Here is a 56935-nt window from a genome sequence, read left to right as displayed (position 1 = left end):
TTCCGCTTTTTCTTTGAATCAGGCGACGCCTGGCGGGTTACGCGGAATACGGCGCTGTACAACATCGCTTTTATTACGGTAAACAACATTCTGCAGATTTTTGCCGCCATTATGCTGTTCGAGGTCGGGGGAAAGTGGTTCCGGAAGCTGACGCAATCCGCGCTGTTCCTGCCTTATTTTATCTCCTGGGTCGTAGTCGGTGCAATTGCCTATAACCTGCTGAACTATGATATCGGTACGGTGAATGCGATGCTCAGAGGGCTTGGCCTGGAGCCTATCGATATTTATAATACACCTGCTTACTGGCCTTATATCCTGGTGCTTGTAGCCGCCTGGAAGAGCCTTGGGTACGGAACGGTAATGTATCTGGCTGCGATAACAGGCATTGATACGGAAATGTATGAAGCTGCCGAGATTGACGGCGCGAACATTTTCCAGCGGATTATGAAGGTAACGATCCCGAATCTGATGCCGACGGTTATCATTCTGGTGCTGCTGGCGGTCGGGAACATTTTCCGCGGGGATTTCGGAATGTTCTATAATATGATCGGCAACAACGGGCTGCTGTTCTCCGCGACGGATGTTATTGATACCTTTGTCTTCCGGTCACTGATTACTTCCAATGACATCGGAATGTCGGCTGCGGCAGGTGTGTTCCAGTCGGTGCTTGGATTCGCAACCATTATGACGGTGAACTATGCTGTCCGCAAATACGACAAAGACCGGGCCCTTTTCTAGGGACAAACAGGAAATGGAGGTAACGATATGAAGCAGCTTGACCGTAAAATTTTCTCAGCCATAGGCTATGTTTCACTGATCCTTCTCGCTGTGCTATGTATCTTCCCGTTCATTCTGGTTGTCTCCTCATCCCTGACGGAAGAGACCAAAATCGTAACGGACGGCTATCAGTTTATACCAACTGCCTTCTCCACCGAGGCTTACAGTATACTTTTCAAATACCCGCAAGAAATGATTAATGCTTATCTGGTGACTATCGGGGTTACGGCGACCGGCACCCTGCTGGGATTGTTCCTGACTTCAATGACCGCTTACGCGCTGTCCCGCAAGGACTTCAAGTGGCGCAACAAGTTTTCGTTCTTCTTCTTCTTTACTACCCTGTTCAGCGGCGGGCTCGTTCCGTGGTATCTGCTGATCGTCAACTATCTCAACATGAAGGATACGCCGATGGCCCTGATTGTGCCGATGGTGCTCAATGTGTTCTACATTATCGTCATGAAGTCCTTTATGAGCAGCATCCCCGAAGCCATTGTCGAATCGGCCAAAATTGACGGCGCCGGCGACTTCCGGATTTATGTCCGCCTGATTCTGCCGCTGTCCAAGCCGGCCCTGGCTACAATCGGATTGTTTCTGGCTCTGGCTTACTGGAATGACTGGTATAATGCGCTGCTGTTCATCTCCGACGAGAATCTGATGCCGCTGCAGTATTATTTGTACAAAATGCTGGGCAACATGGACGGTATGCGCAAGGCGATGATGGGTGCGGGCGCTGTCGTGACTACTTCCATTCCGACCGAGAGCCTCAAAATGGCGATGACGGTTGTTGCCACAGGCCCGATTTTGCTGGCTTATCCGTTCGTGCAGCGTTATTTTGTCCAAGGCTTAACGATTGGTGCTGTTAAAGGGTGAACCCGGAGTCATCCGGTTTATCAATAGATTTCATATTTAACTACAAGGGGGAAGGCTTGAGATGCTGAAAAGAAATAGAATGATGCTGCTGGCGCTCGTTTTAACCTTCGTTATGATTCTAAGTGCGTGCGGCGGCAATAATAATGCCAATGCACCGGCAGAGCCTACTAATAATGCATCAGAGGCAGGCGGCAACACCACCGATACGGGAACTGCAACAGATCCTGCGGCTTCCGGTACCGTTGATACATCCAAAGAAGTGAAGCTGAAAATGATTTTTGTCGGACCTAAGCCGGTCGATTATGACAGCGTGTTCGCCGAAATCAATAAAGTGCTGAAAGAAAAGATCAATGCCACCATCGAAGGCGAGTTCCTCGACTGGTCCGACTGGGCGCAGAAATATCCGCTGAAGCTGGCGGCGAATGAGGATTTTGACCTGATCTACTCGGCGAACTGGGCCGGCTACAATGACCAGGCGCTGAAGGGCGGCTTCCTGGAGCTGACCGATGAGCTGCTGAACAAATACATGCCGGAAACCATGAAGGCTATGCCGCAGGTAAGCTGGGATCAGGCCAAAGTGAACGGCAAGCTGTACATGGTTCCGCAGAACAGAGGGGAGTCTGTTGAGAAGCTGATTCTCTACCGCGAAGATCTGCGCAAAAAGTACAATCTGCCTGAGATCAACAGCCCTGAATCCTATGCGACTTACCTGAAAACCATTGCTGAGAAAGAAAAGGGCGTTGCCCCGTTCACTCCGGAAACCGGAGACTGGAAATATCATAACCTGGACCGTGTCCTGCTGAAGCAGCAGAATGAATGGAATATGTTCGACCTCGACCTGCCGTTCGCCTTCAAGCTGGATGATCCGACAGGTAAAGTATTCAACGTCTATGAAACACAGGAGTTCAAGGATCTGCTGGTGTACTACAAGGATCTCGCCGACAACAACGCCTGGTCCAAGAATGTGCTGAACAGCAAAAACGATCATCAGGCTGACTTTAAGGCAGGCAAAACGGCCTCCATTACGCACAACAACGGTACACTGGGTGCCCTGATGGCCCTGATGCGCCAGGAAAATTCACCTTACGAAGTAGCACTGGCCGATATCAACCAGGGTAAGAAAAAATCGATCGCCATCTCGACACAGAACGGTACCTCCATCCATGCGACCTCCAAAAATGTGGAGCGCTCCCTGATGATGATCGATCTGATGCAAAATGATAAACAGCTTCACGACCTGATCATGTACGGTATCAACGGCGTGCACTATGAGCCGGTTGGTGACGACAAATACAAAGCGCTTGAGAAGAACCCGAACTACACCGGCTTCTCCAACTGGAACTTCAACTCGCCGCTGAACCGCGACAATGAAGCGTTCCCGCAGGAAGCTTCCGATTTGGTCAAGAAGTGGGAAGCAAGTGTGTACCACTATGACCTGGAAACCTTCGTGTTCGACAACAGCAAAGTGAAGACCGAAATCGCCAACGTCGGCAACGTGATGCTGCGCTACGCTATTCCGCTGGAATACGGCGTAATCGAAGACATCGACAAAGGCCTGGCTGACCTGAACAAGCAGCTGAAATCCGCGGGTCTTGATAAGATCCAGACCGAGCTGCAGGCACAGATTGATGCGTTCCTGGCGAACAAGTAAAAGAGTGTACGAGTAAGAGTATACGAACTGTAGGCGATAGGCAGGGATATGCGGTCCGCTGGGGCGGGCAGGCGTAGGTTTATGCAAGAGCAGGGCAGCGGTCTCCCGCTTTGGGAGGCGCTGCCCTGTTTTTTTGCGCGGGTGGCGGGATGAGGCAGGTGTAGCAATCGTCCCATTCACCGCAGCCGGAGCATTTATAGCACCTGCAGCACACGGGACGCTCTAACGGACTCAGGAGGCGTTATTTGCCGGTTTTCCGGCGGTTGGAAATTCTAACGGACTCAGATGACGCTATTTAGCCGAAAATGCGCTGGTGCGGGTGAGTTTGGAGCAAATAACGTCACTGGAGTCCGTTAAACCCGCCGCTGGACTGGAATTGCGGGAATAAGGTCCGCTGAGTCCGTTAGAATGTATTGGCTGGGAGGGAGGTTAGCGATTAGAATGAAATTAGTAGGGTTTGGAACATTTTGGGAGTTGAAATCATTTCATTCACGTGGGGGAAGCCATGTTTAACCGACAGACAGATTATGATTTTAGAATATATTCATCCGATAGAGCGTCATACATCACATTTTATCTCGAGCAGTACATACATGAACAGCTACCCAGTGTGGCCTGTAGTATTGAGGTTGTAAATAACAAGTTTACTGGCTCGTGTCTTAATGTCTGGTTCGAGGTGGAGCAGCTTCAGCGTTTTGTTCACGAGCTGGAACACTTGGATAGGTTAGAACATGCAGACTTAAGTGCAATGTCGCCAGAGGAGTTTAAGATCTCGGTTAAGCGCACGAATAAAAAGGGTGACGTTGTGATCCTGCATTCACTTACCAAGTACCAATATAGTTTAGACTTGCCTGACATAACCCTGTCCGGCGGGTTCGGGTTTGACAAGGAGTACCATATGGTACTGGTTGAGAACTTCGAGCGGTTAATCTCGGTGGGCGGTTTGGGCACCAATCTGGACTTTACCTGTTGAACGCACTGGGATAGGAGATCTTGCCCCATCCCTAATACCGGTACACATACACCTTAGTCCGCAGACGGTCCTCACAGGTAATAACGCGCACAGGCTGCCTGTCCGGCAATGCAAAACAAACGCTGATTACCGTCGCACCTTGCGGCAGCTCCTGCCTGAACTTCCCCGCCAGACGCCCCATTGCTCCCGGAAACAGATAACAGAGCACAATGTCGGCATCTCTGTAAGAGTAGCTATAGATATCCCCGCGCTTAAAAGTAACCCGTTTGCGCAGGCCCGCCCCGGCACTCTTACCCGGCATTAGGCGGGTGTACAATACGGTGAGCAGCCTGGAGAAAAATAGGGGGATGCCGGAGTTTTCGATTCCGGTCAGCCGCTTGCCGGGACAACGGCGGATAACCTCCAGCCCCAGCGTTCCCCAGCCGGAGCCGGCCTCAATGATATTGCCGTAGCCCCGAATCCGCTGCACCTCCGCAATCACCGCCAGCCGGACAGGACCGGATGCGGGCATCGGCGAAATCCCGTTCCTCCAACTTATGAGTACAATCCAGAGTACGGATAGCAGAAAGGCAAATGCGGCAATCCATGGGATCATTTCAATGATGGGCATAGGGCTCCTTTCTGACTCGCTTTTTGTACCATTATAAATTACAGCACTTATCCCGTGTAACGGTTTGTTTGAGAAAAGAAGGAGGCACCTCAATGAGTGAATTTATATTTAATAGAGATGTTGAGCGGAGGGATGATCTGTTAGGTATCGGGGGGGAATGGGCTGCTTTGAAGAACTCGCATAGTGTTAGAGATTTCGATTACATAGATGTCCATATTCTGTCCGCAGATTTAAGCAGGAGTTTCTCAGCTTTTGTGCTTCTGCCGATGAACTCACGGTTAAACCCCGGCTTCACGCATGGTGGGATTAGGCAGCAATAAATTTCCACCCCTTTTGAACCTTTTCAACCCCAGCGGGCCAATATCCGTTGTAACACCTGAATGGAGGCCGGTCCTATGAAGGATTTAGATTTACACCCGTGGCTTATCCGGATGAGCCAGGGTGATGAAGAAGCATTTCAGGTTGTGTATGAAGCTACACGGGATCACGCGTACCGCTTCATCAGTTACCTTGCCCCCCGCCGGCAGGATGCCGGAGATATTATGAGCGAGGTATATCTTGAGCTGTACAGGAGCGTGCATACGTATGATCCGCAGCAGAACTTCGGCGCATGGTTCAGCGGCCTGATGATCAGGCAGGTGAGGAACTGGAAGCGGAGGGAGTGGCGTCTTTTTCGGATTACGGAAAAGCTGAAGCTCAGCACCGGCAGATCTGCAGACCCGGCGGCTGAGCTGCACATCACTGCGCTGGATGACCAGCTGGAATTGCTTCAGCTGCTCCAGACGCTGCCGCTCAAGCTCAGGGAGGTTATCGTGCTGCGCTATTATCAGGATTGTACGCTGATGGAAATTGCTGTGCTGCTGAAGGTTCCATTAGGCACCGTAAAATCGAGGCATCATCATGCGCTGAAACAGTTACGCCGCCGGTTCACTGAGCAGGGGATGGAAAGGGAGAGTGATGGCTTTGTCTATTGAACAGCAGCTGACAGAGGAATTCAGACTGGATTCCCGGAGAAGCCCGGAGGGCCTTAATAACCGGATTACGGCGGAATACAGGCAGCAGGTGATGCAGCAAAGGGGAGTCTCATTTATGTCAAGGAAAAGAAAAACGTCCGTATACCTCTTAACCGCTCTAATTGTAGTGATGCTGTGCGGCTTCGGTTATGCCGGCAGCAGGCTGCTGTATTCTTATGAAGGTAAGTTGTCCGTCAGCAACCGTACGGAGCAGCAGCTGCAGTTCAAGCAGGAGGATGTGGTGAAAATCCGCGGTGAGCTGGAAAAGGTAAAAGCACAGCTAGTACCCGGGGAATCGGCGGTCGTATATCTTCGTGATTTTGATCTTACTATTGGCGAGACACCGATTATTTATGGTATCAATAACCCGGTGAAGGTACCGGCAGAAGAATGGAGAATGCTGCTTCAGCAGCAGGGAGTCCGGGAAAAGCTGCCGGATACCCTGCTTGGAGCCTATAGCCTGGAAGAAGGCATGGAGGCCTCCCCTTTTCAGGTCGCTTTGGGGACCGGCGCCGACTCCATTTTTGACGAGCTGAAGACTGAAGCTACCGCATCAGGAAGTGAGATGCTGTGGCGCCTCACTGACACAGCCAATGATTTTATGGATACCTACACTTCAGTCTACCGGAATGCAGCCAATGACACGATCTATGTTACCTGGCAAATCGCCGGAGAAGATGTAAATCCCGCTATCCTCCAGCTAAGCCCGCCCGGGATAACCGCTGAAGATGCCACGATCGGCGGACTGACCGCACATTATCTCAAAAATGACCAGTCGCTGTTCGGGCAGAGCAGTATCCACCAGGATGTGACCTGGGTTAGCGAAGCCGGGGATACTGCGGTTGCTTACCACGTACAGACCGATTCTGCGGCGGTTACGAAAGAGCAGCTGATTGAGGCAGCTGAGAGTTTGGTGCACAAGTAATATAATGAAAGCCTGGGCCCTAATAATGGGGTTCAGGCTCTTTTTTACATGTAATACTACCAAATTCATATAAAAAGGATGTGCACTATGAATCAGGCAGAACAGCTTCATACCCTTGCAAGGCGTTACTGCATGATTATGTCCCGGTATTGGGGAAGGAAATATTCACGGCTGATGAATGACGGCAGGGACAGGACGGCGGACGGGGGCTACACTGTTGAAGCAGAGGAGTTGTTCCCCCGCTATTTAGTTCTCGATGCGATCCTTGCTGAGCTTGAACGGTCTGATGGAGCGGAACTTGCCGCTGAAAAAGAAGCGCATAAGAAGATTCTGGCGGCTGTCTGGAGCGCCCAGAGCCAATTTACCGAGAATAAAGAGGGATTCTTTCGGCGGACAGCCGAGGCGCAGCGACAATTAATGGCTGATTATTTGAAAAAAAGAGCTGCAGAAGGGATAAGCCGTGTACAGCCATTGCCTTACCGGCGAACATTGTCAGAGGTAGAGCGGACCTTGCTGTGGGAGGACCTGAGGGAGAGGTGGGGCATCAGTGATTTCTGGTACCCGCTTACTGATGCCAAGCCGACGGATACCGAAGCCTTTATGGAAGACTATTTTAAAGAAGAGGTTGGCTTTGAGGCACTAAGGGCAATATTAAGTGCTCACGGGATAGAGCGGGTTTTCGAGCTGCGGGAGTTCGACCATTCGCCACAGTATCAGCTTGATATCGGGGGACTTGATCCAACCTACACAAACAACGGAGAAGGCTACTGGTTTTCTGCTGAAATGGATTGGGTCATCTACGCTTCCCATGAAAATTCAATTACGATAGCGGGTGAGTGGCTATTAACGGAGATAAAAGAAATCTGGCCGGGCTGGGAGGAACGCCGGTGGCTGGATTGGAAAGAACGGCTACGGCGCGGGATCTGATCTATGCAGGCTAGCCGTAGTGGAAACAAGCTTATTAATGAAGTAAATTAGCTGCCTGAGCCCGGCAATGGCCGTACCGGACCCAGGCTTGTACAGTCTACAGCGAGAAAAAAGTACGCAGCAGCCCGCGCTTCTTGGGTGGAGTTTTGAGCTTCATAGCGGCAAGGGGGTGCATCTCCTCATAGGCGGCCGCTGCCTGAAGCCGCGGCTGCTGGATGCTCTCAATAGATACTGCAAGCTGCTGGATCATCCGGCGCAGATCCTCCAGCTCCTGGCGCTGCTGAAGCAGCTGCACGGAGACCACCTCGTCGGCCTTCTGGTCGAGCGAACGCTCGATGCGGACGAGCCTGGACCAGACCTCCTGCATAGGCGGCTCCGTAACGGGAAGCTTCTGGATAGAAGACACCGGCTCTGCCTGCGGCTTATTCCCGGCAAGCGTGATGCTGTCCAGCGACTCGCCCTGCTCAAGCCGTTCCTTAATAGATTTAAGCAGGCTGACTTCCTGTGTGGTAAAAATATAATGACCGAACCGGTCCTTGGGAAAGCTGGCAGGGAACATCGCGGCCCAGCGTTTGATCGTGGTCTGGCTGACGGACAATTGCTCTGCAGCTTCCTTGGTTTTAAATATTTCCATTTTCCATTCCTCCGCTTGGGTATTTGGTGATATACCTATTCGCTCCTCAGGAGCGACTCCCTGCACGGGTGACAAAGGTGGTGCCGGTTCGCTAAACAAAGTGGTATTGCGAGCAAAGCCGAGATCAGCAGCGCCTTATGATTCTACATAAAGCGGCCGTATTTTGCTTTTTTCTCAAGATAAACAACCGCGAGCTCGCCACGTCAATATTACAGGCGATCCTGCTCCAGCAGCTCCACCAATTCAGCCACACTGCTGAAAACGCCGTCCGGCTCAACCTCATAGGTCTGACTCTGAAAAGCCGACAGCCAGCGCACCGCATAGGTACGCAGTCCGGCAGCCTTGCCTGCCAGAATATCGGCATTGCTGTCACCGACAAACACAGCCTCGGCGGGGCTGATTCCTAGAATCTCCAGGGCGCGGCAGATGCCTTCCGGGTGAGGCTTCGGCTGCGCCACATCATCCCCCGTAATGGCGAACTCGCAGAAGTCCTCCATCTGCAGTGCCTTGGAGGAGATCCGGTATGCCCGCTGCCCTTTGCCGGTGATAACAGCCATCCTGATCCCGCGGTCTTTCAGCAGCTGCAGCAGACCGGTAATCTCGGTGTTCCCGACCGACTCCCCATTATGGCCCGTCTCATAGATCGAGAAATAATCCTGAACGGCCTGCGGAGCAGCGGCCTTATTATTAAAGTTAACTTCAATAATCTCCTCTTCGGTCGGTCCGAACATGGCCACCAGCTCTTCGTTCGTTACATCCCTGTCCTCGTATTGTTTAAACACCGTACGGAAAGCCGTGAATGACAAAGGCAGCGTATCAGCCAGCGTTCCGTCAAAATCGAATAGTACTGCTTTAATAGACATAATGTGGTGACTCCTTTATCAGATTGAATGCGCAGATAATCATAAAAGCGATACTTATCATTTTAACAGAGACAGAGGCAATACAAAGACCGGAAAAGCAGAGGCTTTCCCGGTCTTTCAGCAATATATATGATTTTACCAGGCGCAGATCCCGTTCACATCCAGAAACTCTCCGTTATGCCGCTTGCCGTCGGTGGCGTAGCCGACAATAATGGCTGCTCCCGCTTCCTTGGACTTGCCGCCCTCGGCGTTGTGATTCAGGTCGGTCTTCGTAAATCCGGGGGTGACGGCGAATACCTGAGCGCTGGTGTCTCTTAGCTCTATAGCCATGGCGGTGGTCATCGCGTTGCTGGCTGTTTTGGAGGCATTATAGTCGAAGCAGTTCAGCGGATGTTCCGTATGCTGCATGAACTGCAAGGAAGCCATGTCGGTCGATACATTAATGATCGTTCCTTCATTCTGCTTGATAAGCGGAAGAAGCTGCTGGTTTAACCGGAACGTCCCAAAGAAGTTCACTTCAAAAGCCTGCCGCAGATCCTCCTCACGGGCAGTACTGAAGGAGCTGGAGAAGGCGCCCGGCATACCGGCATTGTTGATCAGCAGAGTAAGATCAGCGTAGCGGGTTTGAATCGTGGCGACGGCCTGTGCGATGCTGTCCGGATTCGTCATATCCAGCTGCACAAGCTCCACATCCAGCCCCTGTCCGGTTAATTCGGCAACGGCTGCTTCTCCCCGTTCCGTACTGCGTGATCCGAGCACTACCTTCCATCCTGCTGCGCCAAGCTGTCTGGCTGTTTCCAGTCCGATTCCTTTGTTGGCACCTGAGACAAAAGCTGTTTTCATCATCGTTATCCTTCTTTCTGTTAAATGATAGCTATCTATAATCTGAAGCTTAATATGCTACACTAAGTGTAGGTCAACAATGAATTTTCGGGAGGCAGGCAGAATGTTTACGATAGGACAGATTGCTAAAAGGGTAGGGCTGAACATTGGGGCAATCCGCTTTTATGAGCGCAAGGGGCTTCTGGAGCCGGCGGTCCGCAATGAGCAGAATAACCGTCTGTACAGTGAAGAGGACATTGGCTGGCTGGTGTTCCTGAAATGTCTGCGGGAAACGGGAATGAGTGTGGAGGAGATAAAGCGGTATTACGATATGGTTAAGACCGGGACATCAACCCTGCCGGAGAGAACCCGGATGATTGAGGAGCAGAAGCAGGTGCTGCTGGATGATATCGAGAAAAAGAAGGCGCAGCTCGTCCATCTGGAGCATAAGCTGGAGCGGTATTACCGCGGGGAGAACTATTAAAAACCTTATTTTTCTATTAAATGAAGTTGAAGTACTTACTTTTATACACTTCCTTAAGATTATAATATTAATATTTAAAATATATAATGAATGGTGATTCTTTTGCCGATATAACTATCCTTACATTAAATACAGACCTCAAATGGATAGGGAGCTGCAAGAAGCATGAACATCTTAGAAAGCGTATTGAAGGCATTGCCGTTTTTTACACAGACCTTACGTGAAAAAGTGAACCTTGTCGTGTATGACCGGACTAAGGTTCTTTATTTTGTACAGACCCGGGGCTTTGAGCTGGAGCAAAAGGTCGGTGATCCGCTGATTCCCCAGTTCCAGAACTTTGGAGCCTTGACGAACGGGCGAGAGCCGAGCCTCGTACATATTAACGCTGAATTATATGGATTTCCTATAGATGTCATCAATATACCGATTGTCGATGACAGCAATGAAGTGGTGGCAGTGCTCTGTGCTACCTATGACCAGAGTAACCAGCACCAGCTTAACGCTGTTGTAGATGATAATCAGCATATCTCGAACGAGCTTATTGATATGGTACAGCACGTAGCGGCACATGCCCAGGAGCTTCAGGCGACCAGCGAGCAGATTCTGCAGAACAGCAAGCTTGCGGTTGAAAATGCGGGCAAGGTCACCAGGGTATCCGGCCTGATCCGCGAAATCTCCGAGCAGACCAACCTGCTGGGTCTGAATGCAGCAATTGAAGCGGCGCGTGTAGGGGAGGCGGGAGCCGGCTTTGGAGTAGTAGCAACTGAGGTGCGTAAGCTTTCTGTACATTCCAGAGAGGCGACAACAGGCATCGAGGCTGCTTTGAAGGAAGTTCAGGAGTCTATCAGCAAAATGGAGTACGAAATCAGCCAGATTTCCGCTTCGGCGGCAGAGCAGGCTTCCCTGGTTGAAGCTTTTACGCAGGTAATTGAGCGTCTGCACCTGTCCAGTGAAAAAATGCTGGGTGTGTCGGGTAACCTGATTGAATATTCGGTGGAATAAGGAAACTTGGAAGCAGTAAGAGAGAGGCCATCCCTGCGGGATGGCCTCTCTTTTTGCCGGTTCTACTTCATTAATGGCTGTGCTGCGCCGCTGCGGCTGTTGTTGCCGCCATCGCTTTCGTCAGGGTAATGGTGCCGTCAGCCGGAGTATAGCTCACATCCCAGCCGAGCAGCTCGGCGATGAAACGGACCGGAACCTGCACGCGGCCGCTGTCCAGGAAGACAGGGGCCCCGACGTTCCTGCGCTCGCCGTTCAGTTCCATATAAGACTGTCCGGCCCGGAAGACGGCGGTGTTGTCTCCATCCTTGATCCAGAGCGTTTTCTTGGTGTTATCCCAGGTTATATCAACGCCAATGGCCTCACCAAGGTAACGGAGCGGGATGAAGGTACTGCCGTCCTTCATGACCGGAGTAACATCCATCTGGCTTGTAGTCCCGTTAACCGTTACGGCAGTGCTGCCTTTCTTCATTGAAATGGTTGTCATTTCAGGGGCAGCAGCGTCAGACTTGCCATGGAACTTGTCCGGGAACTGGGCGACAATGCCGCCAGTCAGCTCGCTTGCAGTCATGAACATATGGGAATAGGCAGTACGCTCAAGGCTATAAGCTTTAGCATAATCTTTATTTACATAGCTGTTAAAGGTATCAAGCAGGTGGCCGATATGCATTTTCAGGCCTTCTGCGATTGCTGCCGTTTCAAAATAGGCCGGATTCGCACTGTGGAAAAACTCGGCTTGCTTCATACGGTAATCTTCCAGCGCGGCAACAGCCTGCCCGCGTCCGGCTTCATCTTTAGCCGCTGTAGCTTTTACATAATCCACGAAATATCCGATATGGGAAGACCAGATGGGCTTAAAGGCATCGCCGGCGGCTGTGCCGTATACGGAGGCAATCGCCGCAGACAGATCCTCCGTATTGCTGTTCAGGGCAGCCGCTGCTGCAGTGAAGTCCGGGGCACCGTCGATCCCTTTTTGCATGGCGAGTACAGCCAGAGTGGCATGCTCACCCAGCAATTGTCCAAGTCCTGCGCGCAGGTCGATTCCCGGTGAGGTTGTGGTGCCTGCAGGGAACTTGTCAGGGAACTGGGCCTGAATGCCGGCAGCCAGCGATTTGGCTGTCATGAACATATGAGCGTAAGCAGTCCGTGTATCCTCATATGCAGCAGTATAGTCTTTATTTACATAGCTGTTGAAGGCATCCAGCAGATGGTTGATATGCATGTTTAACCCGTCTGAGATGGCAGCCGTTTCAAAATAAGCCGGGTTGGCATTATGGAAGAATTCAGCCTGCTTCATCCGGTAATCATCAAGCTCAGCAACGGCCTTCTGTCGTCCGGCCTCGTCTTTGGCAGCGGTCGCTTTCACATAATCAACAAAATATCCGATATGGGAGGACCAGATGGGCTTGAAGGCCTCACCTGCGGCACTGCCGTAGACTGAAGCGATGGCTGCTGAGAGGTCATCTGTGTTTTGGCCGAGTGCCGCTGCCGCATCATTGAAATCTGCAACACCATCATAGCCCTTCTGCATCGCAATGACGGCCAGCAGTGCATGCTCGCCCAGCAGCTCACCGAGAGCCGCCTGTAAATTCGGTGCGGCCCCATTCGTATCCACTTCGTGGGCGCTTGCCAATGCCGGGACAAATAAACTCAGGCAGAGCATCAGGATAACCAGCTTACTTTGCAGCTTTTTCATTTCCGTTCACTCCTTCATTCAAAGTTGAGCCGCTAATCAAAAGCGGTTATACTCAGTGGAACGTAAGTATTCAGAAGTTGGATCACTTTTTATAAATTAAATTTTAAAATATTAATTCATCCAACTACGCTGGGGAAATGGGGGGTAACAGTTGAACGAAGTCGCTGACGACGTACAATTAATGCAGCAAATCAGGCAGAAGGACCCGGATGCCCTCGAAAAGCTCTACGACCGGTACGAGCAGATGGTTTACAGCTTCGCATACCGGATTGTGAAGGATTCAATGGCGGCGGAGGAAGTGATGCAGGAATTATTTATGCGGATCTGGAAGAACCCGGAGCAGTATGACTCCGCTAAGGGCAAGCTGTCAACGTGGATGTTTACGGTTACACGGAATATTGCGATTGACCAGCTGCGCAAGAAGAATACACGGCCTCCGCAGCAGTCTGCTGATGCAGAGGAATTGCAGCAGCTCCGCGATACCGGGGCGATGACGGAGGATATGGTTGAAATGCTGTTGGCGGGAGAACAGGTAAGAGAAGCATTGCAGGAGCTGAGCAGAGACCAGCAGCAGGTGATGGACCTTATCTATTATCAGGGCCTTACACAGCAGGAGGTGGCCTATCACGTAGCTGTTCCGCTGGGCACAGTTAAGAGCAGGGTAAGACTGGCCATGAGGCAGCTGCAGAAACGGTTAATCCACTGGGGAAGGAGGGATCAGGCTCATGACTGAAGAGAATAAAGACTTGTGTGAATGGGCTGAATTGTATGCGCTTGACGCATTGCAGGACGATGAAATGGAGCAGTTCGGCGTTCATTTACAGGAATGCCCCGAATGTGAGAAACTGGTAAAAGAATACCGCCAGGTAATTGAGCTGCTCCCTCTTGCCTCCGAGCCAGCTGAGCCGCCGGCAGAGATGAAGAAGCGCATTCTGTCCCGGGTATTGGAAGCAGATGCTCCGGTTCAGCAGGTTCAGAAGCCTGCGGGTGAAGCACCCAAGCCGGTCCGGGAGGAGCCGGAGTATACGGTCAAGACCGCGCCGGCACCCCGAAAGAAGCCGTTCCTGCGTTATCTTAGCGCCGGCCTTGCTGCAGCTGTCGTAGTATTGCTCATCTATACAAGCCAGCTGCGCCAGGATGTCGATCAGCTGCAGCGACAGGTGGCTGTCAGCTCTGGACCGCTTCAGGGAATTAAGGTGAATGAGTCGGTTGTGCTTAGTCCGGCGGCAGTGGAGTCTGCGGTCAAAGGCCTGGCTACCATCATCGTGGACAAGAGCAGCACACATCTTGTTGTGCAGGCCGAAGGACTGCCGGAGCTTACAGGGACCGAAGTATACCAGGTATGGCTGATCAAAGGCGATGTTCCGCAGAATGCCGGCACCTTCGTATCACAGGGCGGTAACGGCGCGCTGTATTATACCTTTGAGCCGCAGGAGTACGATACTGTTGCCATCACACTCGAGCCGGATGACGGCGGCGAAGCGCCTAGAGGCCAGATTGTGCTGGCGGCACCAATCAAGCAAGGATAGTTGATCTTGGGAGAAAGCCGGGAGGAACGAGAGGATGAAAGAGAACGGGAGACTGCAAGCCGCAGCCCTGCAAGAGGTTGCACATCTCAAGGTTCACGGCAGAACAAATGGGAGCCTGGCTCCCCTGACGCTGTTCTGGACAGGCAGCGCACTTGAATTCAATATCAGGGGTTCGGAGCTGTGGATTGAGGCTGAAGCCGACTATGACCAGCATGAGCCGTGGATCAGCATCGTCATTAACGGATCCCCTGTCAGCAGACAGATGGTAACCGCGGGCAGACACTGGATCTGTGTCTTCAGAGGCATGAATGATCAGGCTGTGAAGAATGTGAAGATTATTAAGGAGCTGCAGGCGATGAGTGATGACCCGGGCTGTCTGCTGCAGATACATGGAGTTCAGTGTGACGGGGAGTTTCTGCCGGTAGCGGATAAGCCGCTGAAGCTTGAGTTCATCGGGGACAGTATCACCTCAGGCGAGGGCGTGATCGGCGCCCAGTCCGAGGAAGACTGGATTCCCATGTGGTTCAGTGCTGCCGTGAATTATACCGCCATGACAGCCAGGGAGCTGGATGCGGACTATTCTGTCATCTCCCAGAGCGGCTGGGGGGTGCTGACAAGCTGGGATAACAATCCCGGGAAGAATATCCCTCTCTATTACGGGCAGGTATGCGGCCTGCTGGGCGGTGAGCGCAATGAAGCGCTCGGAGCGCTGCAGGACCATAATTTTGAGGCCTGGCAGCCGGATGCCGTTGTGATTAATCTGGGCACCAACGACGGCGGCGCCTTTTATTCGCCGGACTGGAACGATCCGGTCAGCGGCAGGTCCCGCAAGCAGCGGCTGAACGAAGACGGCTCCTTCAATGAGGAGGACCTGCAGGCTTTTGAGGCAGCTGCAGAAGCGTTTCTTGTACAGCTGAGATTCTGCAATCCGCGGGCCTATCTGGTCTGGGCTTACGGAATACTGGGCGTTCCGATGCTGCCGGCCATCAGCCGTGCCGTTGACAGTTATATCCGTAAGTCAGGAGACACAAGGGCCTCTGTATTCCAGCTGCCTAACATGACACCGGAAAGTGCCGGCGCTCGAAGCCATCCCGGAATATCGGCCCATGAGCAGGCAGCCCGGGCGTTAAGCGGCTATTTAAAGGAACTGCTGCACGCTTGACTCTGACGCCGCGTCGTACCTTAAGCTGAAAGTGAAAGGAGGATTCCATGAATTTACAGACGATAACTGCGGTAACCAGAAGCTTCAATGTATCCACCAGAACGCTCAGATATTACGAGCAGATCGGGCTGCTGGCCAGTGTCAGGAGCGATGGTTACGCGTACCGGACCTATGATGAAGATTCGCTTAGACGGCTGGAGCAGATTCTGCTGCTGCGAAAGCTGCGGATACCGCTTAAGGACATTCAGGCCATTCTGCAGAGTGAAGACGCCAGGGCAGCCATCGCCGTATTTCAGGACAAAGTGAAGGCGCTGACCCAGGAGATAACAGCCCTGTCTGCAATAAGGGCGGTTCTGGATGAACTGCTTGAGGCGCTTAAAGGATCAGCTGAAGCTGCTACAGGCCTTCAATTATTGGCCGATAAGTCTGTTCTGCAAATCATTGAATCCCTTCCTTCCGCTAAATTCAGCTTTAAGGAGGAGACAGGTATGAGTGATTTGAACGCTGCCGGAGATCAGTTATCCCAGCTGAAGGATGTAAGGATTGTCTATTTGCCCCCTGCCACGGTGGCCTCCATCCACTGTGTAGGAGGTTCGCCGGAGGCGGATACGGGTACGGAGCTGCGCCGGTTTATGATCCGGACTGACCTGAGCCGGCTTAAGCCGGACCTGCGGCATTACGGCTTCAATCATCCGAACGGAGAGAAGCCGGATGGCTCTGACCACGGCTACGAGCGGTGGGTGACGATCCCGGCAGATCTGGAATTGCCGGAGCCATTTGTGAAAAAAGAGTTTCCCGGAGGCCTCTATGCTGCGCACATGATCCCTATGGGCAATTTCGAGGAATGGGGCTGGCTGTATAAGTGGGTAGAGAGCCACGGGGAGTATGAGCTGAATCCGGGCGATCCGGCCTGCATGGGCGGTCTGCTTGAAGAGCATCTCAACTACCTTAACCGTTATCTGCTCAGTAATGAGGAGCTTGACCAGTGCATGCAGCTTGATCTGCTGGTGCCGGTTAAGCCTAAGGTCAATGCAGGCTAACTACAGAGCGGTTAACCGGATCCAATGAGAACGGCTGCCCTGTACACAAAAACCGGCTGGACGGATAGTAATCCGTTCAGCCGGTTTCTTGTATAGAAGCCGTTATGCGTATTTGCTGATCGTTGCGAGCAGCTGGCCTGCAATGTATTCCGTTCCCGCTGCCAGATGACTCTGGTCAAAGCGGAGTCTTACGAATTTCTCGTCGGCATCAAGCGCCTCTGCCAGCAGGCCGGATAATCCCCGGGCCTTGCGGTCAATCTGCAGCAGCAGCTCAACGCCCTGCTCATCCGGGTACAGCATGATTTCCAGCTCATCCAGACGGCCGCGGAACTGGCTGGAAGGCAGGAATTCAAACTCCTGAACGAAGGGGAGCCCGTTTCTTTTGCCGTAATGAGGAGCGTATTCACAGCTGACCTCGCGGAGCCGGAAGCCGAGCTGGGCTGCAGCATCCAGAACAACCGCCGAATGCGGATGAGGCAGCACCTGGAGATAGTCCTCGTCCTTCGGATCGAGGGCTTCCTTGATATCCAGCCCGGTATGAATCCATACGGGAGTTTTGCCCATGGTCACCGGAGTAACGGACGGAAGCTGGAAGGATACAGGGAATTCATAGACCTTCTCTGCCTCCACGGTGAAACCGGAAGCCAGCAAAAACTTGGCAATGGTTGCCTCTACATGGCTCTTGGAATCGTTATGCTCCTTCACGTAGCGGGTCTTGACGAAGGCATACACATCATCAACCTTCTGATCCACACGGCCGCCCTGAATGCGGACAACCCCGCTGAGTGTATCACCGGCTCTTACTACATCCTGGTGAAGCATGAGGTTCACCTCAGCGGCGCCAATTCCGGCGCTTGCGAGCATTCTTTTAAACATGGACATTGCTGTGAATCTCCTCCTTATCGGTAATAACTCTGATACGGAGGGACCCTCCACCTGGTTTCAGCCGTTTATTTAAAATTCGGTTTAATTACGACAGCTGCACATAAAACGTAGTTGATTCTCCGACTGTACTTTTGGCATACAGCTTGCCCTTATGCTGCTGCTCCACAATCGACTTCGCAATCGCGAGTCCAAGTCCGTAGCCGCCCTGCTTGCGGGCGCGCGAGGTATCGGTGCGGTAGAACCGGTCAAAGATCCGGGTCAGATGCTCGGCGGCGATGCCCTCGCCGGTATTGGTGACGGATAGCAGCACATCGTTGTGCTGCTTGCGCAGAGACAGGGTGATCTCACCCTTCGGCCCGGTGTACTTAACGGCATTGTCCAGCAGAATCATGACGACCTGCTTGATCTGCTCGCTGTTGCCGTGCACAGTCAGATTAGGCTCGATGTCATACTCCAGCACCACATTCTTTTCAAAAATGACGGCTTCCATCGTCAGAATGATATTTTCCACCGCTTCGCTGATGTTGAAGGGGGCATGGATCATCCCGGTGCGGGAGTCATCCATCTCGGTCAGGTAGAGCAGATCATTCGTCAGCTTGGCCATCCGCTCTGTCTCCGATTTGATATAGTGCAGCCACTTGGACTGCTCAAGAATGGTATCTTCAGGATTAGAGAGCAGCACATCCGTATTCGTATTAATAATGGCCAGCGGCGTCTTCAGCTCATGCGAGGCATCGGCGATGAACTGCTTCTGCTTGTCGAAGGCTTCCTGTACCGGCTTGATGGAGCGGTTCGCAAAGTAGCGGCTGGTAAAGTAAAGGATAACCAGCATGACCACACCGACAACGGTGAAGATGTAGATCAGATTCGTGAGAATCTTCTGCTGGGAGGTAATGTCCAGGAAAACAAGCATATGCCCGTCAGCGGCGGGCTTGGTCTCAAAGGCCCAAAGACTGCCGTCCAGCTCGAATCTCCCGGTTGTCTTATTCATATCAACGGCTTCCTGCAGTGCCTGGGCATAGAATTCATCATCCATGCTGAGCTGTGAGACAGGCGTACCGGTCTGCTGCCAGTCGTTATCGGTCTCGATCATGAAGGAGATCGAACGCTCCGGCGGCGGACTGCCGCCCATTCTCCCGAAGCTGCCGCCGCCAATATCCTGGCGCTGCGTTCCGGTGTCTGTGCCGCCGTCCGGCGAGCCGCCGATGCCATCGCCGATGCCGCCGCCGCGGTGCTCGCCGCTGCCCGGCTTCTGGAAGGCCTCGGTAATCCGCTGAAGATCCATGCGGATGTCATTCTGGACATTCAGGTAGTTGATGATATAGATGGTAGCAAAGGCGACCAGCATCATCACGGAGATCGTCACCAGATTAACGATCAGGAAACGGTTTCTGAGCTTTTTGAACATCAGGCATTCACCTCTAATACATAGCCCACATTACGGATTGTGCTGATGCGTGTGGAGGCCCCGAGGAACGTAAGCTTTTTGCGCAGAAAAGAAATATAGACCTCCACATTGTTATGCTCGGCCTCTGAATCAAAACCCCACAGCTTCTCAATAATCTGCTCCTTCGAGGTAACAGACTGCTTGCGGACCATCAGCAGCTCCAGCAGCTCGCTCTCCTTCAGATTCAGCTTCATTTCCTTGCCGCCTACCATCAGCTTCAGGTTCGTCGTATTCAGCTCCAGATCCCCGTATTTCAGCGCATCATCCGGCAGCACCTCGCCTTTACGGCGTAGTACCGCCCGGATTCTTGCCAGCAGCTCCTCCGAAGAGAAGGGCTTGGCGATATAATCGTCGGCGCCGTAATCAAGCCCTGTCACCATATCGGTGGTATCCCCTTTGGCCGTCAGGAAGATGACGGGGGTCGGGATACTTTTTTTGCGTAAGGCCCGCAGCAGGCTGATTCCATCCATCTCCGGCATCATGATGTCGAGCAGCAGCAGATCATAAATCCCGCTCAGCGCGTAATCGAGGCCCGTTCTGCCGTCATGCACGGCGTCTGCCGAATAGTTATGCTTTTTGAGGATTTGGGTCACGGCCTCGGCCAGATGCACCTCATCTTCCACGATTAATATTCTCACCCTGTCATCATCCCCTGGTTAGCTTAATGTCTGTAGTGTAACTTACGCCATTATAGCAAGATTACCTTTAATCAACCTTAACCGCAGAGCCGGAAATTCAAAGCTTCTACTATATACCGGAGGTTTTCTTTTGCTGCAGAAGCCCTTTGTAAAGCCGGTGTAAAAAAATAAACGCAGTGTAAAATCCATTTAAGATTCATTAAAGGTTCGGCCGCTAAGATACATTCATAGGCAAGCGAGACATACGAAACATTCGGAAGAGAAAGGATCTGATCCCGATGGCTATCGAGGTTTTCAACCGCTATGAAAACAAATACCTGTTCGACCATGAAGCGTACCTGAAGCTCTATAACGAACTGCTCGAATATATGGAACCGGATGATTACAACAAACAGCATGAGTTCTATTCCATTACTAATCTGTACTACGACACACCGAGCAATACGCTGATCCGCAACAGCCTGTCCAAGCCGAAATACAAAGAGAAGCTGCGCCTGCGGGCATACGGTGTTCCAAATGGCGATTCCAGGGTCTACCTGGAGATCAAGAAGAAGGTCTTCGGCCTCGTCAACAAAAGAAGAACCTCGCTCAAGCTGCACGAAGCTTACGATTTTGTCCGCACAGGGATCCCGCCTGAGTACAAGGACTACATGAACAAGCAGGTGGTTGAGGAAATCAAATACTTCCTGAGCTGCTATGATCTGAAGCCGATGGTGTATCTGTCCTATGACCGCAAAGCGCTGTTCTGCAAAAATAACCGCGATCTGCGTATCACCTTCGATACGAATATCAGAAGCCGGCGGTACGATCTGAAAATGGAGCACGGTACCCACGGCGAGCAGCTGATGGAGCCGGGCCAGTGGCTGATGGAGGTCAAAGCCGAGAAGACGATTCCGGTGTGGCTGTCCAAAATGCTCTCCGAGCACCAGATGTACCGCACCAGCTTCTCCAAATACGGCAACGAATATAAAAAAATGCTGAGAAACAGCAAAGTAGAAAGCGAGAGTGTCCTGTATGCTTGATTCCATCTTCACCGCCGTCTCTGACAGTACGGCTCTAACCTTTGGCAATGCGGTTCTGACGATCCTGATCTCCCTGGCGCTGGGCGCGCTGATCAGCTTCACTTATATGAAAACAAGCCCGGCAGGCTATTCGCAGAGCTTCACGCTCACCATGGTGCTGCTGCCTGTTATTGTAGCCATCATCATTCTCTTAATCGGCAGCAACGTAGCCAGAGCGTTCAGCCTGGCCGGAGCGTTCTCGATTATCCGCTTCAGAAGTGCGCCCGGCGATCCTAAGGACATCACCTTTGTCCTGTTCACCATGGCATCAGGCCTTGCCTGCGGCGTCGGCGCTTACGGCTACGCGGTCCTGTTCACCATTATTCTCTGCATCATCATGGTAATCCTGAACCGCACCGGCTTTGGAGTAAGAAAATCAGCGCAAAAAACGCTGAAGGTAACCATCCCGGAAAATCTGGGCTACGAAGAAGCTTTTGCCGAAGTGTTCAACAAGTTCAATGTCGCTTATGAGCTGAAAAAGATCAGAACCACCGAGCTCGGCAGCCTCTATGAGCTGGTGTATAACGTTACCCTTGATGAGCACACGAGCCAGAAGGAATTCCTGGATGCCATCCGCACCCGGAACGGCAACCTGGACCTGTCGCTTACGATGTGCCCAACTACCACAGAATACTAAACCGGAAACTGAAAGGATTGATCCGATATGAGTAAATTTATAATGGCAAGCAAAGCGGGGCTGATTCTGCTGCTCGCAGCCGTCATGTCAGCCTGCAGTACAACCAGCAATGCCTCTACCTCTTCATCAGCTGGTGCGGCAGCAGTGACTACTGCAGCTGCCGCCAGCGCAGCTACAAGTGTACAACCGGCAAGTGTGAAGGCGGCGGACCTCGTCAGCTTTGATGAAGAAGATGTGGCCACAGCCTGGAGCGCTGACAGTGCAACAACGATTGCGCTAAGCGGAACCAGTGCCACCGTGACTGGAACCGGCGCGGCTGCTTCCGGTAACAAGGTAAACATTTCGGCCGGCGGAACCTATGTGCTGAGCGGCACGCTGAGCGACGGTCAGATCATTATCGATGTGCAGGATGACAGCAGCGTGCATCTCGTACTGAACGGGGCTACGCTTACGAACAGCAGCAGTGCGCCAGTCTACATTAAGGAAGCCGGTAAAGTCATCATGACACTGGAAGACGGCACCGTGAACACAGTAACAGATGCGGCAAACTATGTGTACCCGGATGCGGCTACGGATGAGCCGAGTGCAGCGATTTTCAGCAAGGCCGATCTGACTATTAACGGGACGGGAACCCTGAAGGTTAACGGCAACTTTAACGACGGTATTACAAGTAAAGATGATCTGAAAATCGTCTCCGGCACAATTGAAGTACAGGCTGCCGATGATGGACTTGTCGGTAAAGATCTGGTAGCTGTGCAGGACGGCAGCATTACCATTACAGCAGAGGGCGATGGCATCAAGTCGACCAATGATGAAGATACGGAGAAGGGCTTCATAGCGATATCCGGAGGAACCTTTGACATCACGGCAGCAAATGACGGCATTCAAGGTGAAACCTCCCTTGTAATCGACGGAGGTACGTATAACCTGATTACCGGCGGAGGCAGTGCCAACGCTGAGGTGAAGACAGGTGATCAAGGCGGCTTTGGCGGCGGCGGATTCGGCAAAGGCGGCATGGGCGGCGGAATGCGCGGCCAGGCTCCGTCGGCGGACGGTACACAGGCTGCACCGCCGGATATGCCAGCGGCTGACGCAATGGCAGGTGCTTCAGCAGAAGCAGCAGAAGGAACTGCAGCAGGGGCTGCAGCACAAGCACCCGCAGACAGCAGTGCTGCCGCATCCACTGATGCTGCAGCTACTACCGAAACAGAATCGACCAGTATGAAAGGATTGAAATCCGGCGGTGACCTTACTGTTAACGGCGGCAGCTTCACGATTGACTCCGCAGATGATGCAGTGCACAGCAACAGCAACGTATCGATCACAGACGGGGAGTTCCAGATCGAGGCAGGAGATGACGGCATTCACGCTGACAGCCTGACAGCCATTTCCGGCGGCACCGTTAACATCACCAAGAGCTATGAAGGGATTGAAGGCGGCAATATCACCATCTCCGGCGGTGACATCGATGTAGTGGCTTCTGATGACGGCGTCAACGTAGCGGGCGGCAATGACACTAATGCCGGACAAACATCCGGAGGCCAGGATCAGTTCGCAAGCTCCGGCAGTAATCTGCTGACGATTACCGGCGGCACACTAAATGTAGATGCCGGAGGTGACGGCCTTGATTCCAATGGGTCAATCACAATGAGCGGCGGTACAGTCACCGTCAATGGTCCAACCGATGACGGCAACGGCTCCCTGGATTACGACGGTTCCTTCGAAATCACCGGCGGATATCTGATCGCTGCAGGAAGCGCCGGTATGCTTCAAGCCCCTGGCGAATCTTCCAGCCAGTACTCCATCGCCATGACCTTCACAGATTCACAGGAAGCCGGACAGCTGGTTAATCTGAAGGACAAGGATGGCAGCACCATTGCTACCTTTGCTCCATCGAAGAGCTACCGCGCAATTGTAATCAGCTCGCCTGATCTGAAAGAAGGCGGTTCTTACACTCTCTCCACCGGCGGCAGCTCGACAGGCACTGCGGTAGACGGAGTTTATACAGACGGAACTTACAGCGGCGGAACAGAAACCGTAAGCTTCGACCTCTCCAGCAGTGTAACCTGGCTGAATGAATCCGGTGTTACCGAAGCAACCCAGGGTATGGGCGGCATGGGTGGCGGCCGTGGCCAAGGCGGCTTCGGCGGTGGTACAAGACCTGAACGCGGTACCGCTGGCGGCACTCCGCCGACTGGCACCCCGCCAACTAGCACTCCGTCTGCCGGAACCGGAGGTACAACACAATCCGGAACGGACAGTGAGACTCAGATGTAACAGCGGCTTTTAAAGTCAGCAATATGATTAGTGAAACAGCAAACAGCACGTTCCCCTTTACCGGGAGAACGTGCTGTTTTGCTGTTTACTTTTTCTACTTGGGTTCGCGCTCCAGTGCTCTGAGGAACTTTTCCGCTTCGGTGTTCTTTTTCCGTGAATTCGTCAGTAACCGGATGCCCCCGCCGATCATCAGCAGGGCAACGACAACAGTATTCATATACGACTGAATCCGGGCAATATAGTAGCCGTAGCTAAAGTTCAGCTCCGGAACGACTATACGGATGAACAGATAATACACACCCAGGAACAGGAGTGCGCCGCCGATCCAGCCCTGATACCGGGTCCAGCCTTCAAAGACCGGCTTGTCATAGAGGGGCTCCCTGCCGTATTTGCTGGCCTGCTGCATCCCGTCGAAAAAGCTGTAGAACCAGGCAATCGGGATAAAGAAAAGGAACAGCGAAAGATTCAGCAGATCCAGAATATAGATGCTTCCGAGGAAGATGAGCATCAGCTGGAGGCCTCTTTTTTGCAGCCCCAGATACATATGTCCGGCTCCGGGGAAGGCGGCCAGCAGGGTGGCGATGACTTTGCTTTTTTTGCCTGCGCTTCTGCCGTGCTCAAGCTGCTCGAAGATCGTCTTGTCTTCCAGGAGCTCCCCGGCCTGCTTGCGGTTCACATGCTGGGCTGCATCGAACATGCAGTACAGCCACAATACCGGCAGCAGGAGCAGAAAGATCAGAAACGTTTCCTGCCCGGTAATGCCGGCTACAAATACGAGCATAATGCCAAGGCCGAAGAACCCGATCAGGAATGATAACCCGCGCTGCAGCAGGCCTAAATGCAGATGGCCGAGGCCGGGGACAAAGGATAGAAGAATGGTATAGAACCGCTCGCTCTCCCGGCGCGGCTCCATATGCTGCTGCTGCGGATATCCGTATTCCTCCTGCGGCTGGTATCCATATGCAGGCTGTTCCAGCGGCCCTCCGGGGCTGCCCGGCATTTGACCCTGAGGGTGGGGATAATGATGGTAGTATGGAGGATAATCCGGTTCCCGGATCAGTCTGATTACCATACTGAACATACTGATGAACCAGAGAACGGCTGCTGCTAAAAGACACAAGGCGGCAAATCCCTCATCACTTCCCGCAACGAGTGTTAGAAAGGCGAGACCCAGGCCTCCAAAAAAGATAAATCCGTATATAAACCCCTTCAGCCGGCTTCCGTAATAATAGTGTCCCAGGCCAGGAATCATATTAAGCAAAAAAGCCAGCATCTTGCTGCGTTGCTGCGGCATTGGCATTCCGTCCTTTCATTTCCTATGGTTTGTGGAGGGCCGGCTTGATGTCTTCGAGCCACCCGGTTGCTTTCTGGACCATTTTCTCGCTGTAAGGCTGCTTTATTCCGGCACCGGCATCCAGATTACCCGGAGCGATCCGGTCAAATAATCCGGCGGAGATAAACAGCATCGTTATACAGGCCGCCGCGATGTAATGCACCCATTGGTTGCCCAGTATCTTGTGAAGCCGGCCGCCTGCCTGCCTGGTTGCGGGCTCTGCCGCAGATGGATAAGGTGTAATCCGGTCCATTATCTGTTCGGCAAAGGCATCTGTGTCAGGCAGCTGAGGTACCATGCAGTGCTCCAGAGCAGTCATATAGGAGGGAAGCGCCTCAGGATCTTCAAGAAGCAGTCTGTCCATCTGTTCCCGCTCCGGCCCGGTCATCTCTCCCTGTACGTAACGTATCCATTCCTGCTGATCCGGTTTATTCATCCCGCGGGGTCTCCTTCCAGTGTGTTCTGATCCATTGCCGTGCCCTGTACAGCCTCGACTCCACCGTTCTTACCGAGATCTGCGACTTCAGGGCAATCTGCTCATAATTTTCTTCTTTTAAGTAGAAATCCACAATAATATCACGGTGCTGGTGGGGGAGGGACAATATATTTTGCCGCAAAAGCTCCTTCTCCTCCTTCTTCAGCAGCTGGCGGACAACGTCTGCCTGATGGTCGGCGGTCTGCAGGATTACATCTCCGCTGTTATTAACCTCCGCCTTCCTGCGCTCCAGCTTGCGTTTGATATCGATTGCTTTATGCAGGGCGATGCGGGTGATCCATGTTTTGAACCCTTCTGAACGGTATTGGGGGAGAGACTTATAAATTTGGACAAAAGCTTCCTGGGCAGCATCCTCGGCATCCTGGGCCTGGTGAAGCACAGAATAGGTGACCTGATAGATATGCCGCCCGTAACTGTCGATAAGACAGCGGAATTTGGCGTGATCGCCCTGTAAAATCTGCTTGATCAAACGTTCCTCATCAATGAGCCTTCTCCCCCTTCCCACCGTAATAGACGAAGGTCTTTTGCCAAACCCTGCGGGTTGTGCCTTCTTTTTCTGCAAAAAAATAGACACCCCTTCTTAAGGAATGCCTATCGCACGGACGGCTACATGAAATCAAAGAAATACCGGATCACATGGAAAAAGATCGGTGAGGTGTACGCCAGGCTGTCGACCCGGCTCAGGTAGCTTTTTTGCAGGGCGGCGAATTTGTCATCGTCTCCGATCAGCAGGTCGCGCTTCAGTACAGAGACAGTCAGGCTGCCGAAATATCCGCTCAGGCTGATTAATACCCCTGACAGCAGCCCGAACAGCGGAGTGAGCGGGGTCAGGTACGGATAGATGAGATAGGAAACGGCGGTTGTGGCTACAAATCCGCAGACAAAGCCCTCCCAGGTCAGATGCGGGTTGGCGGTCGGAACGACCTTATGCTTGCCGAAATAAAGCGACCCCAGATAGTGGGCCACATCGTTCAGCTGGGTGAGCACCACCAGGAACAGCACCAGTCCCGCGCCGTATTCGGGAGTGGCGAACTGGAAATAGGCCAGATGGCTAAGCCCGAACACCATCAGCATCATCCCCCACTGGGTGGAGCTGACACTGCGCAGAAAGCCGAGCGTCCCCTTATTCAGCAGCCGGGGGAGCGGCAGCAGCAGGAAGACGTAGACCGGTATAAAGACGATGAACATCCCGTACCACTCGATATAGATCCAGTAGAACTGCAGCGGAATCGCCAGGTAAGCCCACAGGAACAGCCTGCGGTCGGCTTTGCGCGTGCGGATCATGGAGAAATACTCTTTTAGCGAGAAGAAACACAGCACCATCAGCGACAGCAGGGACACCACTGCATTGAACAGCGTGGCCAGGCAGAAAATAAACAGCATGCCCCACCAGGTTTTGATGCGGAAGCCGATACCGGTATAATCCTTGTCCTTCTGAAGCCTGCTGACGGCGAGATAGATCAGATGAATGGCCGAAAGACCAGCCGTAATGAGGAGTAGCGTAAACAAAGAGCTGTTCAAGAGCCGATCACCAGCCTGTTTCAGGATAGGATTCCATTAAAGGAATCATATGTTATTATGAAGGAAATGTCCGAACATGATAAGGGGAAAATTTGTAAATGGAAGGTAATCAATCAGTCTTTATTTTGCTTACGAATACCGGAACGCTGTTTACACGGCTTATTCAGGGCTATACCAGGGCTCCGTACAACCATGCATCCATCTCATTTACCCGTGACCTGTCGGAGATGTACAGCTTCGGCAGAAAACATCCCAGCAATCCTTTGAACGGGGGGTTCGTGAAAGAGGATCTGCATACGGGGACGTTCAGTAAATATCCGAATACGACCTGCGTGATCTATGAGCTAAAGGTTACAGAGCGGGAAGTGGAAAAGATGAAGCGGGTGCTGCACATTTTTATCCGCAGCCGGCAGAAATACCTGTATAACATTCTGGGTGTCATCGGCATTGCCCTGAAGGAGCCGGTTGAGTTCAGCAATTCTTATTTCTGCTCGCAGTTCGTTGCGGAAATTCTCGACCGTTCCGGCATCAAGCTGTGGAATAAGCTGCCGGCGCTTGTTACACCGGATGATTTCCGCAAGAGTGAGCGGCTGGAACTGATTTATCAGGGCAAGCTAAACCAGTATAGAACAGGGAGTGAAATAGAATGATTCATGCGAGAGAAGTATTAGCCAACCAGCTGCTGGCAGGTGCCAATGATCCCAGCTGGCATTTGCCGTTTATGCAGGCAACCGAAGGGGTGACGGAAGAGGAGGCGTTCTGGAAGCCGGGTGCCGGCCTGAACAGTATTGCCGAGCTTACGCAGCATCTTCTGTATTGGAACAAGACCTGGCAGACCCGTTATGAGGCGGGCCGCGTGGATGCCGTACCGCCTGTAGGCGATAACAATAACAGCTTTATTCTGCCGGAGAACGTTTCGTTCGGCGAGTTAAGGAGCGGACTGCTGGATATTCTGCTGCGCTGGCAGACACTGCTTGCCGAGGACTGTCTGGAAGCGCAGGTGAACGGATTCCCCGAACCCGCGCTGTGGTGGGAGATTATCAGCAATGCCGCCACCCATAACGCCTATCATATCGGCCAGATCGTCTATGCCCGGAAGTTGCAGCGGCAGGTGTAGGCTGGCTGGCGGGTGGCGGGGGCGGGGAGCTGCCGCAAGGAATAAACTGCTGCTGTTTAGCGGATTATTCCTCCGGCACGACGACCCGGATATGGCGCGGCAGGACGCTAAGCTGCACCGGCAGTGCCGGCCCCGTCTCGCCGTCGACGTTGGTCCGCATCGGCGCTGCCGAATCTACAGCCACATTGCGGGCAGTAAAATACTCTACATCCTTGTGATTCTTCAGGTTGCCCAGCAGCAGGGAGATGCTGACGGACAGGGTGCTCAGAATTGTCAGATCCTTGATGACAAAGCAGTGGATCAGGCCGTCATCAACGGCAGCGCCCGGAGCCAGCCGCTCAAAGCCGCCGACCGAATTCGTCAGGGCGGCAATAAACAGCGGCGAATCGCCCTCCCATACCTGACCGTCATGAGTGATGGTCAGGCGGTTGGGCGTGTTCCCGGTCAGCTCCTTCATCCCCTCTTTGAAATAAGCCAATGAGCCCAGCCGCGATTTATCCTCTGAAGTTACCGCCGATACCGATTCGGCAATGGCACCGGCAGCAACCACATTGATGAACAGCCGCCCGTTCAGCCGTCCGACATCGACTGCGCGGGTGCCGGAGGAGGCAAGCGTGCGGATGGCTTCTTCCGGAACCAGGGATAGCCCGATTGCCCGGGCAAAATCATTTACCGTTCCGAGCGGAATGACCCCAAGCTTGGGACAGTCCGGCTCCCCGCTCAGCCCGTTGATTACCTCATGCAGTGTACCATCCCCGCCGATCGACACCACCAGGCCGTAGCCCTGCTTACATGCAGTGGTACTGAAAAGGGTAGCATCCCCTTCCTGCTGCGTCACCATCACAGTAACCGCATATCCCTGCTCCTCCAGAATATCCAGGGCCGATTGGACATACCCTGCGCCTTCTTCCTTTCCGGAGGTTGGATTCACAATAATCATAGCCTGTTCCATCAGTACTCCCGTCCTTCCATTGATAGGTTATTGTTCTTTACGGCGTCTATGGAAGGACTCTCCGTAGGCAGTGCGGCGAAAATGAAGAATAGGATCATCGGAGAGCTCAATGCCTTCTGTAACGGCCGCCGGGTCCATGAGCAGCTCTTCCGGCTCCTTTATGACCTCCGTTAGATACAAACGGCCAATTTCAATCCGCCGCCGGTCATCCGGCCAGGCTTTGGTCGGGTCATCGGTCGGATCGCCGTCTTCACCGAAGATCGCATGAAGCTGAAAGATAACGGGTTCAGCCTTCAGGCGAAGCTCAAGCTCATCCTCCAGGTAGCGGTCCGGCTGCTGCCGGGCATCTGCGAGCGATAGCGTGCGCACGCCGGCTTCAGGTTTCCACTCGAATTTGACCGGCCGCTTGTGGCCCTGCGCATCTGCAAGGAAATAGGCATGGATGCAGTAATAGTGCAGCTCAGCATAACTCGCGGGCGGTTTCAGCTTGCCCAGGCTGAGAAAGCTTTCCTTGCTCTCGCTGAAATGCGTGGTGATCTCTTTAATGAGCTCGAGCGGACCCAGATTGCCTTTCTGTGCTTTGTGCGCGGTGCGGACGATATCGACAAAAGATTCAGGCGTCCGGGCAAAAAAGACCGGCACAGTAGCTCCCGCAAGGCTCGTACTCCCTCCGTCCGGCAGGCTGAACTGCACAGCCATGCCTTTGGCCGGGGAGAGCAGATCGGCCAGTGACGGATCGGTGGAGCTGCCGGAGAAACGGACCACCGCCGCCGACTCCTGCTCCTGCAGGTGTGCAGCAGTGGTAAAGGCGGCAGCAAGCCCGCCCGGCCGGAACACAGCACGGCAGCAGATGCCTCTGGCGTGGGCACGGCGGTAGCCGGGGTGGACGCCGGATAAGCCTTCGATAGCGTCGACCGCTTGTGCGGCGAGGCCGGTGTTCTCCGCTGCCGGAATGCCGCCGGTTGAACTGGAATCCTTCATCATGCTGTTCCCTCCTGGCTAACTTCATATTTTATAGAATCCGAATCTTATACTCTATTCCATTCATAACCACGCGGGTTTCGAATTAAACTTCTGACGGGTCCGGCATCCGGACAATCTGGTGACACTTCTTCTTTCTGCCAGTATTTAAGCGGTGATAACAGACTCTATCTCTGGTATACTCTCGGCAAAATGGTAGTGAGAGAGGGTCTTGCAGTGACGTGAAGAGTATATTGGGAAGAATCGCAACCGGAGCAGCCGCTGTCTTGTGTACAGCTGCTATTTACACTACATACACCCCGGCGGCGTCGGCAGATGCTGCGCAGCCTTTTAATGACATCGCAGCCAGCTATGCCAAAAATGAAATCATAGACTTATATAACAAGAAGATCATAACCGGAACCTCAGAGAACAGCTTCTCGCCCCAGGGGCTGGTATCCAGAGCGGAGCTCATTACCATGCTGGGCCGTCTGCTGAAGCTGGAACCCGTCAACAGTCCGATCTCACCGTTCACCGATGTGGGCCGGAGCGCCTGGTATTATGGCTGGATTCAGGCGGCTGTCCAGCTGGAGCTGGCCGGCGGAACCTCAGAGCGGACCTTTGCTCCGGCACAGCCGGTCACCCGCCAGGAGGCTGCAGCACTACTGGCCCGGGCGTTTAAGGAGACGGGGAACGCAGCGGATGTGCAGGCTGTCTTCCGGGACAGCGGCACAATCGCCACCTGGGCGGGCGGTGCAGTAGCAGCCGTTAGCCGTTTAGGCTTAATGAAGGGCGACCAGACAGGCGCTTTCAGGCCGGCGGCTCCTATTACAAGGCAGGAAACGGCGGTGCTTATCTACCGGGTGCTGCAGCAGCAGGATTGGGTGGCTGAGCTTGAGGGGGGTAGAAACCCGCAGATCGTAATGGGCTGGCAGTATGGCCAGACTGCGGCGCAGTATCAGAACAGCATAATGCAATCCAATGTGAACACGTTAACTCCGCGCTGGTATTTTGTGGGGAGTACCGGAACGGTATCGGATTCGACAGTAGCTTCAATGGTTACCTGGGCGAAGAATAACGGCAAGAAGATCTGGCCGATGGTCGGCAACCGCTTTGATCAGGCTGCTACACATCAGCTGCTGTCCAGTACGGCAGCACGAACGGCGGCAGTTAATCAATTGGCGGCGCTTGTCAGCAAATATGATCTGGACGGCCTGAATCTCGATTTCGAGAACGTGGCTGCGGCCGACAAGGCTGTGTTGACAGCCTTTGTTACCCAGCTGGCCGGCAAGCTGCACGCTCTCGGCGCTGTGCTCTCGGTAGATGTATCGCCTGATCTCGGGACAGACTGGACGGAGGCCTTTGACTATGCAGCGCTTGGCAAACAGGCCGACTACATGGTGATGATGGGCTATGATGAGCACTACACCGGGAGCCCGACTCCCGGCTCGAACGCTTCCCTGCCCTATGTCCGGCAGGCAGTGGGCAAGCTGCTGCAGGCGGTGCCGGCTGCAAAGGTGATTTTGGCCATGCCGCTGTATACACGCGACTGGACGCTGAAGCAAGGCTCCGTGCCGGCATCCTCCGTTGAGCTGTCTCTTGCCGAACAGAATCAGCGCGTCAGCAGCTATGGTCTGCGGCCCGTCTGGAACAGCACGCTCGGGCAATATGTGGTCAGCTATACCGGTCAGCTGAAGCACACCATCTGGCTGGAGGAGGGCCGCTCCCTGACGGCCAAGTTCAATCTGGCCGCCCGGCAAAAGCTGGCCGGCATCGCCTATTGGCATATCGGCGGCGAGAGCCCGGACATCTGGACCAGTATCAGCAATGCGGAGAGGTACGCGGGATACTCTTTCTAGGTAATGTAAGGTGGAGCGGTTAAGAAAGATGAGGAGCCGGGGGCTTTGAGTGAGGAGTGAGGAGTGAGGAGTGAGGAGTGAGGAGTGGGGAAGAGTAAAGAGTGAACAGTGAAGAATGAGTGGTAGAGATTGAAGTGTAGAGAATAAGGAATGAATAGTAGTGAGTGAGAACTGCAGGTGGGAGAATGAGCTGCGGAGCATGAAACGGAAGTAATGGAAGTGGTAGAGGAGTTCGTACAGAACGCGAATCGCAACCACAGCACAGACCGCAGACCGCAGACCGCAGACCGCAGACCGCAGACCGTAGAACGCAGAACGCAGAACGCAGAACGCAGAACGCAGAACGCAGAACTTACACACTTATTCCGGCGCCCTATGAGGGCGCCTTTTTTTTAACGGCTGCTTTCGTACAGACATTTTCAATTTGAGGTTGCTGCTGGCTAGTCAATCTTTGAAATGAAGGGCAAAAATGCCTCTGATTTCGCCTCGTGTGGCCAAAAGTGCGAAATGAAGGGCAAAAGTGCCTCTAATTTCGCTTCATATGGCTAAAAGCGCGAAATGAAGGGCAAAAGTGCCTTTGATTTCGCCTCAAGTGGCCAAAAGTGCGAAATGAAAGGCAAAAATGCCTCTGATTTCGCTTCATGTGGCTGAAAGCGCGAAATGAAGGGCAAAAATGCCTCTGATTTCGCTTCATATGGCTAAAAGCGCGAAATGAAAGGCAAAAATGCCTCTGATTTCGCTTCATATGGCTAAAAGCGCGAAATGAAAGGCAAAAATGCCTCTGATTTCGCTTCATATGGCTGAAAGCGCGAAATGAAGGGCAAAAATGCCTCTGATTTCGCCTCAAGTGGCTGAAAGCGCGAAATGAAGGGCAAAAGTGCCTCTGATTTCGCTTCATATGGCCAAAAGCGCGAAATGAAGGGCAAAAGTGCCTCTGATTTCGCCTCGTGTGGCTGAAAGCGCGAAATGAAGGGCAAAAATGCCTCTGATTTCGCCTCAAGTGGCTAAAAGTGCAAAATGAAGGGCAAAAATGCCTCTGATTTCGCTTCATATGGCTAAAAGAGCGAAATGAAAGGCAAAAATGCCTCTGATTTCAGCCTGTGTGGCCGAAAGCACACTTTAAAGGGGAAAAATCCCCTTAATGAGCCGCCCAAGCCTGCAGTCTGCCCGGAATAAAGGGAAAAATCCCACTAATGAGCCACTCCCCCGCATCCCGCAGCATGCGGCCGGCAGCCATAGGCAATAATCCCCTTGACCTGCCCGCGCAGTTAAGCCGTTCTTCCCATCTTGCTGCGAAACGCCGCGCAACGCTTGAATAACGGCTGGCGCCAGCCGATATAAATCATGATTGCTTAAAATTTTGATGATTTAGATTCGGAAAATTTATAAATTTATAAGTTTTATAAATCCATAAATCTTTTATTATAAATGCAAGTATCTGGTTGTCATATACGATTTACTGAAAAAGGTGGCTACAACATGTACACAGTTGAATCGCTGGAGCAGCTAATGGCGGCGGTGCCGGTAATCAGGGCGGCGGTCCCCGCCGATCTATCAATCGCGATCTGCGACCTGGAGAAATTCCTCGCCTATTGGCCGGGAGAAAACATAAATTTGCATATCCAAGAGGGGCAGCTTCTTCATGCCGAGGAGCCGCTGACCGCAGCCATCCGTAATAACACGCCGCTTAGGGCTGATGTGCCTGCCGAGTTTTACGGCTTCGAATTCACCGGGACGGCTACCCCGATCCATGACCGGGAGGGCCGGGTCATCGGGGGCATTGCCGTGCAGCTGCGCCGCCAGCGTGAGCTGCGGATCATATCGGACCAGATTGCCGGCTCGCTCGCCCAGGCGAGTGCCCGGCTGATGCAGGTAGCGGATGGCGCGAGTGAGCTTGCCGCCTCTACCCAGCAGCTGCTTGCCCTTGCACAAAGAAGCGGCGAGCAGGTTAGCGAGACGGACAAGGTAGTGATGATTATCAATAATGTTGCCAGCCAGACGCATCTCTTGGGCATCAATGCTGCAATCGAAGCGGCCCATGCCGGGGATAAGGGCCGGGGCTTCGGCGTCGTGGCCCAGGAGATCCGCAAGCTGTCGAATGAAACGGTCAGCTCGACCAGGACGATTCAGGACACATTGGGTGCTTTCAAAACGGCAACGTCACAAATGGGCAGCTCTATTGAACGGATCGCTTCCATTGTACAGGAGCAGGCCGCAACCTCGGAGCAGATATCGGCCTTCATTGATGAAATCCAGCAGATGTCCGAAAAGCTGAACGCCTTCGCCCAAAAGCTGTAGGCAATAAGCTGGGCTGCCCGAAACGAGATGAGAAAAGTTTGCGTTACTGCCACATTTTAGCTGGAACGATCAGGGGGATTGGCATAACGATTTACTTGTCATTTAGGGCGCCCGCCCTCACAATGAGGGATAGTATTTCAGAGAATAAGGAGTTACAGCAGATGAATGAGATTTGGGCCAGGAACAAAGTGAAAGTAACCGGTGAGGGTGAGCGGACCATTGTGTTTGCCCACGGCTTCGGGTGTGACCAGAGCATGTGGCAGTTTATAACACCGGCTTTTGAGCAGGAGTACCGGCTGGTGCTCTTTGATTATGTAGGCTCGGGAAATTCCGATCTAAACGCATATAGCACAGAACGGTACGGAAACTTCCGCGGATATGTACAGGATTTGCTGGATGTTATCGGACTGCTGCAGCTGAGCGATATCCTTTTTATAGGACATTCTGTCAGTTCCATGATTGGGATGCTGGCTTCCATAGAACGGCCGGAGCTGTTTGCCAAAATGGTGATGATCGGCCCGTCCCCCCGGTATTTAAATGATGGTGAGGACTACTTCGGCGGGTTCGAGAAAAGCGATATTGCCGAGCTGCTGGAGATGATGGAGATGAATTTCAGCGGCTGGGCCAGCTTTATGGCCCCGCTTGCCATGAACAATCCGCATTTGCCGGAGCTGACTCAGGATCTGCAGCGTAGCTTTATTTCCGCCGATCCGGTGATTACCCGGGAGTTCGCCGAGGTTACATTCCTGTCGGACCACCGCGGGTCGCTGGCTGAAGCCGCAGTGCCAACGCTGATTCTGCAGTGCTCGGATGACAGCATTGTGCCTATTGAAGTAGGTGAATACCTGCATAAGCACTTGAAGAACAGCGAGTTCCGGCTGATGCAGGCCAAGGGGCATTATCCGCATATCAGCCATCCGGAGGAGACCATTGCGCTGATTCAAGGCTATCTGTAAACAGATTTTGAACACTATGCAGTATTGTGAGGTTATTTAACAATGGATGAACGGCTGGAATACGCCCCGTGCGGATATTTGTCGATTACACATCAGGGCATCATTACGGATATGAATCATACCTTCCTTTTCTTGATGGGATACACGCGGGAGGCGCTGCTGCATAAACATATTGAATCCATTATGTCTAAGGCGAACCAGCTGGTTTTTCATTCTTATTTTTACCCGAATATCAAGCTGCATGGTCATGTAGAGGAGCTGTTTATCAGCCTGAAGGACGTAAGCGGAGGGACGGTTCCCTACATTCTGAACGGGCGGAGTCTGGTGGTTGAGGATGTGGCGGTGATAGACTGTGTACTGGTGCAGATGAGCAAACGGATGGATTACGAGCAGGAGCTGCGTTCGGCCAAGAAACAGATCGAAGAGGCTTACTGGGAAAAAGAGCAGGCACTGGCCAGACTGGGCCAGATCCATACCGAAATCCAGCAGAAGCAGAGTGAGCTGATGGAGCTTAATGCCGTTCTGGTGGAGCGGTCTACAACGGACAAGCTTACAGGACTCAGGAACAGGCGTTATTTTGAAGAAAAGCTGAGCGGACAGCTGGAGCTGTTCCGGGAGACAGGGGAGCCGTTTTCACTGCTGATGATAGACATTGACTACTTCAAGCGGATCAACGATACCTTCGGGCATCAGAAGGGTGATTATGTGCTGGAGAAGCTGGGGAGCCTGCTGAGATTTCATTCACGGGAAAAGGATACGGCCGCCCGTTACGGCGGAGAAGAGTTCGTGCTGATTTTGCCTGATATGGCTGCTGACGAATCCAGGCTGGTCGCTGAGAACCTGCGGCACGAGGCCGAGCTTGCTGTCTGGGATACCGGACGGCTTACAATCAGCATCGGAATTGCTACATGTACGGTGGGGGATTCGGAAAAAAACCTGATCCACAAAGCCGACACCGCGCTCTATGCATCTAAAGAAGGCGGAAGGAACCGCGTGACGCACAGCTTTGATTTTGCCGAGAAGCTATAGTAAGCCTGATTACTTATATACAAAAAAGCCCTCAACAGGAGCACCGTCCGGTGACAACTGCTGGGGGCTTTTGCTGCTGCCGGCGGGAGGCCTGCTGCAAAGCTACAAAATTCTGCGGGCGGTCACAAAGCGTTTCTTCCACTGGCCGTCAAAGTCCTCTGTGTGAACGCCCTCTTCGGAGGAATAGGTGTGCAGAATCTTGTTGTTTCCGGCGTAGATCGCCACATGGCCGATATCAAGACCCCGTGCCGTGAAGAACAGCAGATCGCCCGGACGCAGCTCGTCCAGCCCGACTTTGGTGCCTTCCTTTGCCTGATTGTAGGATACGCGGGGCAGCTCGACGGACAGGATGTCCTCGAACAGGCGCTTCACAAAGGAAGAACAGTCAAACGTATCCGTCTGGTCGGGGGAGGCACCGAATTCGTAGGGTGTGCCGTTAAAAGTCCTGCCGTACGCGATCAGAGCGGCAGCCTGCTTTTCGGTGAGGGAAGAGCTGGTGTAGTCGGTAAACTTCGGCTTGGCCGAGATGTAGCCAATCAGATTGTCCTCTGTCCGGACCTTCAGCCAGAGCGCGTCGGCTACGCTGATTACGTGCACTTTGGTTCCTGCAGACAGCAGGTTCTCCGTAACGGGCTTGCTGTCGCCATCGGGCTTGCTGCGCAGTGTTACCCCCCGGAGGATCGAGGTTTCATAAATGACCGCTGCCGATGAGATCTGCACCGACCGGGTGGCCGGAACCCAATTCACGGTATTGCCCAGGGCTTCGCTGGCCATCCGCAGCGGAATCATCGCTGTATCGTCAGCGATGATTCCGGGTACATCCACCTCAACGGGCCGGCCGTTCAGATTGGCAGAGGAGGAACCCATCTGATAAGTGAGCGTCGTATCTTCTTTGGTTGCAGTGACCGTCTTGCCGGTGTTGTCCCAGCTCAGCGCGGCTCCCTGCGCCTCGAACAGCCCGCGAATCGGTATGAGCACTGTTCCGTCGACATTCAGGGGCGGCACCTCTGTCGGGAGCGGCTTGCCGTCCAGATAGATTGCAATAGCCGAAGAGGCCGGCGGTTCCTGCGGAAGCGCATCCGCATAGGCAGCCCCTCCACCGCATAGCGATAGGATAAGCAGCGGGAGAATGGCGGGATTGGATTTTGTCATGTGTATCACCTTGGCCTATAGATTTATTGTCTATAGTAGGACGCTGGCTTCAGGTAATGGTTTTGTGGTAAATGATGGGTTTATCCGGCACTGTAAGGGAGGGCTCAGTAAAAAACCTTTTGCTGCAAAAGCCCAAGCGCCTGTCCGATCTCCCGGCGCTCCTCTTCCGAAAGATGGGCAATACGTTCCTCGAACCGGCGGCCGATGGTCTGGAAGGCTTCACCCATCATCGCCTCGCCCGCAGGTGAGAGGGTAATCCCCTGCCTGCGGCGGTCAGCCGGGTCGGTAACTCTGGAGCAGAGCTGTTTTTCGGTCAGTTTCTTCAGTTCGCGGCTCGTATTGGGCATCGACATATGCATGCAATCGCTGATTTCGCTTAGGGTTACGGGCTGGCTTACGGCGATGTATTCGAGAATTTTATATTGTACAGGAGTCAACGCCCCTGATTTCACATCCTTGGTTAAGTCGCTCGTAACCTGATGCACGGCCGTTGTAAAGGCTACTATCTGCTGAAATAACAGGTTATTGTCCATGGGATCACCTCTGCCTTGACAATAGCAAAAACATTATCATAAAACAATTATCATTTGACAACTAATTATCGGATGTGCTAGGATTTTGTTATCAAATGATAAGTAAAGGGGTGCCGGTATGAACACACTGGTAATCTATACACATCCGAATCATCAGAGCCTGAGCTATGCTTTTTTGCAGGAGGTGCTGCGGGGCAGCCGGGAGAATGAAGCCGTTAAAGATATACAGGTGCTGGATTTATACGCGGAAGGGTTTGACCCGGTGCTGGTCTTCAACGAACAGAAGCGGCGGCGGGATATGCATAGTGACCCGAGGCTGACCAAATACCGTGAGCAGCTGATCTGGGCTGACCGGATTGTACTGGTCTACCCGATCTGGTGGGGACGTCCGCCGGCTATGCTTATGGGTTATATCGACCAGATGTTTGCTTCAGGATTTGCTTATAAGGATAAGGGCGGGCTGTTGCCTGAGGGATTGCTTAAGGGAAAATCGGTGGTTTGTATTTCGGTGATGAAAGGACCGGCCAATTATCCACTGCTGTGGCTGGGAAATGCGCACAAGATCCTGATGCGTAAGGCATTGTTCAACTATGTGGGCATCCGCAAGGTGAAGTTTTTTGAATTCGGCAGCATGGAGAGCCCGCGCGGCAAGCATGTACGCAAGCTGGACCGGGTGTACTGCTACTTTAAGACGGCCCGCTAGCAATATGCACAGCGGCCCCGCGGAAGGATTATCCCGCGGGGCCGCTTGTCAGGCAGTAAAGGGTGTATAGAGCTTAGTGTTCAGCTGTATTGTTCCACGTACCAGTCAATGATTTTACGGGCGATGCTGACTCGCGGCGGGATATTCGGCAGGCTGTCCGGCCGGAACCAGGCGGCATGATCGAGCTCGATCCCGTCCACGCTGATTTCACCGCTCTCATATTCGGCCAGGAAGCCGACCATCAGCGAATGGGGGAACGGCCACTGCTGGCTGCCGAAATAGGTGATGTTCTTCACCGTAATTCCGACTTCCTCCCTGATCTCGCGCGCCACACAGTCCTCCAGCGTCTCGCCCGGCTCGACGAACCCGGCAATCAGCCCGTACATATTGTTCTGGAAATGGGGGGCATGGGCAAGCAGAATCTGGCCGTCCTTCAGGATGGCTGTAATAACCGCCGGGGCCAGGCGCGGATAGAAGAGCTGTCCGCACGCAGGACAGCTGCGGACATGCTCTGCAGCGGAGAGCACCGTTGCAGAGCCGCATTTGCCGCAGAACTGGTGGGTCTCATCCCAGGCCAGCAGCTGCAGTGCCCTACCGGCCAGATGGAACACATCCTCATCGAGCACATCGTATAAAGTGCGAAGAGGGTGGAAGGCCATGCCCGGCGGCTCGGGCGTATCAGCTGGAACATCTGCCGCGAAGCAGGGAATGCCTGCAAAAGAGCCGAGATAGAGCGTGCGGTTCGGAACGGCCGCAAGCAAGTCAAGCGAAGGCAGCAGCGGAAGGGCTGTCTGCTCAGGCGACTCTGTTACCAGCAGCCTGCCGGAATGGGTGACAAGCCAGTAGACTGAGCCGGTATATTGCGGGTCCGGCGTAACGGACGGAAGGTAGCGTTCATAAATAGATACTCCAGGTTTAGACATGAGGACAGAACCTTTCTTATTCGGTATAAGTACATGTTGTAAGAATAGCACCATGCGGGAAAGCTAACAAATACATACACTGCGGCAGGTTTCCGGATGTGGAACAGCCGCTTTTTTTTGCGGAAACAAAGAGTTTGACAATTAGCCTAGTTGTAACTACAATAGTTACAGGAAGAATGAATGACGCAATAAAGGGATATACACGCAGTATTTCTGATAAAAATAAATCGGTAATGGAGGAATTTAAGATGAAAATTGGAATCACAGGAGCAACCGGACAATTTGGCTCTATTGTAGCAGAGGCATTGCTGAAGACTGTTCCCGCGGACAGCCTTGTAGCGAGTGTAAGAAACCCGGAGAAGGCGGAGAGCCTGCGGGCCCTCGGGGTTGATGTCCGTCATGGTGATTTCGACCAGCCGGATACTTTGGATCAGGCTTTTGCAGGTTTGGACCGGCTGCTGATTGTTTCGGCAGACGGCGACAATGACACCCGTATCCGCCAGCACAAAGCGGCAGTAGATGCGGCTGTCCGTGCAGGCGTAGGCTTCATCGCTTACACCAGTGTAGGACATGCGGAATCGAGTTCACTGTTCCTTGCGCCGGTACACAAGGCCACTGAACAATTCATCCGTGAATCCGGCATTCCGTATGCCTTCCTCCGCAACAACTGGTACCTGGAAAATGAGGCCGGCTCCATCCATGCAGCCGCAGCCGGAGCGCCTTGGCTGACCTCCGCCGGTGAAGGCAAGGTAGGCTGGGCAACCCGCCGTGATTATGCAGAAGCCGCCGCCGCTGTTCTTACCGGTGAAGGCCATGAGAATGCCGTATACGAATTATCCGGCAAGCCGCTTACCCAGGCAGAGCTGGCTGCTATTGCCGGCGGTGTGCTCGGCAAAGACATTCCTGTGCAGCAGGTGGATGATGCCACTTATTCAAGCGTAATGGCCGGAGCAGGCGTGCCGGAAGCTGCACTGCCGATTGTGGTGGCCATCCAGGCGGCCATCCGTGAAGGCGCGCTGGACATCGAGAGCGGTGACCTGGAAAAGCTGCTGCAGCGCCCGCAGACCCCGCTTAGCGAAGGCATCAGCGCCTTGGTGAACAGCGCGCAGGCATAAGCGTGCGAGAGACAGCAACACGCTGACAAATAGATAGCGGAATAGACAAAAGGCTGCCCTCCGGTCAATGACCAGGGGCAGCTTTTTTGATGTATATAATCCGGGGAGTGGAGTTACAGCACTTGCTGGCAGCGTGCATACAGAAGGAACCCTACAAAGCGGCTGTTTAGCCCCGCTGACCGCAGGAATAGAGGGAGAAATCCCACAAAGTAGCTCCATAAGCCCCGCCGACCGCAGGGATAGAGGGAATTATCCCACTAAACTCGCGGGCAATTGGCTTTTGCACAGTTAGGTGGAAAAACGTCACTTAATTTGTACGTTTTTAAGGTTTTGCAGGTTTTAAGTGGATTTTTGCTACTTATTTTCCCCGATATCCTGCATACGCGAAGAATAAGGGTGATTTAAGTGGCGAATTTCCAACTAAATATCCAATATTGGAACTTTGCTAGGATTTAAGTAGCGAAAATCCACTTAGTGGTGGCCATCGCCGCACCAACTCCCCGCTCAACTAGCTGTGCCTCATACACCGTAACAACTAGTTACTCCAACATACCGTTCCCAACAACTATGCCCTATACACCGCATCACTCCCCGCTCAAACACACGGCTCCAACAACGGCTCCAACAACGGCTCCAAATACGACTCCAACACACATAACACTTCTAACTATCGGTGCCCTATACACCGCGCCCGCTCGAATGCCCCTTCTCTTCAAGGCATCAAATGAATAAGTCAGCAGGCTAATCCGCCACCTCAAGCTGCTCAGAACAGTCTGCCAGTAGCTTGTCCACGGCATCTGCCAGCAGAGGCTCTGGAGCAGCAGCAAGCCATTCCGGCGGGATAATCAGATAGCTGCCGGAGCTGCTTTTGAGATAGCTGTATATAATCTGCGCTTCATCAATGGTGTGGCGGTTAATTCTACCGGCATCCTCGGGAGCCTCAGCGGTGAAATGCTCCAGAATGGCCGAATGCACCGCAGCCTGCAGCCGCTGGCGGTCCGTATGCTGCAGATCCAGTGAAGTCCGGTATATAATCCGCGCACCTTTGATCAGGATCAGCTTGATGACGTCCCCGTCCACCGGCTCCAGCACGGCGATATTATTGTTCTCGCCGGTGAACCGCGAGACCTTTTCCTTATGCAGCAGCGCCTGGACTGCTCCCGAATAGTCGCGGTATTTGGCTGCAGCCTCAAAATCGAACCGCTCCGCCGCCTCATTCATGCGCTGCTCCAGATCATCCAGTATACTCAGATCCCGCCCGTCCAGCAGCGCGATTACTCTGTCAATAATCCTGTTATAGGCTTCCAGCGCAGCGCCTCCGCCGCACATGCCGATACAGAGGCCGAGTGAATGGTTAAGGCAGAGGGAGCCCTGGGTATGAGGATTGCTGCATAGAATCCGCTGGCTCTCCTTAATGCCCTGCAGAGCACGCTCTACCGTGCTTCTGCTCGTATACGGGCCAAAGTGAAGCTTGTCCCCCGGAGGTCCGGGATCGTAGCTGACTTCAAGCTGTCGGCGGGCTTTATCCTCACGGACCGAGATATAGCTGTAGGCGAGCGGATTTTTCATTTTCCGGTTATACATCGGCTTGATTTCTTTAATCAGCTGGCACTCCAGCATAAAGGCTTCAAATTCCGTATCGGTCAGCCGGTATTCCAGGTCCCTGATATGGCGGACAAGCTGAACAACCTTGGGAGAGTGACCTTTATTGTTATAAAAATAAGACTGTACCCGTTTGCGGAGCTGCTTGGCCTTACCGACATAGATAATGTGGCCGAGACTGTCTTTCATCAGGTAGACGCCGGGCGTTAAAGGGAGGTTATGCACTTTTTCCTTCAGATTCATTGAGGAATCACCTCTGCGTATAGCATTGATTGGTATATTATAAGTATATACGAGATTTACACCGGCACGCGACTGGAATAGTACAGGCCTGGGCTCTACAATGGGAATAAATTTTACATTTTACATGCAGAGTGGGGGTACTCAGATGAAATTCCGGACAACAGTAATACTTAGCGGCAAGACAGCAACGGGCATACCCGTCCCTCCGGAGGTGGTATCCGGCCTGGGATCAGGCAAGAAGCCGGCGGTCAAGGTAACGATCAACGGGTATACGTATGCCAGCACAGTAGCGGTAATGGGCGGACAGTTCATGCTCCCGCTCAGTGCGGAGAACCGGAAGGGCGCTGGCGTCAGCGCGGGGGAGGAAATTGAGGTAGAGCTGGTTACCGACAGTGAGCCGAGAGAAGTGGCAGTACCGCCGGATTTCAGCGAGGCGCTGGACCGTGAGCCGGTTGCGCGCAGCTTTTTTGACGGATTATCCTACAGCAACAAACGGCGGTTCGTATTATCCATCGAGGACGCCAAAACAGCCGAGACGCGGCAGCGGCGTATCAGCAAATCCGTTCAGACGCTGAGCGACGGAAGGACTCAATAGGTTGATCTGACAGAATATCGTGGACATGGGCGGCCTGCGGGCCGCTTTTGTTGCTGCCGCACAGCCGTGTGACAAACACCACAAAGGCTTCCAGACGAACCAATTATCATGAAGAGTATAAAAAACATGAAATTTCGGCAAAGCTGGGGGGCTTTTTATGAAATATTCAATCGGGGAGTTCGCATCGATCCTTGGCATAACGGCGGATACGCTGCGTTTGTACGAGAAGCACGATATTGTCAGGCCGGAGAAAGGCTGCCGCAATAACTACCGGTATTTCAATGATCTGGATGCACGGAATCTGCTGTCGAGCCGCTGGTACCGCAGTATGCAGATTCCGCTGCAAAATGTGGCCGAGCTGATTAACGAGGCGCCTGCAGAGCGGGTAGTGGACTCCATATACGCCGCGCAGCTGCAGCTGGAGGAGGAAATCCGGCGGAGCACCATGCTGCTGGACAAAATTAACAGCATTCATAACGGGCTTAAGGAGCTGGGGGACGCGCTTTATACATGCCGGATCAAGCAGATGCCGGGAATGTACCGGATACAGCAGACGGATAAGAACCAGCTCCTGCAAAAGGAGTCCCTCAAGCAGACGGTCCAGGCCTGGATGGAGCTGCTGCCGTTCACCTTCTATTCTTTTCGCACGGAGAATACGGACAGCCTCAGCCGGGACGGGGAGCTGGATTACGGCTGGGGGCTGGCGCTCCTCGAAGAGGATCAGCACAAGCTGGGCGTATGCATCAATGACAGCATGCAGTACATTCCGCCCGCTGTATGCGTCTCATCCGTCATCATAACCTCCTATGAAGATTACCTTGAACTTAAGGACTTCCAGTTTATACTGGATTATGCCCGGGAGCAGGGCTATACCGTGAACGGCGATATTTACGGCAAAATCCTGTTCACAGAACGGCTGCAGGACGAGAACCGTACGTATCTGGAAATCAACATTCCAATCCGCACCTGATCATCCGGACTGTTCCGCACATTCACTTTGAGAAAAAATTCACAACTCCTTCATTGACCTTGGTGCTGCACCAAGGTTTACACTCGGTGGCATCAGCATTAAGTATGCAGCATCATCCGACAGGGGGAACAAGAAAGTGAGAAAGCCAAGCTTAACCAGAATGTTCAATGTATCAATCAGTCTGATCATGATCCTGGCCGTCATCAGCGGCTGCAGCGGAAACTCCGCGGAGCCGGCGGCAACCGGGCAGCCGACAGCATCGCCCGAGGCTACGCAGCAGGCGGCAGACAGCGGCGGAATACCGGCTTCTTTTAAAGCGGGTACCTATAAAGCGGAAGCCGACGGTAAAGATGGTACCATCCAGGTAGAAGTTACTTTGGATGAAACACAGACGATCACGGACATCAAGGTTGTCAGCCAGAGCGAAACCGCCGGAATCGGCGTTGAGGCAATCGACAAGATCAAGGAGCAGATTATTGCCGGTCAGACCCTGAAGGTGGATGCCGTCAGCGGGGCTTCCGAGTCCAGCAATGCCATTCTGGCTGCCGTTGAGGATGCCCTTAACCAGGCCGGCGGTGACGTTGCCGCCTTCAAGTCCCGGGAAGTCGCCAAAGCAGGCGCAGGCAAAACAGAGCAGCTTGCGGCTGACGTAGTCGTTGTGGGTGCTGGAGCATCCGGCGTGTCGGCGGCAGTATCGGCTGCAGATAAAGGCGCCAAGGTTATCCTTATTGAAAAAACAGCGACCATCGGCGGGGCGAGCAATCTGTCCTGGGCGGGGAAATTCTATAACTCCTCAGCCGCAGTCAGCAGCGGACTTAAAGTCAGCGTCGAGAAGGAAATTTCCGACTGGATTGTGAACAATCACTGGCGGGTGGATGCGGCAGCGGTCCGCCAATATGTAACCCAGTCCGGTGAAACGTACGACTGGCTGACCGGGAAGGGCTACCAGACCACCTTTATCAACTTCGGCGGCGAACAGCTGCATATGCTTCCGGCTTATGAGACACGCCAGGATCTGCTGCGGGCCATGCTGGCTGAATCCGTGGAAAAAGGCGGCGGCCAGGTGCTCACCGAAACGACTGCCAAGAAGCTGATGACAGGCGCGGGCGGTGAAGTAACCGGGGTAGTAGCTGAGAAAGCTGACGGCACTACCCTCGAAATTACCGGCAAAAGTGTGGTAATGGCAACCGGCGGTTACGCGGCCAATAAAGAGATGGTCAAGGAGGCCTTCGGGTTTGAAGGCGTAAACGGCGGACTGGGCCAGAATATCGGGGAAGGCCTGAAGATGGCCTGGGAAGCCGGAGCCAAGGTGCCGGATAATTTCGGCGGACAGATGCTGCACCAGACGCTGGCCAGAGCAACAGAGAAGCTGAAGGCCCAGTATGAGCCGTTCCAGGCCAGTTATCCGCTGATGACAACCTATCTGCCTAATTTTATGAACGTTGGCCCTTCGGGAGCGAGATTCAGGGACGAAGCGGCGACCCTTACCGCTGTAGCGGCGGCGAATACCAGTGCTTTTAACGGAGCCTATCACCTGGTTATCGTCTCTAAGGCACAGCTTGACGCGCTGAAGACCAAGGGGATGAACGGGGTGAAAGCACCAGCCCTGCCGGGTATGCCGCCGGAATTCTACGCGGCCTTCACTGACAAGTTCACGCTGGACAATCCTTGGCAGGATGCGGACAAGGTATTTGATGCCATGGCTGCCAACGGTGACGGATTTAAAGGCAATACCATTGAAGAGCTGGCTGCGAATGCCGGTATGGATGCCGCTGTATTCAAGGAGGCCTTCACCAAATACGAGGCGGCTGCCAAGAGCGGTGTGGATAGCGAATTCGGCAAAGCCAAGGAATATCTGCTGCCGATGGGCGAAAGCGGCCCCTACTATGCGGTAATTGCAGAAATCAACAATCTCGGTTCGGTCGGCGGCCTGCTCGTCAACACCAAGTTCCAGGTGCTGAATGACAAACGGGTACCGGTTAAGGGACTGTATGCCGTCGGTTTGGAATCCGAAGGTGTGCTGTATAATGACACCTATGTCGGCAATGGCGTGGGCCTGGGCTACTCCTTCACCTCCGGACGTCTCGGCGGCGAAGATGCGGCTGCAGCTGCACTGGGGAAATAGCTTTTTAGCAGAACACTAAAGTATGCAATCAGGGGGGGCCGTCAGGCTTCCCCTTGTTATGTCTGCGTGCTACTATGAAGAGGGAACACCAGCTTACTCATTTGAAGGTGAGGCGATTATGATGGTGATTAAACGAGGTAACTGCCCGGTGCAGCCAGACTGAGCTGATAACAGGATCGTACCGGGCTATAGAAGGAATTCAACAGGTTATCAGGCTGGTCTCTTGGCTGCACCCTCATCCGCAGAGCTTACAATATACACATGCGAGAGGGGCATTAGGATGGGAACAGGCAAAAGGGATATGGATTATTGGATGAAAAGCTGGCTGCAGGAGGAGCAGCGCTCCTTCCGGGGCTGGGATTTCTCTGCGCTGTCCGGACGGATGGAAGAGGAAGAGCTGCCCTGGAGTTATGAAGCAGCCGTTAGAACATATATGAGTGCTGTGACAGGCAATCTGCTTGACATGGGCACAGGCGGCGGAGAATTTCTGCTGTCATTGTCGCCTCCGCCGGGGCGGACTTATACTACAGAGGCTTATCCGCCTAATGTGGAGATTTGCAGCAAGCGGCTTCCCCCTCACGGGATTGAGCTGAGGCAGGTGTATTCGGATGATGAACTGCCGTTTGCGGACGAATCGTTTGAGCTGGTTATGAACCGGCATGAGGCTTTTTCGTCCCGGGAGGTGCACCGGATTTTGCAGCCGGACGGGGTCTTTATTACCCAGCAGGTCGGAGGCCAGAACAACCGGGCTTTATCGGAGTATCTGCTTGGTGAAGAAGCAGCTCCCGCCGATCATGCTTTCAGCGTGGAGCCGGTCTGCAGTGAACTGCAGCGCAGCGGGTTCAAGATTATAGAGGCTGCTGAGATGTTTCCGGTGCTGCGGTTCAGGGATATAGGGGCGCTGGTGTATTTTGCGAAAATTATAGAATGGGAATTTCCCGGCTTTTCCGTTGAGAAATGCTATGACCGGCTTATCCGGCTTCAGCAGCAGCTTGAGCGTGACGGCTATATTGAAAGCATGGAACACCGTTTTATGATCGCTGCAGTCAAAATGTAGGAAAGATTCAGGCCGCTCCGGCTCCGGGGCGGTCTTTTGGTATGCTGTCTGCAGGATCGGCGAATATTGTCGCTTCAGCCCGGAACCTGCGAACATACGCCCAGTCTTCTGCATAGCATATAGCACCATTCTGCTATAGAAGAAAGGGGGCGCGCTTCACAATGGGTATCCATTTAAGTGCAATCCACTATGTATATCTGGTCTTTATCGTGTTCATCCTGGCATTGCTGATCCGGCGGCGTGACACGACGATGATCTGTGTAGCCGGGATCTTTGCCCTGGGGCTGCTGGCAACAACGACTGTCACCGGTTCCGTGTCCGGAATATTTAATTCTTTTATTTACGCGACCAAGGAACTGATGGGGACCATTATGATTATCTCCATTATTGTGGCGATGAGCCGGATTCTGATCATTACAGGTATTAATGAAATGATGGTCGCTCCGCTAACCCGTTTCCTGCGGACGCCGGCAATGGCCTACTGGGGAATCGGGCTGATTATGATGGTAACCTCCTTCTTCTTCTGGCCCTCACCGGCAGTTGCGCTGGTCGGTGCTGTGCTGCTGCCGGTAGCCGTGAGGGTCGGCTTGCCTGCGCTCGGTGCGGCGATGGCGATGAACCTGTTCGGCCACGGTATCGCTTTGTCCGGCGATTACATTATTCAGGGCGCGCCCAAGCTGACTGCCGATGCCGCCGGCCTTCCGGTATCCAGTGTGATGCAGGCCAGCGTGCCGCTGGTTATTGTTATGGGGCTTGTAACTACAGTTACAGCCTTCTGGATGATGCGCCGGGACCAGAAGAACGGAACATGGAGAGACGGGCTGGTTACGGGAAAAGGGCCGGCAGACCTCGCGGCATCCGGAGCGGATGAGGCAGCGCCGGTCTATATGAGTACAGGGTTGCGCAAAGGGCTGGCCATCGCCATCCCGCTGCTGTTCCTGCTGGATGTCATCTGCATGTTCGTTCTGAACCTGCAGGGAGGGGATGCGACAGCCCTTGTCGGCGGCACAGCCGTGCTTATTCTGATCGTGACGACGCTGCTGGCTCACCGTAATCAGGGGCTGGAGAAGACGACCTCCTACCTGATCGAAGGCTTCGTCTTCGGCTTCAAGGTGTTCGGCCCGGTTATCCCGATCGCCGCCTTTTTCTACCTCGGCGATTCTGCCTTTACCGCGCTGTTCGGCAATGCGCTGCCGGACGGCTCGCACGGCATCGTCAACGACCTCGGCGTCGCCCTGGCGGAGCATGTGCCGCTTAACGGCGCAGTAGGAGCCGTAACGCTGACGGTGATCGGCGCGATCACCGGCCTCGACGGCTCCGGCTTCTCCGGCATCTCGCTGGCTGGCTCGATTGCCCAGATGTTCGCGGCGGCGATCCACTCCGGCGCCGCCACGCTGACCGCCCTTGGGCAGGTAGCCGCCATCTGGGTCGGCGGCGGCACCCTGATCCCGTGGGCGCTCATTCCCGCTGCCGCCATCTGCGGCGTCAGCCCGTTCGAACTGGCCCGGCGCAATCTGAAGCCGGTCCTGCTGGGGCTGGCGGCAATGACAGTAGCCGCCATGTTCCTGATCTAGGCCGCTCTGCCCGGCAGGCAGGTGCATAAGAACGCCTCCCCCTATCCATCCTAAAGAAGAACGACAGTGTAAGAGAAGGGGGAGTATCCAGCATGAAACCACATTACGAATCCAGCCTGCGGACCAACAGTACCGTGGATCAGGCCCATGATTCGGTCACTAAGCTGCATAATGCAGTCTCACAGGCGTTAAGCCATCCTGATGAGCAGACGATCGCCCAGGCAGAGAACAGCCTGGCACATGCAGAGGAAGCCGTCAGTCATGCACCGGAAGGCTCGGTGGAAGGCCATGGCGTAGAGCTGGTGGAAGAACGGCTGGCCGATGAACAGGAAAGGCTGGCGGGCCTGAAGCAGCAGCTGGGCGGATTTGAGGACTAGGGTAACGGTGTACAGCATACCTCCGGCATTTCCGGCATTGCCCGGGAATGCCTTTTTTCTGTAACGGTAACAGGGGGCAGATTATGCTGCCCTGGCATCCCGGCATTCAAGCAGGCCATTTGCGGTTAATTCTCTTAGAGATGATGAAACCGTCTGTACAGGCCGCCGTAGAACTTCAGAAACAGCGCAGCCTGCAGTGCCGGGCTGATATTAACCATATGGAGGGGATCGAATGCCGGACAATACAGGGAAGGCTGCATCATTAGAGACTCGGGAGGAACTGCTCAGCGCACTTTCCGGGATTGCTGCGTGGGAAAAGGAACAGAATAAACTGATGATCTGGGACCGGGTTACCCGTCTCCCGTTCAAGCTGCTCGACAAGGTCACCCCAAAGGTCATTCATGAAAAAATAGGCAAGCTGCTGGACGAGCTGGGCAGCTATATTCAGAACGGCGGCAATTATCTGGTAGCCGGACGCAAGGTAGGGCAGCTTGTAGAGGCTGAAGGCAGAGCTGCTGGTGCCCCGGAGCATGGGCCTTATCCGCTGGCGGTTATGGATGCCGCTGCGGAGAAGCTTAGCGGAAGCAGCCGGAACGTCGCCACCGTGCAGGGCGCGACAACGGGCTTCGGCGGAGTATTCACACTGGCTGCGGATATCCCGGCCATTCTGGGGCTGTCGCTGAAGGTGATTCAGGAGATCGGCCTGTGCTACGGCTTTGATCCCACCGATAAGACCGAGCGGATCTTTACGGTAAAAGTGATGCAGTTCGCATCCTCCGATGTAGTCGGCAAACGGACAATATTGCAGGAGCTGAATCTGCAGGCCGGCGGCAGCGGCGATATTACGGCCGGCGCCAATGCCGCTGTCTCCAAAATCCAGGGCTGGAAGGAAGTCATCACCGTATACCGTGATAACTGGGGCTGGAAGAAGCTGCTGCAGACGGTTCCGGTAGCGGGAATGTTCTTCGGCGCCTATACCAACCGCAAGGCGCTTGAGGATGTGGCGGAGGCGGCACAGATGCTCTACCGTAAGCGGAGAATTATGGCCCGGCTGGCCGAGCTGAATGAGGAATAGTTAATGCTGCCCCCCTGCGGCTTCTGATGCAGGGGGCAGCCGGCGTACCCGTCAGCTGGACGCAGGAATGATCAGGCTCCGCTATGGATTATAACGCTCTAAATGCCATTGCTGAAGGTTAATCCTTTTCCGCCGACCGGCCGGATTTTTGTTGACTCCACTCCGGCAATCAGCGGCATCGCCCGCCCGATCGCAGCTCTTGTAGCGTCAAGGGCAAGCGAGGCTGCATGGGCCTCCTGGCTGCTCCAGACCTCTGTTACCCAGAGGACATCAGGCTCTGTCTCAGCATGGTTGATGATGTATAGTTCGCATTCTGCCACCGCTTCAGCCGCTGCAGCACTTTCCAGCAAAATGGCCGCGAGTGCATCACGTTCACCAGGCTTGGCGGTGAACTTGGCATACATACCGAATTTGCTCATTTTTTAGCCTCCAAAACTATGGATTTTGATTACTGTCAGCTGCCTATATTCAACAGCTGCTCTGTTTTTTCCTTGATAACCTCTGCATTTGAGGTGAATAATAGATAAGACCGTTGCTTTGTCCGGATAACAACCCTGCCGGTGGTTCCATAAGGTGTGCCGATACGGATGGCTTCCTTGTCTGTGCCTCCATAAGTGTCATCCAGTGTTACTCCTGTTATTTCTGTAACCGGAATTTCAATTTTTGTTAACTGCCAGCGGATGATAAGGTTGTCACCTTGACGATTGATTTTAATTCCCGGCATATCACAGCTCCTCTTATATCATTTATATCCAGTAATTAACTGTTCAATAATAATATACGATTCAAGGATGATTTACACTATACGTAGGAAGAGGACCATATGGAAATACAGACCCGCGAAACAGCAAGCATGGAAGAACGAATAGAACAGGCTGAGTCATTTCTCCGGCAGTGTTACAGTGAATTAGAGAAATCACCTGCTGAGCTGAATGGACGCATAGAGGCAGTACATAAAGAAATCAGACAGACGGGAACCTATCTGCATACGGCGGAAGAGCTCACGCACGGTGCCAGAATGGCCTGGCGGCATAACAGCCGCTGTATCGGCAGGCTGTTCTGGCATACACTGGAGGTGAACGATGCCCGCCAGGCTGACACCGCCCCTCAAGTGGCGGAAGCGCTGCTCAGGCATCTTGAGCGGGCAGGCAACGGCGGCCGAATCCGTCCGGTCATGACCGTGTTCCGCAGCGGTACAGAGCCGGACAAGGTCATCCGGATCTGGAACCACCAGCTGATCCGCTATGCCGGATACCCGGCGGCAGACGGGCAGCCCCGCCGCGGCGATCCGGCCTCGGATGCCTTCACGGCAGTCTGCCGGAAGCTCGGCTGGCAGGGCAGCGGCGGTGACTTCGATGTGCTGCCGCTGGTCATCAGCATCGGGGAAGAGCCGCCGCGCTGGTTCACCATACCCGATGCGCTGGTACAGGAGGTGCCGCTCAGCCATCCGGAGATTGAACGTTTCGGCGAGCTGGGGCTGCGCTGGTATGCCGTACCGGTCGTGTCTGATATGCTGCTGGAGATTGGCGGAATCCGCTATCCGTCAGCCCCCTTTAACGGATGGTATATGGAGACGGAAATCGGCTCGCGCAATCTGGGCGACAACGGGCGGTACAACCGTCTTCCTGCGGTTGCAGATCTGCTGGGGCTTGACCGTTCAACCAACACCTCGCTCTGGAAGGACCGGGCACTGCTGGAGCTTAACCGCGCTGTACTGCATTCCTTTAAGCTGGCAGGGGTCAGCATTGTAGATCATCATACGGCCGCTGACCAGTTCGTCCGGTTTCAGGAGCAGGAGAGACAGAAGGGCCGGGAGGTGTCCGGCAAATGGCACTGGCTGATCCCGCCGATGTCACCTTCCTCGACACCAATCTGGGAAGACAACAAGCTGAGGGAGCTTAACCTGAGTCCGCGCCTGATGTATCAGAAGCCGGCTTTTGCCGGGAGGGACAGTAATCCGGACCGTGACGAACCCGCCGGCCAAGAGGCATCTGCAATGCCTCCCCGGGAGCTGAAATGCCCTTTTCATCAATAGTCAGGCCGTTTAATCTGTGATACTATGTAAGCTTAGTCCAGTAAAAAAGGGAAGTGAGCACGAATGATTAATATTACAATTCCTGCACCGGATGTTACGATCACCAAGCAAGAGAACCCGGTGCTGAGCCATATTTACGGATTTACCGACTTTCACCTGATTACGCGGGAGGCGGGCGGCATCTTTATGTTCTATAACGATAAGGATGAGCTGCTGTTTGTAGGCAAAGCAAGAAAGCTTAGACCGCGGATCAAAAAGCATTTCGAAGACAATGTCTCTGTAATGAAGCCTCACCGGGATGAAGTGACCAAGATTGAGGTCTGTATCGTGGAAGATCCGGTGGACCGGGAGATTTATGAAACGTACATTGTGAACAAGCTCAGAGCAAAATACAATGTAGAGAAGGTACTCTATAAATAAACTGCTCCAGTGCAGATGAGCGTAGTCCTTTCGGGCTGCGCTTTTTGCTGTGCCGGCTGCCGGTTGTCGGTCTAAAGACTTGGGTAATTATCCCTTTCGGAGTAAAATGGTCCTTTGGATATACGACTGAAAGTTAGACAATTCGGCTCACTTCCGGACCAGGTAAATCATCTATAATAATCTCGTAAATGCTCGACATTTTTTGACATTTTATCTCGAGGTGATGAATAGATGGCAGGTTCTTTTTTCAGGAAAAAAGATGCGGCAGAACGGACGCTGAATCCCGGAGCAGCACCGGTGCCGCAGGCGGAGGAAGCACCTGCAGGGGAGCCGGACAGCGGCGGGCACAATGACAGCACAGCCGGTCTGATCTCGGCGGGCAAGACCCAGCTGGATAAGAAATCGCTGGATCTGATTTTTGCAGTGGAACAGATGATTCAGGCCAGAGCACATGCCGAATCAAGCAACTATGAGCTTCAGGACCGCCTGAATCACTCTAGCAGCCATATTGAGCGGCTCGGCAAGGATTTGAGAAATCTGAACAAGGTCATTGAAGACCGGGAGAAGGATATCCTGGAGCTGGAACAGCGCCTGGCCGAGAAGAATCTGAAAATGGACCAGGTGCTGGAGGATCACCGCGAGCTTCAGGACACAATGTCAGCTAAGGCCGACGAGCTCAAAAGCACGATTGATCTGGAGCAGCAGAAGTACGCCAAGCTGATGCAGAAGCATCATGAAGCCCATGTGGATAAGCACAAGCGGATTATTGAGCTGGAGGACCGGATCAGCCGGCTGGAGACAGAGAACGGGCATTTGCGGCAGAAATACGAAACAGTCCGGCAGGAGAAGGCTTACCTCTCCGGAATGATCAGTGATTTTACGAGCCGGATGACCGCTCCCTTTAGTGCCGGCAGTCCTGCCGCAGAGCGTAATGAAGAATACGGGGATACATAACGGATATGGCTGCACATGATGATAACACCGGTCTGTTGGTCGAACTGCTGGCGCTTGGCAACCGGGACGGAGGCTGTCAATTGGAGCTGGGTATAACCGGCCGGGACGGCTGCAGAAGACATATACTCAGCATTGATGAACATACATATCTGCAAATCGCTGCGCTCGGCCCCTTAAGCGGGCATAAGGTGCGGTTGTCGTTATACATGAAATGGGACCCTTTCCGCCGGACATATTTCAGCAGTCTGGTCCGGATGAAAGAGACCTATAGCGAAACTTTGTACTTTAACTGCTCAGAGCGCTACGGGGAGCAGCTGCTTGAGCTGAAGGAACAGGAATATGCTCCCTCCCGGGAAGCGGACCCGCAGGAGGCTGCGGCGGATGCCCGCATCGTGCCTGTACTGTCAGGGTATAAGCAGGCGGCGCTACCAGGTTCTAAATATAAACGGACGGTGCTGCTGCGCGGCCTGATGTTCGGTTTTCTGCTGGTTCTGCTCCTGCTGCGTATGGACGGGGGAGAGACATGGCTGTTTGCAAACAGCGTTGAAGCCAGGCAGGATAATACGAATGCAGACGCGGCATCCCCAGGTGCATCAGCAGCACCTGAAGCAATCAGCCCGGACGGGTTACGGCTGGTCCCGCTTTCGGGCAGAACGGCCCAGGCTGCTCCGGCGCAAGCGGAACTGCCCGCGCAGCCCCGGGCGCTTTATGAGACGATTGAGCTTTCCGGAGACAGCTATACCTACAGTCTGCCGGAGGGCTATGTAGCCCTCACCTTTGATGACGGCCCTTCATCTTACACCAGACAGCTGGTAGATATTCTGGTGAAGGAAGGGGTGGCGGCAAACTTCCTGTTCATCGGCGTGAATGCCAGCCGTAATCCCGGGGCGGTCCGCTATGCCGATGAGCATGGCATGCCGGTCGGGAACCATTCCTGGGATCACAGCGATATGACAGCTAACCCGGCGGAGGAGAACCGGATTAACCTGGAACGGGCGAGCCGGTCACTGGAGCAGGTTACAGCTGCACCGGTTACAATTTTCAGGCCGCCCTATGGAGCGGTGAGCAGCCAGCTCGCCGAAGAGGCGGACAGCCAGCGGCTAAAAGTTCTGCTCTGGAACCGTGACCCGGAGGACTGGAAAGCGGCAGGCCCGAAGGATATTCTTGATTACTTCAAGGGATCTGAACCGTCGGGCGGCATTTATCTGCTGCATGAGAAGCAAATGACCCTGCAGGCCCTTCCTGAAATCATTGCCTATCTGAAAGGGCGGGGGCTAAAGTTTGCCGTTTTTAAATAATCCAGCCTGAATAAACAACTGTACGAGCAGCGTGTCCTGTAGAAGAAGCAGGGACGCTGCTTCTTTATGCGCATTAACGTTTGTTATGTCAGCGCTCCTGTGAAAGCTTTGTGTAATCTTGCAATTGCTGCTCCCGGAGCTCGGATTGCTCTTGTTTTAATAAGTAAAATTTGAGAGAATGAGAAGATATTGTTGTTGGCATATGAGGCTGTGAAAGCTACAATAGAAAGTTGGAGCAGATTTAACTTTAATGTTTTGAAAAGAGGTATACCATGAATAAACAATCCATTTATGGATTAACTTTAGAAGAGCTGACGTCATGGCTGATGGAGCACGGGCATAAGAGGTCCCGGGCTGCCAAGGTCTGGGAATATGTGTACCGCAAACGGGTTACTGATTTTGAAGAGATGACAGAGGCCAACAAGGAATGCGTCCGGCTGCTGTCCGAGCATTTTGTATTTCAGTCGATGGAGGAGCATGTGAAGCAGGAGTCCGCTGACGGTACCGTCAAGTTCCTGTTCCGCCTGTATGACGGCAATCTGATTGAAACCGTGCTGATGCGGCAAAAATACGGCCTGTCCGTCTGTGTGACCACTCAGGTCGGCTGCAACATCGGCTGCAGCTTCTGCGCGAGCGGGCTCTTGGCCAAGAGCCGTGACCTGTCGAGCGGAGAGATTGTCGAGCAGATCATGAAGGTCCAGCTGCATCTGGATCAGGCCGGCCTGGGCCAGCGGGTCAGCCATGTTGTAGTCATGGGGATCGGTGAGCCGTTCGATAACTTCACGAACCTGCTGAAATTCCTGACAACCGTCAAGGATCACAAGGGACTTGCGATCGCCGGCAAGGGCATCACGGTATCGACAAGCGGCCTGGCCGGCAAAATCAGAGAATTTGCTGATGCCAACACGCAGGTGAATCTTGCCATCTCGCTGCATGCGCCGAATAACGAGCTGCGGACCTCGATCATGAAGATTAACCGCGCCATTCCTTTGGAGAAATTGATGCCGGCGATTGATTATTATCTGGAGAAGACGAACCGGCGGATTACGCTGGAATATATTCTGCTGAAGGATATCAATGACCAGCAGGAGCATGCGCTTGAGCTGGCCGAGCTGATCGGCGAGCACCGCCGGCAGCTGGTTAATGTCAACCTGATTCCGTACAATCCGGTCGATGAGCACAGCCAGTACCAGCGGACTGACCGGGAAGTGGTTCGCGCCTTCTTCGACACGCTGAAGAAGCAGGGAGTCAGCGTCAGCACACGTCTGGAGCATGGAGTGGATATCGACGCCGCCTGCGGACAGCTGCGCAGCAAGCAGATCAAGAAGACCCAGGAAGCTATCTAAAGAAAGAAGGTTCGTGTGTGCTGACATTTACAAGTTATACGGTCGAGGATATTAAAGATCCTTTCGGCATTCTGAGCGGCAAGCGGTATGAGTTCATGATTAATCTGGATATTCCGGAAGAGGATGAGCTGTACGAGGAGAACGGGGTATCTGTACGTGCTGTAGTCAAGGCAGAAGCGGGTGAAGCCGTGCTGGTTACTTACGATCTGCTGGAGACAACCACCGGCAAGCTGCTTGAGTTCGACCTGGAAGATGATGAAGAAGCCGAGCTGGCACAGTTCTGCAAGGAGCATCTGCCGGAGTAACCCCATACCACTGTACGCCAGAAAGCCCCGGAGCCAAGTGCTCCGGGGCTTTTTGCTCCCGTAAATATTTTTACAAAACGCCGCTTATATAG

The 56935-nt window shown here is 53.5% G+C and carries 59 protein-coding genes (2 of these 59 running past the window's edge); 38 read left to right on the top strand and 21 right to left on the bottom strand.

From position 1 onward, the window contains the following. From AC4G46_RS31435 to AC4G46_RS31420, 4 genes are all read left to right on the top strand, one after another. Nucleotides 1-738, top strand: partial view of an ABC transporter permease gene (locus AC4G46_RS31435; protein ID WP_491126080.1) — the 3' portion only. It extends 183 nt beyond the left edge of the window; 738 of the gene's 921 nt are visible here — the last part of the coding sequence; the start codon falls outside the window, past its left edge; it ends in the stop codon at nt 736-738. 27 nt (nt 739-765) lie between these two features. Further along, nucleotides 766-1647 (top strand): carbohydrate ABC transporter permease, encoded by an 882-nt coding sequence (locus tag AC4G46_RS31430; protein WP_491126079.1) that lies wholly within the window; start codon nt 766-768, stop codon nt 1645-1647. Nucleotides 1648-1708: 61 nt separating this feature from the next. Then, entirely contained in the window at nt 1709-3298 is a 1590-nt protein-coding gene (locus tag AC4G46_RS31425) for an ABC transporter substrate-binding protein (protein WP_491126078.1), read from the top strand. Nucleotides 3299-4145: 847 nt separating this feature from the next. Beyond that, the gene (locus tag AC4G46_RS31420; RefSeq protein WP_491126077.1) at nt 4146-4271 is read left to right on the top strand and encodes a hypothetical protein; all 126 of its coding nucleotides are present in this window, start codon (nt 4146-4148) and stop codon (nt 4269-4271) included. Between the two features lie 31 nt (nt 4272-4302). Here the strand turns inward: AC4G46_RS31420 and AC4G46_RS31415 are convergent, their stop codons facing one another. Then, a complete protein-coding gene (locus AC4G46_RS31415) occupies nt 4303-4881 on the bottom strand; it encodes a class I SAM-dependent methyltransferase (RefSeq protein WP_491126076.1) in 579 nt (192 codons plus the stop codon). A 92-nt stretch (nt 4882-4973) separates the two neighbouring features. Between AC4G46_RS31415 and AC4G46_RS31410 the strand changes: the two genes are divergently transcribed. The 4 genes from AC4G46_RS31410 to AC4G46_RS31395 all read left to right on the top strand — a co-directional run bounded on the left by AC4G46_RS31410 (nt 4974) and on the right by AC4G46_RS31395 (nt 7746). Continuing rightward, nucleotides 4974-5201, top strand: coding sequence for a hypothetical protein (locus AC4G46_RS31410; RefSeq protein WP_491126075.1), 228 nt, complete (start codon nt 4974-4976; stop codon nt 5199-5201). Nucleotides 5202-5276: 75 nt separating this feature from the next. After that, nucleotides 5277-5855 carry a sigma-70 family RNA polymerase sigma factor gene (locus AC4G46_RS31405; RefSeq protein ID WP_491126074.1) on the top strand — a complete coding sequence of 193 codons (579 nt, stop codon included), beginning with the start codon at nt 5277-5279 and terminating at the stop codon, nt 5853-5855. Further along, on the top strand, nt 5845-6819 hold the full coding sequence (locus tag AC4G46_RS31400) for a hypothetical protein (protein WP_491126073.1): 975 nt from the start codon (nt 5845-5847) through the stop codon (nt 6817-6819). The genes AC4G46_RS31405 and AC4G46_RS31400 overlap by 11 nt, the downstream gene beginning before the upstream one ends. Before the next feature lie 87 nt (nt 6820-6906). Further along, the gene (locus AC4G46_RS31395) at nt 6907-7746 is read left to right on the top strand and encodes a hypothetical protein (RefSeq protein WP_491126072.1); all 840 of its coding nucleotides are present in this window, start codon (nt 6907-6909) and stop codon (nt 7744-7746) included. Nucleotides 7747-7843: 97 nt separating this feature from the next. On the opposite strand, the gene AC4G46_RS31390 is transcribed toward AC4G46_RS31395, so the two are convergent. From AC4G46_RS31390 to AC4G46_RS31380, 3 genes are all read right to left on the bottom strand, one after another. Continuing rightward, nucleotides 7844-8380 (bottom strand): MerR family transcriptional regulator, encoded by a 537-nt coding sequence (locus tag AC4G46_RS31390; protein WP_491126071.1) that lies wholly within the window; start codon nt 8378-8380, stop codon nt 7844-7846. Between the two features lie 209 nt (nt 8381-8589). Continuing rightward, a complete protein-coding gene (locus AC4G46_RS31385) occupies nt 8590-9243 on the bottom strand; it encodes an HAD family hydrolase (RefSeq protein WP_491126070.1) in 654 nt (217 codons plus the stop codon). 135 nt (nt 9244-9378) lie between these two features. Next, on the bottom strand, nt 9379-10089 hold the full coding sequence (locus AC4G46_RS31380) for an SDR family NAD(P)-dependent oxidoreductase (protein WP_491126069.1): 711 nt from the start codon (nt 10087-10089) through the stop codon (nt 9379-9381). Between the two features lie 100 nt (nt 10090-10189). Between AC4G46_RS31380 and AC4G46_RS31375 the strand changes: the two genes are divergently transcribed. Together AC4G46_RS31375 and AC4G46_RS31370 are read left to right on the top strand one after the other, a co-directional pair. Beyond that, the gene (locus AC4G46_RS31375; RefSeq protein ID WP_039877916.1) at nt 10190-10549 is read left to right on the top strand and encodes a MerR family transcriptional regulator; all 360 of its coding nucleotides are present in this window, start codon (nt 10190-10192) and stop codon (nt 10547-10549) included. 165 nt (nt 10550-10714) lie between these two features. Beyond that, a complete protein-coding gene (locus AC4G46_RS31370) occupies nt 10715-11551 on the top strand; it encodes a methyl-accepting chemotaxis protein (RefSeq protein WP_491126068.1) in 837 nt (278 codons plus the stop codon). Nucleotides 11552-11621: 70 nt separating this feature from the next. On the opposite strand, the gene AC4G46_RS31365 is transcribed toward AC4G46_RS31370, so the two are convergent. Continuing rightward, nucleotides 11622-13244 (bottom strand): copper amine oxidase N-terminal domain-containing protein, encoded by a 1623-nt coding sequence (locus AC4G46_RS31365; RefSeq protein WP_491126067.1) that lies wholly within the window; start codon nt 13242-13244, stop codon nt 11622-11624. Nucleotides 13245-13395: 151 nt separating this feature from the next. Between AC4G46_RS31365 and AC4G46_RS31360 the strand changes: the two genes are divergently transcribed. The 4 genes from AC4G46_RS31360 to AC4G46_RS31345 are packed head-to-tail and all read left to right on the top strand — an operon-like array spanning nt 13396 to nt 16975. Then, a complete protein-coding gene (locus AC4G46_RS31360) occupies nt 13396-13977 on the top strand; it encodes an RNA polymerase sigma factor (RefSeq protein ID WP_491126066.1) in 582 nt (193 codons plus the stop codon). Next, nucleotides 13970-14773: an anti-sigma factor gene (locus AC4G46_RS31355; RefSeq protein WP_491126065.1), complete on the top strand. Its 804-nt coding sequence runs from the start codon at nt 13970-13972 to the stop codon at nt 14771-14773. The genes AC4G46_RS31360 and AC4G46_RS31355 overlap by 8 nt, the downstream gene beginning before the upstream one ends. Nucleotides 14774-14807: 34 nt before the next feature. After that, nucleotides 14808-15935 (top strand): SGNH/GDSL hydrolase family protein, encoded by a 1128-nt coding sequence (locus AC4G46_RS31350; protein ID WP_491126064.1) that lies wholly within the window; start codon nt 14808-14810, stop codon nt 15933-15935. A 47-nt stretch (nt 15936-15982) separates the two neighbouring features. Further along, nucleotides 15983-16975: a MerR family transcriptional regulator gene (locus AC4G46_RS31345; RefSeq protein WP_491126063.1), complete on the top strand. Its 993-nt coding sequence runs from the start codon at nt 15983-15985 to the stop codon at nt 16973-16975. A gap of 102 nt (nt 16976-17077) precedes the next feature. Here AC4G46_RS31345 and AC4G46_RS31340 read toward each other — a convergent pair whose 3' ends face one another. From AC4G46_RS31340 to AC4G46_RS31330, 3 genes are all read right to left on the bottom strand, one after another. Next, a complete protein-coding gene (locus AC4G46_RS31340) occupies nt 17078-17857 on the bottom strand; it encodes a sporulation protein (protein ID WP_491126062.1) in 780 nt (259 codons plus the stop codon). 88 nt (nt 17858-17945) lie between these two features. Beyond that, nucleotides 17946-19268 carry a sensor histidine kinase gene (locus AC4G46_RS31335; protein WP_491126061.1) on the bottom strand — a complete coding sequence of 441 codons (1323 nt, stop codon included), beginning with the start codon at nt 19266-19268 and terminating at the stop codon, nt 17946-17948. Continuing rightward, entirely contained in the window at nt 19268-19945 is a 678-nt protein-coding gene (locus tag AC4G46_RS31330; protein ID WP_277467966.1) for a response regulator transcription factor, read from the bottom strand. The genes AC4G46_RS31335 and AC4G46_RS31330 overlap by 1 nt, the downstream gene beginning before the upstream one ends. A gap of 278 nt (nt 19946-20223) precedes the next feature. Between AC4G46_RS31330 and AC4G46_RS31325 the strand changes: the two genes are divergently transcribed. The 3 genes from AC4G46_RS31325 to AC4G46_RS31315 are packed head-to-tail and all read left to right on the top strand — an operon-like array spanning nt 20224 to nt 23920. Then, nucleotides 20224-20967, top strand: coding sequence for a polyphosphate polymerase domain-containing protein (locus AC4G46_RS31325; protein ID WP_491126060.1), 744 nt, complete (start codon nt 20224-20226; stop codon nt 20965-20967). Then, entirely contained in the window at nt 20960-21643 is a 684-nt protein-coding gene (locus AC4G46_RS31320) for a DUF4956 domain-containing protein (protein ID WP_491126059.1), read from the top strand. The genes AC4G46_RS31325 and AC4G46_RS31320 overlap by 8 nt, the downstream gene beginning before the upstream one ends. Before the next feature lie 42 nt (nt 21644-21685). Continuing rightward, entirely contained in the window at nt 21686-23920 is a 2235-nt protein-coding gene (locus AC4G46_RS31315) for a carbohydrate-binding domain-containing protein (protein ID WP_491126058.1), read from the top strand. Nucleotides 23921-24014: 94 nt separating this feature from the next. Here AC4G46_RS31315 and AC4G46_RS31310 read toward each other — a convergent pair whose 3' ends face one another. From AC4G46_RS31310 to AC4G46_RS31295, 4 genes are all read right to left on the bottom strand, one after another. Continuing rightward, complete coding sequence (locus AC4G46_RS31310) at nt 24015-25214, bottom strand: hypothetical protein (RefSeq protein WP_491126057.1); 1200 nt, start codon at nt 25212-25214, stop codon at nt 24015-24017. A gap of 22 nt (nt 25215-25236) precedes the next feature. After that, nucleotides 25237-25689: a hypothetical protein gene (locus AC4G46_RS31305; protein ID WP_491126056.1), complete on the bottom strand. Its 453-nt coding sequence runs from the start codon at nt 25687-25689 to the stop codon at nt 25237-25239. Next, nucleotides 25682-26218 carry an RNA polymerase sigma factor gene (locus AC4G46_RS31300; RefSeq protein ID WP_491126055.1) on the bottom strand — a complete coding sequence of 179 codons (537 nt, stop codon included), beginning with the start codon at nt 26216-26218 and terminating at the stop codon, nt 25682-25684. Before AC4G46_RS31300 ends, AC4G46_RS31305 begins: the two co-directional genes overlap by 8 nt. 137 nt (nt 26219-26355) lie before the next feature. After that, complete coding sequence (locus tag AC4G46_RS31295; RefSeq protein ID WP_491126054.1) at nt 26356-27270, bottom strand: phosphatidate cytidylyltransferase; 915 nt, start codon at nt 27268-27270, stop codon at nt 26356-26358. Nucleotides 27271-27368: 98 nt separating this feature from the next. Here AC4G46_RS31295 and AC4G46_RS31290 point away from each other — a divergent pair, with 98 nt between their 5' ends. Continuing rightward, a complete protein-coding gene (locus AC4G46_RS31290) occupies nt 27369-27920 on the top strand; it encodes a hypothetical protein (protein WP_491126053.1) in 552 nt (183 codons plus the stop codon). Further along, nucleotides 27917-28387: a DinB family protein gene (locus tag AC4G46_RS31285; RefSeq protein ID WP_491126052.1), complete on the top strand. Its 471-nt coding sequence runs from the start codon at nt 27917-27919 to the stop codon at nt 28385-28387. The genes AC4G46_RS31290 and AC4G46_RS31285 overlap by 4 nt, the downstream gene beginning before the upstream one ends. Before the next feature lie 64 nt (nt 28388-28451). On the opposite strand, the gene AC4G46_RS31280 is transcribed toward AC4G46_RS31285, so the two are convergent. Further along, on the bottom strand, nt 28452-29339 hold the full coding sequence (locus tag AC4G46_RS31280) for a diacylglycerol/lipid kinase family protein (protein WP_491126051.1): 888 nt from the start codon (nt 29337-29339) through the stop codon (nt 28452-28454). 27 nt (nt 29340-29366) lie between these two features. Further along, the gene (locus tag AC4G46_RS31275; RefSeq protein ID WP_491126050.1) at nt 29367-30323 is read right to left on the bottom strand and encodes a catalase family peroxidase; all 957 of its coding nucleotides are present in this window, start codon (nt 30321-30323) and stop codon (nt 29367-29369) included. A gap of 218 nt (nt 30324-30541) precedes the next feature. On the opposite strand from AC4G46_RS31275, the gene AC4G46_RS31270 reads away from it, so the two are divergent. The 4 genes from AC4G46_RS31270 (at nt 30542) to AC4G46_RS31255 (ending at nt 36441) form a co-directional block, all read left to right on the top strand. Then, complete coding sequence (locus AC4G46_RS31270; RefSeq protein WP_491126049.1) at nt 30542-32158, top strand: S-layer homology domain-containing protein; 1617 nt, start codon at nt 30542-30544, stop codon at nt 32156-32158. Between the two features lie 1479 nt (nt 32159-33637). Then, nucleotides 33638-34456, top strand: a complete 819-nt coding sequence (locus AC4G46_RS31265) for a methyl-accepting chemotaxis protein (protein WP_491126048.1) — start codon at nt 33638-33640, stop codon at nt 34454-34456. Nucleotides 34457-34617: 161 nt separating this feature from the next. Next, nucleotides 34618-35412 (top strand): alpha/beta fold hydrolase, encoded by a 795-nt coding sequence (locus tag AC4G46_RS31260; RefSeq protein ID WP_491126047.1) that lies wholly within the window; start codon nt 34618-34620, stop codon nt 35410-35412. Between the two features lie 42 nt (nt 35413-35454). Next, nucleotides 35455-36441 carry a sensor domain-containing diguanylate cyclase gene (locus AC4G46_RS31255; protein ID WP_491126046.1) on the top strand — a complete coding sequence of 329 codons (987 nt, stop codon included), beginning with the start codon at nt 35455-35457 and terminating at the stop codon, nt 36439-36441. Between the two features lie 102 nt (nt 36442-36543). On the opposite strand, the gene AC4G46_RS31250 is transcribed toward AC4G46_RS31255, so the two are convergent. After that, a complete protein-coding gene (locus AC4G46_RS31250) occupies nt 36544-37593 on the bottom strand; it encodes a C40 family peptidase (RefSeq protein ID WP_491126045.1) in 1050 nt (349 codons plus the stop codon). A gap of 104 nt (nt 37594-37697) precedes the next feature. Then, nucleotides 37698-38126 (bottom strand): MarR family winged helix-turn-helix transcriptional regulator, encoded by a 429-nt coding sequence (locus AC4G46_RS31245; protein WP_491126044.1) that lies wholly within the window; start codon nt 38124-38126, stop codon nt 37698-37700. A 118-nt stretch (nt 38127-38244) separates the two neighbouring features. Between AC4G46_RS31245 and AC4G46_RS31240 the strand changes: the two genes are divergently transcribed. After that, nucleotides 38245-38829, top strand: a complete 585-nt coding sequence (locus AC4G46_RS31240; RefSeq protein ID WP_491126043.1) for an NAD(P)H-dependent oxidoreductase — start codon at nt 38245-38247, stop codon at nt 38827-38829. A gap of 80 nt (nt 38830-38909) precedes the next feature. Here AC4G46_RS31240 and nudC read toward each other — a convergent pair whose 3' ends face one another. Further along, entirely contained in the window at nt 38910-39752 is an 843-nt protein-coding gene (nudC, locus tag AC4G46_RS31235) for an NAD(+) diphosphatase (protein WP_491126042.1), read from the bottom strand. 248 nt (nt 39753-40000) lie between these two features. Here nudC and AC4G46_RS31230 point away from each other — a divergent pair, with 248 nt between their 5' ends. Then, on the top strand, nt 40001-40867 hold the full coding sequence (locus tag AC4G46_RS31230) for an SDR family oxidoreductase (RefSeq protein WP_491126041.1): 867 nt from the start codon (nt 40001-40003) through the stop codon (nt 40865-40867). Between the two features lie 741 nt (nt 40868-41608). Here AC4G46_RS31230 and AC4G46_RS31225 read toward each other — a convergent pair. Continuing rightward, a complete protein-coding gene (locus AC4G46_RS31225; protein ID WP_491126040.1) occupies nt 41609-42712 on the bottom strand; it encodes a UvrB/UvrC motif-containing protein in 1104 nt (367 codons plus the stop codon). Between the two features lie 145 nt (nt 42713-42857). Between AC4G46_RS31225 and AC4G46_RS31220 the strand changes: the two genes are divergently transcribed. The 7 genes from AC4G46_RS31220 (at nt 42858) to AC4G46_RS31190 (ending at nt 50485) form a co-directional block, all read left to right on the top strand. Next, a complete protein-coding gene (locus tag AC4G46_RS31220) occupies nt 42858-43307 on the top strand; it encodes a YdeI/OmpD-associated family protein (protein ID WP_491126039.1) in 450 nt (149 codons plus the stop codon). A gap of 157 nt (nt 43308-43464) precedes the next feature. Then, the gene (locus tag AC4G46_RS31215; protein ID WP_491126038.1) at nt 43465-44277 is read left to right on the top strand and encodes a MerR family transcriptional regulator; all 813 of its coding nucleotides are present in this window, start codon (nt 43465-43467) and stop codon (nt 44275-44277) included. A gap of 136 nt (nt 44278-44413) precedes the next feature. Next, nucleotides 44414-46402 carry an FAD-binding protein gene (locus tag AC4G46_RS31210; RefSeq protein ID WP_491126037.1) on the top strand — a complete coding sequence of 663 codons (1989 nt, stop codon included), beginning with the start codon at nt 44414-44416 and terminating at the stop codon, nt 46400-46402. A gap of 280 nt (nt 46403-46682) precedes the next feature. Beyond that, on the top strand, nt 46683-47459 hold the full coding sequence (locus tag AC4G46_RS31205) for a class I SAM-dependent methyltransferase (protein WP_491126036.1): 777 nt from the start codon (nt 46683-46685) through the stop codon (nt 47457-47459). Between the two features lie 161 nt (nt 47460-47620). Continuing rightward, nucleotides 47621-49033, top strand: a complete 1413-nt coding sequence (locus AC4G46_RS31200; RefSeq protein WP_491126035.1) for a hypothetical protein — start codon at nt 47621-47623, stop codon at nt 49031-49033. 92 nt (nt 49034-49125) lie between these two features. Continuing rightward, the gene (locus AC4G46_RS31195) at nt 49126-49410 is read left to right on the top strand and encodes a hypothetical protein (RefSeq protein ID WP_491126034.1); all 285 of its coding nucleotides are present in this window, start codon (nt 49126-49128) and stop codon (nt 49408-49410) included. A gap of 232 nt (nt 49411-49642) precedes the next feature. Continuing rightward, nucleotides 49643-50485 (top strand): EcsC family protein, encoded by an 843-nt coding sequence (locus AC4G46_RS31190; RefSeq protein WP_491126033.1) that lies wholly within the window; start codon nt 49643-49645, stop codon nt 50483-50485. Nucleotides 50486-50583: 98 nt separating this feature from the next. On the opposite strand, the gene AC4G46_RS31185 is transcribed toward AC4G46_RS31190, so the two are convergent. Both AC4G46_RS31185 and AC4G46_RS31180 read right to left on the bottom strand, forming a co-directional pair. Next, nucleotides 50584-50904 (bottom strand): putative quinol monooxygenase, encoded by a 321-nt coding sequence (locus AC4G46_RS31185; protein WP_491126032.1) that lies wholly within the window; start codon nt 50902-50904, stop codon nt 50584-50586. Between the two features lie 35 nt (nt 50905-50939). Beyond that, entirely contained in the window at nt 50940-51209 is a 270-nt protein-coding gene (locus tag AC4G46_RS31180; RefSeq protein WP_491126031.1) for a SunI/YnzG family protein, read from the bottom strand. 99 nt (nt 51210-51308) lie between these two features. On the opposite strand from AC4G46_RS31180, the gene AC4G46_RS31175 reads away from it, so the two are divergent. From AC4G46_RS31175 to AC4G46_RS31150, 6 genes are all read left to right on the top strand, one after another. Beyond that, the gene (locus AC4G46_RS31175) at nt 51309-52520 is read left to right on the top strand and encodes a nitric oxide synthase oxygenase (protein ID WP_491126030.1); all 1212 of its coding nucleotides are present in this window, start codon (nt 51309-51311) and stop codon (nt 52518-52520) included. 63 nt (nt 52521-52583) lie between these two features. Next, nucleotides 52584-52940, top strand: a complete 357-nt coding sequence (locus AC4G46_RS31170) for a nucleotide excision repair endonuclease (RefSeq protein ID WP_491126029.1) — start codon at nt 52584-52586, stop codon at nt 52938-52940. A gap of 231 nt (nt 52941-53171) precedes the next feature. Then, the gene (locus AC4G46_RS31165; protein WP_491126028.1) at nt 53172-53894 is read left to right on the top strand and encodes a hypothetical protein; all 723 of its coding nucleotides are present in this window, start codon (nt 53172-53174) and stop codon (nt 53892-53894) included. A gap of 5 nt (nt 53895-53899) precedes the next feature. Further along, nucleotides 53900-55192 carry a polysaccharide deacetylase family protein gene (locus AC4G46_RS31160; RefSeq protein ID WP_491126027.1) on the top strand — a complete coding sequence of 431 codons (1293 nt, stop codon included), beginning with the start codon at nt 53900-53902 and terminating at the stop codon, nt 55190-55192. 272 nt (nt 55193-55464) lie between these two features. After that, nucleotides 55465-56538, top strand: coding sequence for a dual-specificity RNA methyltransferase RlmN (gene rlmN, locus AC4G46_RS31155; protein ID WP_491126026.1), 1074 nt, complete (start codon nt 55465-55467; stop codon nt 56536-56538). Nucleotides 56539-56555: 17 nt separating this feature from the next. Beyond that, nucleotides 56556-56843 (top strand): DUF6509 family protein, encoded by a 288-nt coding sequence (locus tag AC4G46_RS31150; RefSeq protein WP_491126025.1) that lies wholly within the window; start codon nt 56556-56558, stop codon nt 56841-56843. 70 nt (nt 56844-56913) lie between these two features. Here the strand turns inward: AC4G46_RS31150 and AC4G46_RS31145 are convergent, their stop codons facing one another. Next, nucleotides 56914-56935, bottom strand: the 3' end of a protein-coding gene (locus AC4G46_RS31145; protein WP_491126024.1) for an esterase family protein. 728 nt of this gene lie beyond the right edge of the window; the window shows 22 of its 750 coding nt (coding positions 729-750); its start codon lies off the right edge, out of view; its stop codon occupies nt 56914-56916.

This window comes from Paenibacillus sp. fava2, assembly GCF_058313675.1.
The sequence above is the reverse complement of the archived record's forward strand: the minus strand, read 5'-3'. Positions and strand labels throughout refer to the sequence as shown.

Coding starts and splice junctions, on each gene's coding strand:
- AC4G46_RS31385 (WP_491126070.1), bottom strand. CDS start 9,243: ATGTCTATTAAAGCAGTACTATTCGATTTTGACGGAACGCTGGCTGAT.
- AC4G46_RS31230 (WP_491126041.1), top strand. CDS start 40,001: ATGAAAATTGGAATCACAGGAGCAACCGGACAATTTGGCTCTATTGTA.
- AC4G46_RS31340 (WP_491126062.1), bottom strand. CDS start 17,857: ATGTCCATGTTTAAAAGAATGCTCGCAAGCGCCGGAATTGGCGCCGCT.
- AC4G46_RS31390 (WP_491126071.1), bottom strand. CDS start 8,380: ATGGAAATATTTAAAACCAAGGAAGCTGCAGAGCAATTGTCCGTCAGC.
- AC4G46_RS31320 (WP_491126059.1), top strand. CDS start 20,960: ATGCTTGATTCCATCTTCACCGCCGTCTCTGACAGTACGGCTCTAACC.
- AC4G46_RS31275 (WP_491126050.1), bottom strand. CDS start 30,323: ATGATGAAGGATTCCAGTTCAACCGGCGGCATTCCGGCAGCGGAGAAC.
- AC4G46_RS31285 (WP_491126052.1), top strand. CDS start 27,917: ATGATTCATGCGAGAGAAGTATTAGCCAACCAGCTGCTGGCAGGTGCC.
- AC4G46_RS31250 (WP_491126045.1), bottom strand. CDS start 37,593: ATGACAAAATCCAATCCCGCCATTCTCCCGCTGCTTATCCTATCGCTA.
- AC4G46_RS31370 (WP_491126068.1), top strand. CDS start 10,715: ATGAACATCTTAGAAAGCGTATTGAAGGCATTGCCGTTTTTTACACAG.
- AC4G46_RS31255 (WP_491126046.1), top strand. CDS start 35,455: ATGGATGAACGGCTGGAATACGCCCCGTGCGGATATTTGTCGATTACA.
- AC4G46_RS31240 (WP_491126043.1), top strand. CDS start 38,245: ATGAACACACTGGTAATCTATACACATCCGAATCATCAGAGCCTGAGC.
- AC4G46_RS31220 (WP_491126039.1), top strand. CDS start 42,858: ATGAAATTCCGGACAACAGTAATACTTAGCGGCAAGACAGCAACGGGC.
- AC4G46_RS31415 (WP_491126076.1), bottom strand. CDS start 4,881: ATGCCCATCATTGAAATGATCCCATGGATTGCCGCATTTGCCTTTCTG.
- AC4G46_RS31425 (WP_491126078.1), top strand. CDS start 1,709: ATGCTGAAAAGAAATAGAATGATGCTGCTGGCGCTCGTTTTAACCTTC.
- AC4G46_RS31160 (WP_491126027.1), top strand. CDS start 53,900: ATGGCTGCACATGATGATAACACCGGTCTGTTGGTCGAACTGCTGGCG.
- AC4G46_RS31165 (WP_491126028.1), top strand. CDS start 53,172: ATGGCAGGTTCTTTTTTCAGGAAAAAAGATGCGGCAGAACGGACGCTG.
- AC4G46_RS31185 (WP_491126032.1), bottom strand. CDS start 50,904: ATGAGCAAATTCGGTATGTATGCCAAGTTCACCGCCAAGCCTGGTGAA.
- rlmN (WP_491126026.1), top strand. CDS start 55,465: ATGAATAAACAATCCATTTATGGATTAACTTTAGAAGAGCTGACGTCA.
- AC4G46_RS31280 (WP_491126051.1), bottom strand. CDS start 29,339: ATGGAACAGGCTATGATTATTGTGAATCCAACCTCCGGAAAGGAAGAA.
- AC4G46_RS31190 (WP_491126033.1), top strand. CDS start 49,643: ATGCCGGACAATACAGGGAAGGCTGCATCATTAGAGACTCGGGAGGAA.
- AC4G46_RS31180 (WP_491126031.1), bottom strand. CDS start 51,209: ATGCCGGGAATTAAAATCAATCGTCAAGGTGACAACCTTATCATCCGC.
- AC4G46_RS31335 (WP_491126061.1), bottom strand. CDS start 19,268: ATGTTCAAAAAGCTCAGAAACCGTTTCCTGATCGTTAATCTGGTGACG.
- AC4G46_RS31395 (WP_491126072.1), top strand. CDS start 6,907: ATGAATCAGGCAGAACAGCTTCATACCCTTGCAAGGCGTTACTGCATG.
- AC4G46_RS31195 (WP_491126034.1), top strand. CDS start 49,126: ATGAAACCACATTACGAATCCAGCCTGCGGACCAACAGTACCGTGGAT.
- AC4G46_RS31175 (WP_491126030.1), top strand. CDS start 51,309: ATGGAAATACAGACCCGCGAAACAGCAAGCATGGAAGAACGAATAGAA.
- AC4G46_RS31200 (WP_491126035.1), top strand. CDS start 47,621: ATGGGTATCCATTTAAGTGCAATCCACTATGTATATCTGGTCTTTATC.
- AC4G46_RS31350 (WP_491126064.1), top strand. CDS start 14,808: ATGAAAGAGAACGGGAGACTGCAAGCCGCAGCCCTGCAAGAGGTTGCA.
- AC4G46_RS31345 (WP_491126063.1), top strand. CDS start 15,983: ATGAATTTACAGACGATAACTGCGGTAACCAGAAGCTTCAATGTATCC.
- AC4G46_RS31245 (WP_491126044.1), bottom strand. CDS start 38,126: ATGGACAATAACCTGTTATTTCAGCAGATAGTAGCCTTTACAACGGCC.
- AC4G46_RS31315 (WP_491126058.1), top strand. CDS start 21,686: ATGGCAAGCAAAGCGGGGCTGATTCTGCTGCTCGCAGCCGTCATGTCA.
- AC4G46_RS31325 (WP_491126060.1), top strand. CDS start 20,224: ATGGCTATCGAGGTTTTCAACCGCTATGAAAACAAATACCTGTTCGAC.
- AC4G46_RS31310 (WP_491126057.1), bottom strand. CDS start 25,214: ATGCCGCAGCAACGCAGCAAGATGCTGGCTTTTTTGCTTAATATGATT.
- AC4G46_RS31260 (WP_491126047.1), top strand. CDS start 34,618: ATGAATGAGATTTGGGCCAGGAACAAAGTGAAAGTAACCGGTGAGGGT.
- AC4G46_RS31410 (WP_491126075.1), top strand. CDS start 4,974: ATGAGTGAATTTATATTTAATAGAGATGTTGAGCGGAGGGATGATCTG.
- AC4G46_RS31225 (WP_491126040.1), bottom strand. CDS start 42,712: ATGAATCTGAAGGAAAAAGTGCATAACCTCCCTTTAACGCCCGGCGTC.
- AC4G46_RS31375 (WP_039877916.1), top strand. CDS start 10,190: ATGTTTACGATAGGACAGATTGCTAAAAGGGTAGGGCTGAACATTGGG.
- AC4G46_RS31365 (WP_491126067.1), bottom strand. CDS start 13,244: ATGAAAAAGCTGCAAAGTAAGCTGGTTATCCTGATGCTCTGCCTGAGT.
- nudC (WP_491126042.1), bottom strand. CDS start 39,752: ATGTCTAAACCTGGAGTATCTATTTATGAACGCTACCTTCCGTCCGTT.
- AC4G46_RS31215 (WP_491126038.1), top strand. CDS start 43,465: ATGAAATATTCAATCGGGGAGTTCGCATCGATCCTTGGCATAACGGCG.
- AC4G46_RS31265 (WP_491126048.1), top strand. CDS start 33,638: ATGTACACAGTTGAATCGCTGGAGCAGCTAATGGCGGCGGTGCCGGTA.
- AC4G46_RS31170 (WP_491126029.1), top strand. CDS start 52,584: ATGATTAATATTACAATTCCTGCACCGGATGTTACGATCACCAAGCAA.
- AC4G46_RS31205 (WP_491126036.1), top strand. CDS start 46,683: ATGGGAACAGGCAAAAGGGATATGGATTATTGGATGAAAAGCTGGCTG.
- AC4G46_RS31290 (WP_491126053.1), top strand. CDS start 27,369: ATGGAAGGTAATCAATCAGTCTTTATTTTGCTTACGAATACCGGAACG.
- AC4G46_RS31430 (WP_491126079.1), top strand. CDS start 766: ATGAAGCAGCTTGACCGTAAAATTTTCTCAGCCATAGGCTATGTTTCA.
- AC4G46_RS31405 (WP_491126074.1), top strand. CDS start 5,277: ATGAAGGATTTAGATTTACACCCGTGGCTTATCCGGATGAGCCAGGGT.
- AC4G46_RS31355 (WP_491126065.1), top strand. CDS start 13,970: ATGACTGAAGAGAATAAAGACTTGTGTGAATGGGCTGAATTGTATGCG.
- AC4G46_RS31305 (WP_491126056.1), bottom strand. CDS start 25,689: ATGAATAAACCGGATCAGCAGGAATGGATACGTTACGTACAGGGAGAG.
- AC4G46_RS31380 (WP_491126069.1), bottom strand. CDS start 10,089: ATGATGAAAACAGCTTTTGTCTCAGGTGCCAACAAAGGAATCGGACTG.